The 56,752-nt window shown below is 59.8% G+C and carries 52 protein-coding genes, 1 tRNA gene and 1 pseudogene (2 of these 54 running past the window's edge); 16 read left to right on the top strand and 38 right to left on the bottom strand.

Translation table 11 applies throughout. The features are described 5' to 3' along the window. On the bottom strand, nucleotides 1–12 hold the 5' end (the start) of the coding sequence (locus ACB028_RS04825) for a protein ligase (RefSeq protein WP_371143650.1). It extends 690 nt beyond the left edge of the window; only the first 12 of its 702 coding nucleotides appear in the window; its start codon is at nucleotides 10–12; the stop codon falls past the left edge of the window. 86 nt (nucleotides 13–98) lie between these two features. Then, the gene (locus ACB028_RS04820; protein ID WP_042027797.1) at nucleotides 99–1,508 is read right to left on the bottom strand and encodes a nucleobase:cation symporter-2 family protein; all 1,410 of its coding nucleotides are present in this window, start codon (nucleotides 1,506–1,508) and stop codon (nucleotides 99–101) included. A gap of 246 nt (nucleotides 1,509–1,754) precedes the next feature. Between ACB028_RS04820 and ACB028_RS04815 the strand changes: the two genes are divergently transcribed. Beyond that, nucleotides 1,755–2,876 carry a diguanylate cyclase gene (locus ACB028_RS04815; protein ID WP_042027796.1) on the top strand — a complete coding sequence of 374 codons (1,122 nt, stop codon included), beginning with the start codon at nucleotides 1,755–1,757 and terminating at the stop codon, nucleotides 2,874–2,876. Nucleotides 2,877–2,910: 34 nt separating this feature from the next. Here ACB028_RS04815 and ACB028_RS04810 read toward each other — a convergent pair whose 3' ends face one another. Beyond that, entirely contained in the window at nucleotides 2,911–3,159 is a 249-nt protein-coding gene (locus tag ACB028_RS04810; RefSeq protein WP_026458620.1) for a YciN family protein, read from the bottom strand. Between the two features lie 123 nt (nucleotides 3,160–3,282). Beyond that, complete coding sequence (locus tag ACB028_RS04805) at nucleotides 3,283–4,662, bottom strand: MATE family efflux transporter (RefSeq protein ID WP_201940860.1); 1,380 nt, start codon at nucleotides 4,660–4,662, stop codon at nucleotides 3,283–3,285. 120 nt (nucleotides 4,663–4,782) lie between these two features. Between ACB028_RS04805 and ACB028_RS04800 the strand changes: the two genes are divergently transcribed. Next, nucleotides 4,783–5,640, top strand: a complete 858-nt coding sequence (locus tag ACB028_RS04800) for an AraC family transcriptional regulator (protein ID WP_042027790.1) — start codon at nucleotides 4,783–4,785, stop codon at nucleotides 5,638–5,640. Between the two features lie 56 nt (nucleotides 5,641–5,696). Then, nucleotides 5,697–7,391 carry an NAD-dependent malic enzyme gene (locus ACB028_RS04795; RefSeq protein WP_042027788.1) on the top strand — a complete coding sequence of 565 codons (1,695 nt, stop codon included), beginning with the start codon at nucleotides 5,697–5,699 and terminating at the stop codon, nucleotides 7,389–7,391. A gap of 86 nt (nucleotides 7,392–7,477) precedes the next feature. Here ACB028_RS04795 and ACB028_RS04790 read toward each other — a convergent pair whose 3' ends face one another. The 4 genes from ACB028_RS04790 to ACB028_RS04775 all read right to left on the bottom strand — a co-directional run bounded on the left by ACB028_RS04790 (nucleotide 7,478) and on the right by ACB028_RS04775 (nucleotide 11,965). Further along, a complete protein-coding gene (locus tag ACB028_RS04790) occupies nucleotides 7,478–8,509 on the bottom strand; it encodes an OmpA family protein (RefSeq protein ID WP_371143649.1) in 1,032 nt (343 codons plus the stop codon). Nucleotides 8,510–8,721: 212 nt separating this feature from the next. Further along, a complete protein-coding gene (ompA, locus tag ACB028_RS04785; protein ID WP_042027786.1) occupies nucleotides 8,722–9,729 on the bottom strand; it encodes a porin OmpA in 1,008 nt (335 codons plus the stop codon). Nucleotides 9,730–10,047: 318 nt separating this feature from the next. Next, entirely contained in the window at nucleotides 10,048–11,061 is a 1,014-nt protein-coding gene (ompA, locus tag ACB028_RS04780) for a porin OmpA (RefSeq protein WP_042027784.1), read from the bottom strand. Between the two features lie 307 nt (nucleotides 11,062–11,368). Continuing rightward, nucleotides 11,369–11,965 carry a hypothetical protein gene (locus ACB028_RS04775; RefSeq protein WP_042027783.1) on the bottom strand — a complete coding sequence of 199 codons (597 nt, stop codon included), beginning with the start codon at nucleotides 11,963–11,965 and terminating at the stop codon, nucleotides 11,369–11,371. A 258-nt stretch (nucleotides 11,966–12,223) separates the two neighbouring features. On the opposite strand from ACB028_RS04775, the gene ACB028_RS04770 reads away from it, so the two are divergent. Both ACB028_RS04770 and ACB028_RS04765 read left to right on the top strand, forming a co-directional pair. After that, a complete protein-coding gene (locus ACB028_RS04770; protein ID WP_026456659.1) occupies nucleotides 12,224–12,490 on the top strand; it encodes a DNA-binding transcriptional regulator in 267 nt (88 codons plus the stop codon). 197 nt (nucleotides 12,491–12,687) lie between these two features. After that, nucleotides 12,688–14,049, top strand: a complete 1,362-nt coding sequence (locus ACB028_RS04765) for a sodium-dependent transporter (protein ID WP_201940862.1) — start codon at nucleotides 12,688–12,690, stop codon at nucleotides 14,047–14,049. A 72-nt stretch (nucleotides 14,050–14,121) separates the two neighbouring features. Here ACB028_RS04765 and rssA read toward each other — a convergent pair whose 3' ends face one another. Beyond that, nucleotides 14,122–14,991 (bottom strand): patatin-like phospholipase RssA, encoded by an 870-nt coding sequence (gene rssA / locus ACB028_RS04760; RefSeq protein WP_042027780.1) that lies wholly within the window; start codon nucleotides 14,989–14,991, stop codon nucleotides 14,122–14,124. 33 nt (nucleotides 14,992–15,024) lie between these two features. Beyond that, entirely contained in the window at nucleotides 15,025–16,587 is a 1,563-nt protein-coding gene (locus tag ACB028_RS04755) for a diguanylate cyclase (RefSeq protein WP_371143648.1), read from the bottom strand. A 198-nt stretch (nucleotides 16,588–16,785) separates the two neighbouring features. Between ACB028_RS04755 and ACB028_RS04750 the strand changes: the two genes are divergently transcribed. The 6 genes from ACB028_RS04750 to ACB028_RS04725 all read left to right on the top strand — a co-directional run bounded on the left by ACB028_RS04750 (nucleotide 16,786) and on the right by ACB028_RS04725 (nucleotide 25,225). Continuing rightward, nucleotides 16,786–17,835: an efflux RND transporter periplasmic adaptor subunit gene (locus tag ACB028_RS04750; RefSeq protein ID WP_042073041.1), complete on the top strand. Its 1,050-nt coding sequence runs from the start codon at nucleotides 16,786–16,788 to the stop codon at nucleotides 17,833–17,835. After that, nucleotides 17,835–20,951, top strand: a complete 3,117-nt coding sequence (locus ACB028_RS04745) for an efflux RND transporter permease subunit (protein ID WP_371143647.1) — start codon at nucleotides 17,835–17,837, stop codon at nucleotides 20,949–20,951. The genes ACB028_RS04750 and ACB028_RS04745 overlap by 1 nt, the downstream gene beginning before the upstream one ends. A 152-nt stretch (nucleotides 20,952–21,103) precedes the next feature. Continuing rightward, on the top strand, nucleotides 21,104–23,494 hold the full coding sequence (locus tag ACB028_RS04740) for a YgiQ family radical SAM protein (protein ID WP_371143646.1): 2,391 nt from the start codon (nucleotides 21,104–21,106) through the stop codon (nucleotides 23,492–23,494). Between the two features lie 353 nt (nucleotides 23,495–23,847). Next, entirely contained in the window at nucleotides 23,848–24,285 is a 438-nt protein-coding gene (locus tag ACB028_RS04735; protein ID WP_371143645.1) for a hypothetical protein, read from the top strand. 4 nt (nucleotides 24,286–24,289) lie between these two features. Next, the gene (locus tag ACB028_RS04730; protein ID WP_371143644.1) at nucleotides 24,290–24,781 is read left to right on the top strand and encodes a hypothetical protein; all 492 of its coding nucleotides are present in this window, start codon (nucleotides 24,290–24,292) and stop codon (nucleotides 24,779–24,781) included. 39 nt (nucleotides 24,782–24,820) lie between these two features. Then, on the top strand, nucleotides 24,821–25,225 hold the full coding sequence (locus ACB028_RS04725) for a hypothetical protein (protein WP_371143643.1): 405 nt from the start codon (nucleotides 24,821–24,823) through the stop codon (nucleotides 25,223–25,225). A gap of 484 nt (nucleotides 25,226–25,709) precedes the next feature. Here ACB028_RS04725 and ACB028_RS04720 read toward each other — a convergent pair whose 3' ends face one another. Both ACB028_RS04720 and ACB028_RS04715 read right to left on the bottom strand, forming a co-directional pair. Further along, nucleotides 25,710–25,928, bottom strand: coding sequence for a hypothetical protein (locus tag ACB028_RS04720; protein WP_371143642.1), 219 nt, complete (start codon nucleotides 25,926–25,928; stop codon nucleotides 25,710–25,712). A 627-nt stretch (nucleotides 25,929–26,555) separates the two neighbouring features. After that, nucleotides 26,556–26,882 carry a hypothetical protein gene (locus ACB028_RS04715; RefSeq protein ID WP_371143641.1) on the bottom strand — a complete coding sequence of 109 codons (327 nt, stop codon included), beginning with the start codon at nucleotides 26,880–26,882 and terminating at the stop codon, nucleotides 26,556–26,558. Between the two features lie 467 nt (nucleotides 26,883–27,349). On the opposite strand from ACB028_RS04715, the gene ACB028_RS04710 reads away from it, so the two are divergent. The 3 genes from ACB028_RS04710 (at nucleotide 27,350) to ACB028_RS04700 (ending at nucleotide 29,485) form a co-directional block, all read left to right on the top strand. Then, entirely contained in the window at nucleotides 27,350–27,571 is a 222-nt protein-coding gene (locus tag ACB028_RS04710) for a hypothetical protein (protein WP_371143640.1), read from the top strand. Between the two features lie 157 nt (nucleotides 27,572–27,728). Next, complete coding sequence (locus ACB028_RS04705) at nucleotides 27,729–28,637, top strand: Gfo/Idh/MocA family protein (protein ID WP_371143639.1); 909 nt, start codon at nucleotides 27,729–27,731, stop codon at nucleotides 28,635–28,637. Nucleotides 28,638–28,750: 113 nt separating this feature from the next. After that, nucleotides 28,751–29,485, top strand: coding sequence for a dienelactone hydrolase family protein (locus ACB028_RS04700; protein WP_371143638.1), 735 nt, complete (start codon nucleotides 28,751–28,753; stop codon nucleotides 29,483–29,485). An 82-nt stretch (nucleotides 29,486–29,567) separates the two neighbouring features. Here ACB028_RS04700 and ACB028_RS04695 read toward each other — a convergent pair whose 3' ends face one another. The 3 genes from ACB028_RS04695 to ACB028_RS04685 all read right to left on the bottom strand — a co-directional run bounded on the left by ACB028_RS04695 (nucleotide 29,568) and on the right by ACB028_RS04685 (nucleotide 32,942). Continuing rightward, nucleotides 29,568–29,915, bottom strand: a complete 348-nt coding sequence (locus tag ACB028_RS04695) for a TusE/DsrC/DsvC family sulfur relay protein (protein ID WP_042027767.1) — start codon at nucleotides 29,913–29,915, stop codon at nucleotides 29,568–29,570. Nucleotides 29,916–29,936: 21 nt separating this feature from the next. Then, complete coding sequence (gene yccS / locus ACB028_RS04690) at nucleotides 29,937–32,105, bottom strand: YccS family putative transporter (RefSeq protein ID WP_216993994.1); 2,169 nt, start codon at nucleotides 32,103–32,105, stop codon at nucleotides 29,937–29,939. Between the two features lie 180 nt (nucleotides 32,106–32,285). After that, on the bottom strand, nucleotides 32,286–32,942 hold the full coding sequence (locus ACB028_RS04685; protein ID WP_026457102.1) for a Bax inhibitor-1/YccA family protein: 657 nt from the start codon (nucleotides 32,940–32,942) through the stop codon (nucleotides 32,286–32,288). 184 nt (nucleotides 32,943–33,126) lie between these two features. On the opposite strand from ACB028_RS04685, the gene ACB028_RS04680 reads away from it, so the two are divergent. Next, nucleotides 33,127–33,214, top strand: a tRNA-Ser gene (locus ACB028_RS04680). 101 nt (nucleotides 33,215–33,315) lie between these two features. Here ACB028_RS04680 and ACB028_RS04675 read toward each other — a convergent pair. From ACB028_RS04675 to ACB028_RS04610, 14 genes and pseudogenes are all read right to left on the bottom strand, one after another. Continuing rightward, nucleotides 33,316–35,121, bottom strand: a complete 1,806-nt coding sequence (locus ACB028_RS04675; RefSeq protein ID WP_371143637.1) for an amidohydrolase — start codon at nucleotides 35,119–35,121, stop codon at nucleotides 33,316–33,318. Nucleotides 35,122–35,401: 280 nt separating this feature from the next. Further along, nucleotides 35,402–36,175, bottom strand: a complete 774-nt coding sequence (chbG, locus tag ACB028_RS04670) for a chitin disaccharide deacetylase (RefSeq protein ID WP_371143636.1) — start codon at nucleotides 36,173–36,175, stop codon at nucleotides 35,402–35,404. Nucleotides 36,176–36,230: 55 nt separating this feature from the next. Then, entirely contained in the window at nucleotides 36,231–37,577 is a 1,347-nt protein-coding gene (locus tag ACB028_RS04665; RefSeq protein WP_042073023.1) for a 6-phospho-beta-glucosidase, read from the bottom strand. 161 nt (nucleotides 37,578–37,738) lie between these two features. Next, a complete protein-coding gene (gene chbR / locus ACB028_RS04660; RefSeq protein ID WP_026457346.1) occupies nucleotides 37,739–38,566 on the bottom strand; it encodes a transcriptional regulator ChbR in 828 nt (275 codons plus the stop codon). Nucleotides 38,567–38,620: 54 nt separating this feature from the next. Continuing rightward, a complete protein-coding gene (chbA, locus tag ACB028_RS04655; RefSeq protein WP_026457347.1) occupies nucleotides 38,621–38,974 on the bottom strand; it encodes a PTS N,N'-diacetylchitobiose transporter subunit IIA in 354 nt (117 codons plus the stop codon). Nucleotides 38,975–39,001: 27 nt separating this feature from the next. After that, nucleotides 39,002–40,384 (bottom strand): glycoside hydrolase family 1 protein, encoded by a 1,383-nt coding sequence (locus ACB028_RS04650; RefSeq protein ID WP_371143635.1) that lies wholly within the window; start codon nucleotides 40,382–40,384, stop codon nucleotides 39,002–39,004. A gap of 52 nt (nucleotides 40,385–40,436) precedes the next feature. Beyond that, nucleotides 40,437–41,777 (bottom strand): annotated as a pseudogene (gene chbC, locus ACB028_RS04645) (PTS N,N'-diacetylchitobiose transporter subunit IIC). A gap of 31 nt (nucleotides 41,778–41,808) precedes the next feature. After that, nucleotides 41,809–42,129 carry a PTS sugar transporter subunit IIB gene (locus tag ACB028_RS04640; protein WP_026457940.1) on the bottom strand — a complete coding sequence of 107 codons (321 nt, stop codon included), beginning with the start codon at nucleotides 42,127–42,129 and terminating at the stop codon, nucleotides 41,809–41,811. A gap of 771 nt (nucleotides 42,130–42,900) precedes the next feature. Then, a complete protein-coding gene (locus tag ACB028_RS04635) occupies nucleotides 42,901–44,208 on the bottom strand; it encodes a TRAP transporter large permease (RefSeq protein WP_042027755.1) in 1,308 nt (435 codons plus the stop codon). Between the two features lie 2 nt (nucleotides 44,209–44,210). After that, entirely contained in the window at nucleotides 44,211–44,771 is a 561-nt protein-coding gene (locus ACB028_RS04630) for a TRAP transporter small permease (RefSeq protein WP_371143634.1), read from the bottom strand. A gap of 52 nt (nucleotides 44,772–44,823) precedes the next feature. Further along, nucleotides 44,824–45,834 carry a TRAP transporter substrate-binding protein gene (locus tag ACB028_RS04625; protein WP_124238776.1) on the bottom strand — a complete coding sequence of 337 codons (1,011 nt, stop codon included), beginning with the start codon at nucleotides 45,832–45,834 and terminating at the stop codon, nucleotides 44,824–44,826. A gap of 319 nt (nucleotides 45,835–46,153) precedes the next feature. Further along, entirely contained in the window at nucleotides 46,154–46,627 is a 474-nt protein-coding gene (locus ACB028_RS04620; RefSeq protein ID WP_371143633.1) for a YhcH/YjgK/YiaL family protein, read from the bottom strand. 95 nt (nucleotides 46,628–46,722) lie between these two features. Then, nucleotides 46,723–47,343, bottom strand: coding sequence for a bifunctional 4-hydroxy-2-oxoglutarate aldolase/2-dehydro-3-deoxy-phosphogluconate aldolase (locus ACB028_RS04615; protein WP_042027749.1), 621 nt, complete (start codon nucleotides 47,341–47,343; stop codon nucleotides 46,723–46,725). After that, complete coding sequence (locus ACB028_RS04610) at nucleotides 47,327–48,298, bottom strand: sugar kinase (RefSeq protein WP_371143632.1); 972 nt, start codon at nucleotides 48,296–48,298, stop codon at nucleotides 47,327–47,329. Before ACB028_RS04610 ends, ACB028_RS04615 begins: the two co-directional genes overlap by 17 nt. Before the next feature lie 381 nt (nucleotides 48,299–48,679). Here ACB028_RS04610 and kdgR point away from each other — a divergent pair, with 381 nt between their 5' ends. Further along, on the top strand, nucleotides 48,680–49,486 hold the full coding sequence (kdgR, locus tag ACB028_RS04605; protein WP_371143631.1) for a DNA-binding transcriptional regulator KdgR: 807 nt from the start codon (nucleotides 48,680–48,682) through the stop codon (nucleotides 49,484–49,486). 76 nt (nucleotides 49,487–49,562) lie between these two features. Here kdgR and ACB028_RS04600 read toward each other — a convergent pair whose 3' ends face one another. From ACB028_RS04600 to exeI, 9 genes are all read right to left on the bottom strand, one after another. Next, nucleotides 49,563–50,072 carry a YgjV family protein gene (locus ACB028_RS04600; protein ID WP_124238771.1) on the bottom strand — a complete coding sequence of 170 codons (510 nt, stop codon included), beginning with the start codon at nucleotides 50,070–50,072 and terminating at the stop codon, nucleotides 49,563–49,565. A 65-nt stretch (nucleotides 50,073–50,137) separates the two neighbouring features. Further along, nucleotides 50,138–50,899 (bottom strand): 2-dehydro-3-deoxy-D-gluconate 5-dehydrogenase KduD, encoded by a 762-nt coding sequence (kduD, locus tag ACB028_RS04595; RefSeq protein ID WP_371143630.1) that lies wholly within the window; start codon nucleotides 50,897–50,899, stop codon nucleotides 50,138–50,140. Between the two features lie 84 nt (nucleotides 50,900–50,983). Beyond that, nucleotides 50,984–51,820, bottom strand: a complete 837-nt coding sequence (kduI, locus tag ACB028_RS04590; protein ID WP_216994003.1) for a 5-dehydro-4-deoxy-D-glucuronate isomerase — start codon at nucleotides 51,818–51,820, stop codon at nucleotides 50,984–50,986. A gap of 399 nt (nucleotides 51,821–52,219) precedes the next feature. Further along, on the bottom strand, nucleotides 52,220–52,987 hold the full coding sequence (gene exeN, locus ACB028_RS04585; protein ID WP_371143629.1) for a GspN family type II secretion system protein ExeN: 768 nt from the start codon (nucleotides 52,985–52,987) through the stop codon (nucleotides 52,220–52,222). Next, nucleotides 52,984–53,475 carry a GspM family type II secretion system protein ExeM gene (exeM, locus tag ACB028_RS04580; RefSeq protein ID WP_371143628.1) on the bottom strand — a complete coding sequence of 164 codons (492 nt, stop codon included), beginning with the start codon at nucleotides 53,473–53,475 and terminating at the stop codon, nucleotides 52,984–52,986. Before exeM ends, exeN begins: the two co-directional genes overlap by 4 nt. Beyond that, nucleotides 53,472–54,656 carry a GspL family type II secretion system protein ExeL gene (exeL, locus tag ACB028_RS04575; protein ID WP_371143627.1) on the bottom strand — a complete coding sequence of 395 codons (1,185 nt, stop codon included), beginning with the start codon at nucleotides 54,654–54,656 and terminating at the stop codon, nucleotides 53,472–53,474. The genes exeM and exeL overlap by 4 nt, the downstream gene beginning before the upstream one ends. Before the next feature lie 105 nt (nucleotides 54,657–54,761). Continuing rightward, the gene (gene exeK / locus ACB028_RS04570) at nucleotides 54,762–55,763 is read right to left on the bottom strand and encodes a GspK family T2SS minor pseudopilin variant ExeK (RefSeq protein ID WP_371143626.1); all 1,002 of its coding nucleotides are present in this window, start codon (nucleotides 55,761–55,763) and stop codon (nucleotides 54,762–54,764) included. After that, a complete protein-coding gene (gene gspJ / locus ACB028_RS04565) occupies nucleotides 55,753–56,511 on the bottom strand; it encodes a type II secretion system minor pseudopilin GspJ (RefSeq protein WP_371143776.1) in 759 nt (252 codons plus the stop codon). Before gspJ ends, exeK begins: the two co-directional genes overlap by 11 nt. Next, nucleotides 56,511–56,752 carry the 3' portion of a GspI family T2SS minor pseudopilin variant ExeI gene (exeI, locus tag ACB028_RS04560; RefSeq protein ID WP_371143625.1) on the bottom strand. Its footprint extends 118 nt past the window's final position, so only the last 242 of its 360 coding nucleotides appear in the window; its start codon lies off the right edge, out of view; the stop codon is at nucleotides 56,511–56,513. The genes gspJ and exeI overlap by 1 nt, the downstream gene beginning before the upstream one ends.

The raw sequence follows: 56,752 nt of genomic DNA, 5'->3' as shown, positions 1-56,752 counted from the left end.
GGAGTAGGACATGGTGGCATCCTGAAGCATGACAGGCTTTGCACACTACCCGTGGCCGGTAGCCAGGTAAAGCCCCGCATGGCGGGGCTTGATGGCCGTTAACGGGGAGCTTGGGCGCAGGGCTTGCTGCGTTTGGGCAGTAGCAGGTTCAGGACGATGGCGGTGAGGCCACCGGTGGCGACGCCGTAGGAGAGCACGCTCTTGGCCAGCTCCGGCAGATGCTGCAGCACCTCCGGCACCTGGGCGACCCCCAGCCCCATGGCGAGGGATACCGCCAGGATCATCAGGGCACGGCGGTCGAGCTCTTCGCGGGCAATGATGCGCACCCCGGCGGCGGCTATGGTGCCGAACATGACGATGGTAGCGCCGCCGAGCACGGGCTCGGGGATCTGCTGCACCAGGGTTGCCACCGCCGGGAACAGACCGAGCAGGGCCAACATGGCGGCGATGAAGAGGCCCACGTGGCGGCTGGCCATGCCGGTGAGTTGAATGACTCCGTTGTTCTGGCTGAAGGTGGACATGGGGAAGGTGGAGAAGAGCGCCGCCAGCATGGAGTTGCAGCCGTCGGCCAGCACGCCGCCCTTGATCCGCTTCATGTAGACCTTGCCGCTGACCGGCTCGCCGGAGACATCCGAGGTGGCGGTCATGTCACCGATGGCCTCGAGCGCCGTCACCACGAAGATGATGGCAAGCGGCACGAACAGCTGCCAGTCGAAGCCGAGACCGTACTTGAGGGGGACGGGTACCATCAACATCGGCCCCTCGAAGGTAGGGGCATTGATCTTGCCAAGCAGCAGCGCCACGGCATAGCCCACCAGCATGGCGATCATGATGGCGGAGAGGCGCAGCCAGGGGTTGCGGCTGCGTTGCAGCAGGACGATGAGACCAAGCACCAGCAGGGAGAGAAACAGGTTGCTGTGGCTGGCGAAGCTGCCATCGGCGAGGGCACCGTAGCCGCCCCCCATGCTGATGAGGCCTACCTTGATCAGGGTCAGACCGATGAGCAGCACGACGATGCCGGTCACCAGCGGGGTGATCACCTTCTGCACCAGGTGCAGGCAGCGGCTCAGGATCACCATGGTGAGGGCCGCCACCAGCATGGTGCCGAACAGGGTGCCCAGCATATCGTCGGTGGGCATGGCTGCCTGTTTGAGGGCGAGGCCGGAGGCGATGATTGGCCCGAGGAAATTGAAGCTGGTGCCCTGCACCGAGAGCAGGCCGGAGCCGACGGGACCGAAGCGGCGGGTCTGGATGTAGGAGGCGATGCCGGACATGACCAGCGACATGGAGACGATATAACGGGTATCTTCGGCGGGCAGGCCCAGGGCGTTGGCGATGATGAGGGGCGGGGTGATGATGGCGACAAACATGGCGAGCATATGCTGCAGGGCGGCGAACAGCGTCTGGGGCAGGGGCGGGACATCGTCTATGCCGTAGACCAGTTCGCTGTGTGCCCGCCTGGGGGGATGGGCCTCGGGGGCGGTCTGCGTGGTGGCAACCTGTTCCATAAAAACCTCAAAGTGTGTGGGGATGGGGAGAAAAATTGGGCGCTATTGTAGAGATTGGCGCGCTGCTGACCAGCGTTTATTAATCAGAAAAAGGTTTATTTTTCGGTGGGTTGAAACGTTTGCGCGCGGCGATTATGATATGTCGCTTTGTGTGAGACAGATCTCCTTTTTATTCGTTGCGCAAATGACATTCTTACCACTTAGTAGGTGTAAAATGGGCCCCCGACCTTGATGTGGAGCCGCTGGATGCTCAAGTTGTCAGAGTTCTGGAGTGCCAAGGCACACTCCGAAGACTTTACCCGCACGCGCATGGGCTTTATGACGGTGCGTTTGCGTTTGCTCACCTGCCTGTTGATCGTCGGTTTGCCCGCCTGGGCATTGGTGGATTGGCTGACCCTCTCCCGCGCCCATTTCGAAGAGCTGCTTCAGGCCAGGATCTTCTGTGCCCTGGCGCTCTCGCCACTGATCCCGCTCTCCTACCTCATCAACTTCAGACTGCAGCGCATGAAGCTGGCGCTCGGCTACCTGATGGTGGTGATGATGCTCTTCTCACTCGTCAGTTTGCATAGCTTCGGGACCGAGCAGCAGCTGCAGGTAGGCTATGTGGTGTTCCCTTATCTCTTGATCACCCTGTTTGCCATCTTCCCCATTCCCCTCTTGCGCGGTTTGCAACTGGCCGGCGTGGTGCTGCTGACCATGGTGCTGGGGCGCTGGTTATTGGTGGGGCAGACTCTGTGGAGCCAGGCCACCCTGAACCAGGTGTGGGTACTCAGCCTGTTTGCCATGGCCAGCTGCTGGGTGCAGTGCGGCCAGCTCAACATGCTGCTGCGCCTCTATCGGGAGTCCACTACCGACGAGCTGACCGGCATGATGAATCGCCGCCTGTTGCTCAAGCAGCTGGAGCAGGCCCGGGCCCGGTTGCTGACCAGACAAAAGCCGTTTGCAGTGTTGCTGCTGGATCTCGACCGCTTCAAACGAATTAACGATATCTATGGCCATCTGGCGGGGGATGCGGTGCTCAAGGAGGTGGCTACTACCCTGGATGAACAGCTGGAGTCTGGTATGGTGCTGGGGCGTTATGGCGGTGAGGAGTTTGCCATCCTGCTGCGCAATTGCGGCGATCCATCGGAGGCTGCCCGCATCGCCGAACGGCTGCGGGTATCGGTCGAGGCGCGTCTGGTAAAGAGCCCCACTTCCGATGAATTGCTGGAGGTGACGGTCAGTATTGGCATCGCTCTGGCGCGGAGAGGCGAGAGCATAGATGCCCTTATCAATCGGGCCGATGAGAGCCTCTATCAGGCCAAGATGGCGGGGCGCAACTGCGTGGTGGTGGAACGCCCGCAGGCCGAAAAAGCAGATGCCGCCTGAGGGCGGCATCCTGTGGTTTGCTTGGGCGTGAGGGTCAGCCCAGGCGGTATTTGCCGGAGAGCTGCTGGGCCAGCAGCTTGAACATGTTGAACACCGCCATGGTCTTGCCGGTCGGGGTGCCATCTTCGGCCAGGAAGTACTCCCCCTTGAACACCAGGATCTCCCCCTTCTGCTCCACCGAGTCGGCACGCATGCCGTGGATGAAGTCTTCGTGTTCCCGGATCATCTTGTTGGCCATCTCCAGCAGGGCAGTCTCGGTGATCAGCTCTTTCTGTGGTTGCATGCTCGTCTCCTTAAACGACTACTGGACAGGGGCATAGCATGCCCTGCCTCTGATTGAAGAGGGGGCTAGCATACTGCAAACGGGGTTTTTCTGTCATTGATATGACCCCGGGTTTGTTCTCCCCTATCCCATCACCAGGTTTCTGAGCCAGCGGCGCTGGCGGATCCTGTGCTGCACCAGCAGTACCTTGCTGAGCTCCTCCAGCAGTACCACGGCGACCACCCATGAGAGAGGCCAGCCGAGCAGGCTCACCGCCACCCAGGCGAGCGGCAGGCCGATGCACCACATGCCGACAATGTCGATGAAGATGCTGTAATTCACATCGCCCCCCGAGCGCAGCACCCCTATGATGCCCACCATGTTGAACACCTTGAGCAGCATGCCAAGACACATGATGGCGAGCACCTGCCCCGCCTCGCCCATCAGCTCGGGGGGGAGGTTGCCGACCCACTGCAGCAGGCTGGTTTGCAGCAGCCAGACCGCAACGCCAACCAGCAGGGCGCCCACGGGGGCGATCACCAGAAACAGCTGGGAGTGCTGCCAGGCCGCCTCGTACTCCTCGGCCCCGAGCCGGTGGCCGAGCAGGGTGGAGCAAGCCACCGCCAGCCCGAAGAAGAGGGAGATGAGGATGCTCTCGAGCGTCCCGAGGGTGGTCATGATGGCGAGCGAATCCGTGCCAAGGTGAGCATAGAGAAAGCCGTAGAGCAGCATGCCGAAGGCCCAGAGACCGTCATGAAACAAGAGCGGCAGGGCGATCAGGGTAAAGCGCACCACCTCCTTGCGTTTGAAGGCGGCCAGCCAGTCGACAGCGCGCGGAACAAGGCGCGACTCGTGACGTCTCACGTAGAGCAAGAGCAAGGCGGTCTGCAGCAGTCGGGAAAGTGTGGTGCCCCAGGCCGAGCCGGCCACCCCCATGGCCTCGAAGCCGAAGTGGCCGAAGATGAGGACATAGTTGAGGATGACGTTGGCAATGATGGCGATGATGCCGATGCGGGTCGGCGCCGTTGCGTTGCCGATGGAACGCAGGGCTGACTCCAGCGGCACCACAATGGCGGTGCAGAGGATGGTGGCGCCGGTGATCATCAGATAGTGGTCGGCGAGCGGGCGCAACTCGGGATCCTGGCTGGCAAAGCCCAGCACGCTACCCGGTGAGAGCACGTAAACGAGGGCAAACGGCAGGCTCACCAGGGTGGCCCCCACTAACGCCAGCGCCAGGGAGCGGCGCACCCCGGCCATCTCGCCGCGACCATAATATTGTGCCGCCAATACCGAAACCCCGCCTGCGAGGCCCGCTATCACCAGCAGGTTGAAGAAGAAGACCCGGTTACCCAAGCCGACTGCCGCCACTGCCGTGGTGCCAAGCTGGCTCACCATCATGATGTCGATGAGACCGAGCAGGGAGAACATCATGGACTGCAGTGAGACGGGCAGGGCCAGTCGCCACAGTCTGGACATGAACTCGCGATCGGTGGTTTGTTTTAAAATTGCTTGCCAATAATTCATTTGTGTTAACCGGGTATAAGAAAAGCAAGGCTTGTCAGGGGTATGATAAGAGGCTAAGCGGATGGTCTCACTGTGAGTGAGTCTCGGTTTTCTTGTGCAAAACTATCCTGTTGGGGTGTTATGGGATTTGTCAGCGAGTGTCTGGAAATTGCACCGTCTTGCGAAGAGCGGATGCTGGGGCGTGAAGGTCTGCCCCTGCTCGGCGAGGCGGGCATCTTCCTGACCGGCTTGTCGGTGATCCGCGAACACTACCTTATTCGTCGCAACCGACCCGAGTTTCACATCCTGATGGTGAGCCACGACGAGGGGGGCGCACTGCTCACCGACGGGGGAGAGCAACCCATTCCAGCCGGGTCGCTAATCTTTTTGCCCGCAGCCGTGCCGGGCGGCCTCAAGCTGGTGGGCGAGCAGTGGCACACCAGCTGGATCCTGCTCGACGACGTGCCGCGCTGGCAGCATCTGCACCGGCTCGGTCATCGCATCTGGCAGGGGGATGGCGGAGAGCAGCTCCATCATCTGCTCAGCCTGATCCAGGGAGAGGGGGTCCGCTCGCCCTTGCAACCCCAACTGCTGAGCCTGTTGCTGGCGCTCTTGGAGCGTACCCTGCAGGGTGAGGTGCGTGGCACTCCCGAGATCCGGTTGCAGGCGCTGTTTCGCCGGGTGGAGGCGCATCTCGACGAGCCCTGGAGCGTGGTTCTACTCGCCGATCAGATGGCCTGCTCAGTACCCCATCTGCATCGCCTCTGTCGCCAGGTGTTCGGCATGGGGCCCATGGCCTGGCTCACCCAGCTACGGATGAACAAGGCGCGCCAGCTGCTGCTCTATACCAACTGGCCGCTGGCCGAGCTGGCCGGCCGGGTCGGTTACAGCGATGGCGCCAACTTTGCCAACCGCTTTCGCCGGCTGACCGGCCAGACACCGGGCGCCTTTCGTCGCCTGGGTCGCAAACCTTTTGCAACGGATGTGCAAACTCTTTGAAATTAACGGCGCAAGCCCATAGGATCGGCTGGCCCCAACGTTTAGGTACCAGACCCATGTTTGAAGATAATAATCAGAAACGTCCTCTCTACATTCCCTACGCCGGTCCGGCCCTGCTGGAGACCCCGCTGCTCAACAAGGGCAGTGCCTTCACCAGCGAAGAGCGCAGCAACTTCAACCTCGAAGGACTGCTGCCCCACAACATCGAGACCATCGAGGAGCAGGCGGAGCGGGCCTACCGTCAGTTCATGGCGTTTGGCAACGACATGGACAAGCACATCTACCTGCGCAACATCCAGGATACCAACGAGACCCTGTTCTACCGTCTGCTGCACAACCACCTGACCGAGATGCTGCCGGTTATCTATACCCCGACCGTGGGCAAGGCGTGCGAGGAGTTCTCCAACATCTATCGCCGCGCGCGCGGTCTGTTCATCTCCTATCCGGACAAGGACAGGATCGATGACATGCTGCAAAACGCCACCAAGCAGAACGTCAAGGTGATCGTGGTCACCGATGGCGAGCGGATCCTGGGTCTGGGGGATCAGGGGATCGGCGGCATGGGCATTCCCATCGGCAAGCTCTCCCTCTACACCGCCTGTGGCGGTATCTCGCCGGCCTACTGCTTGCCGGTGGTGCTGGACGTGGGCACCAACAACCAGCAACTGCTCAACGATCCCTTCTACATGGGCTGGCGCAATCCGCGTATCTCGGGTGAAGAGTACGCCGAGTTCGTCGATGCCTTCATCCAGGCGGTCAAGCGCCGCTGGCCGGAGATCCTGCTGCAGTTCGAGGACTTTGCCCAGAACAACGCCATGCCGCTGCTCAACCGCTACAAGAACGAGCTGTGCTGTTTCAACGATGACATCCAGGGCACCGCCGCCGTGACCCTGGGCAGCCTCATCGCCGCCTGCAAGGCCTCCGGTGCCAAGCTCTCCGAGAAACGGGTTGCCTTCCTCGGCGCCGGCAGCGCCGGTTGTGGCATCGCCGAGCAGATCGTGGCCCAGATGAAGGCCGAGGGGCTGACGGATGCGCAGGCGCGCGGCCGGGTTTTCATGGTGGATCGCTTCGGTCTCATCACCGACAAGATCCCGAACCAGCTTGACTTCCAGCGTCGTCTATCCCAACCGGTGGAACGCATTGCCGACTGGCCGGTGGGGGACAATATCTCCCTGCTGGAGGTGATGGAGCACGGTCGCCCGGACATCCTCATCGGGGTTTCCGGCCAGCCGGGGCTGTTCACCGAAGAGGTGGTGAAGACCATGCACAAGCACTGTGCCCGTCCCATCATCTTCCCGCTCTCCAACCCCACCTCCCGGGTTGAGGCGACCCCGGCGGATCTGATCCGCTGGACCGATGGTCAGGCCCTGGTAGCGACCGGCAGCCCGTTTGCACCGGTGGAGTACAAGGGCAAGCGCTACGTCATCGCCCAGTGCAACAACTCCTTCATCTTCCCGGGGATTGGCCTTGGCGTCATCGCCTCCGGTGCGACCCGGGTGACCGATGCCATGCTGATGTCGGCCAGCCGGGCGTTGGCCGAGTGCTCGCCGCTGGTGAAAGGGGAAGAGGGGTCACTGCTGCCGGATCTGGCGGACATTCACGAGGTCTCCCGTTACATCGCCAAGATGGTGGCCAAGACTGCCATGCTGCAGGGCAAGGCGGTGCAGACCCCGGACGAGGTGATCGATCAGGCCATCGAGGCCAACTTCTGGCACCCCGAGTACCGTCGCTATCGCCGGACCTCCTTCTGATCCGGTCGCGCGAGTAAAACAAAAGGGATGCAGCAGCATCCCTTTTTTGTGCACCTCTGTCATCGTGATGGCCTCATGAAGCGGGACTACTCACCGGCCTGCTGGATACCGGTCACCCGGATCTCGACCCGGCGATCCGGGGCCAGGCAATCGATCAGCGCGGCTCTGGCCTTGATGCCATCACACTGGCTGCCAGTGACCGGGTTGCTCTCGCCGTTGCCCTGAATACTGACCTGACCTGCGGGCAACCCCTTGTTAATCAAAAAGTTGGCGACCGTCGTTGCGCGCGCCTCCGACAGGGTCTGGTTGCTGGCATCCGAGCCTATCCGGTCGGTATAGCCCATCACCATGGCACTGCCGTCCTTGGGTTTAACGTCGACGATCTGCTGGTAGAGTGAATCGAGCGCCTGCATGCCTTCCGGTTTGAGGTCCGCCTTGCCAAAGGCAAACAGCACGTCCGAGCTCAGGTTGAAGGTTTGATCCACCGGCTCGGGCGCGGGCGGTGGTACTGGCACCACCATGGGAGCGGGTTCAGGTTCGACCGTTTTGCTGCGGTTGGGATGGATCACCAGCTCCAGGGTGGCTGCACTGATGTCACTGACCCAGCGTTGGGTGCCGCTGCCGACCTTGTCGTTGTCCGAATCATCCCCGACCCGCACCATATAGCGGTAGCGCGCCTGAATATCGATCCAGTCGTGCACTCTGGCGGTCAGCCCGAGCCCGGCCAGCGGGGCCAGGCTGTCATCCCCCCCGTTGATGGAGTTGACGTGGTAGATATAGCCACCCCCTTCCGCAAACACCGAGAAGATATCGTTGAGAGGCAAGCGGCCGATGACGGAGAGGGTCGCCCCCTTGCTGTTGAAGTCCGTGCCATTGATATCCCAGTCACCGGTGGAGAGGTAACCGAGTTCGGTGCCCAGGTTCTCGTTGAAGTTGTAGCCCCCGAACAGGGAGAGTGCGGTCGCGTTCTTGTCGGCATCCTGGCTGAAGTCATCCAGATCGTGGGCGATGGCGACGCCGCCACCGATCCCGCCGTACCAGTCGTTGGCATGGGCCGCCGAGGGCAGTGTCACGGCCAGCGCCACCGCGAGCCAGACGGGTTTGAGTGTCTTGTTCATCTTGTATCCTCATTTGTTGTTATCTGGGGCAGCCTTCCAGTTTTCAGGTAGTTGCCGCTCTTAGTTATAGGTGATACCGACTGTTTAACCAGTCAGGCACTGCGAGGGGGAACACTCATGGGGCAATGGGTGGCCGGGAGTGGCCGAATGGCGCGCAAAAAAAGAGGGAGCCCTTGCGGGCCCCCTCGGCTTGTATGCATCGGGTTGCGGGATTATTCGGTCACTTGCTGTACGCCGGTGACGCGTACTTCTACGCGACGATCCGGGGACAGGCAGGAGATCAGCTCGGCCTTGCCCTTGACGCCGTCACACTGGTTGCCGGTGACCGGGTTGGCTTCGCCACGACCTTCGATGGAGACCTTGCCAGCCGGCAGGCCCTTGCCGACCAGGAAGTCGGCCACGGTACGGGCACGGGCTTCGGACAGTTTCAGGTTGTAGGCATCAGAGCCGATGCGGTCGGTGTAACCGACGACCACGGCGCTGCCATCTTTCGGCTGCACGTCGACGATGTCCTGATACAGGGTGTTCAGCGCTGCGGCACCCTCCGGCTTGAGGGTAGATTTGCCAAAGGCAAACAGCACGTCAGAGCTCAGGGCGAAGTTCTTGTCGACAACGACCGGTGCGACAGGCTCGGGCTCGGGAGCGGGAACCGGTGCAACATAGGAGGTACGGTTCGGGTGCAGTACCAGTTCCAGGGTCGCCACGCTCATGTCGGTTTCCCAGGTCTTCGGCTCGTCGCCCAGGTTCCACAGATAGCGGTAACGGGCCTGCACGTCGACCAGGTCGGAGAGCTTGGCGGTCAGACCGATGCCGGCCAGCGGCGCAGTGCCGTTGTCACTGTCGCCATTGCCATTGCCGCTGACGTGGTTGAAGTAGGCACCACCTTCCGCAAACAGGGAGAAGACATCACCCATGGGCAGACGAGCAATACCGGACAGGGTGGCACCCTGGGTCTTGAAGTCGGCGCCATCGATGCCGCCCTTGCCGGCATAGAGATAGCCAAGCTCGGCACCAAAGTTCTCGGTGAAGTTGTAGCCGCCGAACAGACTCAGGGCCGTGGCGTCCTTGTCTACATCCAGACCCTGAACATTGTTGTCCAGATCGTGGGCATAGGCCCAGCCTGCACCGATACCGGTATACCAGTCACCAGCGGCTTGGGCAGTGGTACCGGTGGCCGCGATTGCCAGCGCAATCAGAGTGGGAGCCATTTTGATTTTCATCGTTTTATCCTCGTTGCGTGAGCCCCTTGAGGGCATTCTGTGCACTTGTTTTTATGGTGGCGAAAAAATTGCCAACAAGATGGATAGCAGATGGCTTCGGGACACTCATGATGCGTCTACATCATGGACAACAGGCCGGACAGAAGCGCTTTTTAGTGCTTATCCAATGCCTTAGAGGCTTAGCTACTTTATGCTTTTGAGGTAGTACAGGCAAGCTAAGAGTCAAATGTGACAGGGGGATGTCAGGAAGGAAGAGGAGATAAACAAATGGGGATGCTATTGCATCCCCATTTCGCACTTTATCTTGCGCAGTTCAGATTATTGCTGAACTTCTTGTACGCCAGATACGCGAACTTCTACACGACGGTCCGGGGCCAGGCAGGAGATCAGCTGAGCCTTGGCTTTCACGCCGTCACACTTGGTGCCGGTAACCGGGTCAGCTTCGCCACGACCTTCGATGGCAACCTTGCTGGCAGCCATACCCTTGCTTACCAGGAAGTTGGCAACGGTGCGGGCACGGGCTTCGGACAGTTTCTGGTTGTAAGCGTCGGAACCGATACGGTCGGTGTAACCAACGACAACAGCGCTGCCATCTTTCGGCTGGAATTCAACGATTTGCTGGTACAGAGCGTCCAGAGCCTGAGCACCTTCCGGCTTCAGGGTGTCTTTGCCGAAGGCAAACAGCACGTCGGAGTTCAGGGCGAAGCTCTTCTCGACAACTTGCGGAGCCGGAGCTTCTTCAACAACCGGAGCCGGAGCCGGTGCTACGTAGGAAGTACGGAACGGGTGGTATACGGCTTCCAGGGTAGCCACGCTCTGGTTGGACTTGTAGTGGGTGCCTTCTACGTTCAGGTCAGCCACGTCCCACATGTAGCGGTAGCGAGCTTGCAGATCCAGGGCGTCGTTGACTTTGTAAGTCACACCGGCACCGGCCAGCGGGGATACTTTGGTATCGCTGATGCCCAGACCATCGGTGTGAGCCCAGTAGGCGCCGCCTTCAGCGAACAGGGAGAAGTCGTTGCCCAGCGGCAGACGAGCGATACCGGACAGGGTGGCACCCTGGTTCTCGTAGCGCAGACCTTCGGTGTTGCCACGGCCAGCGTACTGATAGCCCAGCTCGGTACCGAAGTATTCGTTGAAGTTGTAACCCACGAATGCGTTGGCAGCAGCCGCGTCTTCTTCACCGTTGTTCACGCCTTCGATCTTGTTCAGACCGTTGAAGTGAGCAGCACCGACACCGGCACCGAAGTAGATGTCGTCAGCAGCGTGAGCAGCAGTAGCACCCATGGCAGCCATGGCGATGGCGATCAGGGAAGGAGCCATTTTCATCATAAAAAAATCCTCGTTGAGAGCGCACGTTATTCACATGCTTCGCACTTTGTCATTTATGTAAGCTGCAGGCTCCGCCGAACGGCTGGCGTCGAGTCTGGCAGATGACCCGGCAGATTCCGGGTCGCACACTCTCCTGGTGTGTCGAGCAACTTGGTCGGGCACGCAAAGGTGAAAACCGCGACCAAGCAGCAGGTGTCATTCCGATGACGAGGCGCACTCTATGCCGTTTTTAAAACATGATCAAGCTCACAAATGCACCGGATACAAAATTATCAGGAAGGGATAACTGGCTGTTTATGCTGATTAATTAGTGATCTAGGTAGGCACGGTGCAGCTTTTTTTCCAGTCTCATATAGGCCTGAACCCAGTCGGAATGCGGGTTGGCCTGATTTTCCCTGGCGGCAAAAACGGCGAGATAATCGGCCTCTGTTGCGCTTTGTAACAGCGGAATGAAGCTCGTCAGAAAATGACGCGCCAGATAAGGGTCCAGTGGCCAGATGTTGAGAATGGCACGAGCCACCGGTTGGACCGCCGCCGGACAGATGAAATGAAGGTGACCTGCCTCCAGCCAGGTGGCCATGTCCGGCATGCCGGAGACGGGGACCAGGCCGCCATCGCCAGGGGTCACGGCCAGCCCGAGAACCTGACCGTTGCGGGTGAGCAGACGACCATGACTGTCCTGGCCACCATCGTGGCTACGCAGGGAAAGGGTCGGTTCATCCTGTTCCAGATAGAGGCTGCATTTGTCTGACAGCTGGGCCAGTACCTCGTTGGCATGATGCTGCAATGCCGAAGGGAGCCAGAAGGCTTCGGCGCGATACTGTTCACCCTGGGTCAGTTGTTGTTGCAGTTGGGATACGTTCGGGACGGTGTGCAGGCGGGAAATAATGCCGGGAAACGCCATACTAATTCCTCTTTATGGGTAGCTGGCGAATTATACGAGCAATTCTGTTGCCAACAATAAGGGTTTCTTTTCGAGACTGTTTACCTGAGGCGGCTGAGCGATTACCATCCCCGTTGATAGCAAGGGTTGTCGCCGAAAGGCGCTCATAAAGATAGAGACTCGACCATAACGAGTCCGTACAAAACTGATACACTTGACTACGAGTCGTCGCGAAAAATAAAAGGCGGAGTACATCCGCCAAACGGAGTATGGAACAATATGAATTCAAATATCGTCACTGTTGGCAAGAAGATCCGTCAGATCCGTGAAGCAGTCGGTTTGAGCCGTCCTAAATTTGCTGATTTGCTGGGTGTTCCCCCCACAACCCTGAAGAACTACGAGCTGGGTTATCGTGAAGTTGGTGGCGCCTTCCTGGTTGCCCTGGCTCACCACCCCGAGCTGCACAAGTTCACCCTCTGGCTGCTGGCTGACAAAAAAGTCGCCGAAATCGGCCAGATCGGACCGGACGACCTCGCCAAGGCGTGAGTGTCACTGTGACAGAAAATGCCGCCATCGGGCGGCATTTTTTTGTCTGGAAAACAGGGTTGATAACCGGATGTAGCGCAAATCGTGCTCCAGATAGCGCTTTCCCCTGAAAAATATTGGCAATCAATTACAAACCTCAGAAACTTCCTACCCTTTAATCCGCTACCCCGCATGATGCGACAGAGAGTGAGACAATAATGAGTCAAACCACCCCCAAGGCCAGAGACGGCTTTACCAGCAAATTCGGCGTGCTGGCCGCGACCTTAGGCTCCGCCGTTGGTCTCGGCAATATCTGGAAATTCCCCTACCTGACCGGTGAAAATGGTGGCGCCGGTTTTCTGCTGGTGTATGTGATCGCCACTCTGCTGGTGGGGCTGCCGGTGATGATCTCCGAGATCATGCTGGGTCGCAAAGGCAAGTCAGATGCGGTCAGCACCCTGACCAAACTGGCTCCCAAAGGGCAACCCTGGTGGCTGATCGCGGCCATGGGCGTGCTGGCCGCCTTCCTTATCATGTCGTTCTACTCCGAAGTGGCGGCCTGGGTCTTTGCCTACATCTTCAAGGCGATCGACGGCTCCATCCTCTCGACCAACCCGGAAGTCACCGGCGCGGCGTTTACGGCGCTCATCACCAATCCGCTGCAGAGTTTGCTGTGGCAGTGGCTGGTGCTGATCCTGATGGGGGGCATACTGCTGATGGGGGTCTCCAAGGGGATTGAGGCGGTGACCAAGAAGCTGATGCCGGTGCTCTTCATCCTGCTGCTGGTGATCGGCATTCGCAGCCTGACTTTGCCGGGGGCGAGCGAAGGACTCTCCTTCCTGTTCTCTCCGGACTTTTCCAAGATCACCGGTGCCGTGGTGCTGACCGCCATGGGGCTGGCCTTCTTCAAGCTCTCCATCGGCATGGGCACCATGATGACCTATGGCAGCTACTTTCGGGCGGATCAGAACATCCCCGCGACCGCGTTTCGGGTGATGTGCGCCGATCTGTTCGTCTCCATGCTGGCCGGCATCGCCATCTTCCCTGCGGTGTTTGCCTTCGGTTTCGAGCCGACCGCCGGCCCTTCTCTCCTGTTCATCACTATTCCGGCAGTCTTTGCCAGCATCCCGTTTGGCCATCTGTTCATGGTGCTCTTCTTCGTGCTCTCCGCCATTGCGGCCACCGGCGCCATGCTCTCCATCCTGGAGGTGCCGGTCTCGGTGCTTTCCGAGCGCTTTGGCATGAGCCGCCGCCGGGCCACCCTGATCAACTTGCTGGTGCTGGGGGCGGTGGGGTCCACCTGCGCGCTCTCCAACAGCACCATGGCGGACGTGCAGATCGCCGGCAAAACCTTCTTCGATCTGTTCGACTACCTCTCCTCCAACGTCTTGATGCCGCTGGGTGGCATCTTCCTCTGCCTGTTCGTCGGCTGGGTGTGGGGCGAGGAGCGGATGAGAGAGGCACTGACCAATGGTGGCGAGCTGGCGTTGCCCATCCTCAAGCCGCTTTTCTTTATCATCCGTTACGTATCGCCGTTGCTGATCCTGATCGTGATGCTCAAGGGGCTGGGACTCTTCTAGGTTTCGCTGAGCCGAATAGCAAAAGAGCGCCGCAAGGCGCTCTTTCTGTTTTGCTTGTGTGTTGGAGGATGATTAGAGCACCCCGAGTCGCCCCAGTTCGTCCTTGAGCTGATCCAGGCTGCGCTCGACGCAGGCCTCCCCTTCGTTGATGGCATCGACGGCGCGATGAAAATCCATGATGGAGAAGCTGCCAAGGCGCGGGCAGAGCTGGATCTCCGGCGGATCCCCCGCCATCCGGGCCCGGGTGATGCGCTCCTGCATGATGTTGATGGAGCCCGTCATCACGCTCCACATGCCCGGGGTGGCGGGTGTGCTCTCGCCCCGGTTGAGCCACTGGCTGAGCAGGCCGCCGTTGCTGACCTGATCCGGCTGGTCGGTCCAGGGTTGGTGCATATCGGTGTTGAGGTTGACCGCGATCACCACCTCGGCCCCCATTGCGCGCGCCAGGGAGATGGGCACGGGGTTGACCACGGCGCCATCCACCAGCCAGTGATCGTTGACCCGGGTCGGGGTCAGGATCCCCGGCATGCCGCAGGAGGCGCGCACCGCCTGGCGTAGCGACCCCTGCTGCAGCCAGACCTCGCGGCCGGTATCGAGTTCGGTGGCGACGCAGGCGAAGGGGAGGGGAAGGTCTTCCAGATCCGGGTTGCCCAGATAGTTGGCGGCGATGCCAAACACCTTCTCGCCGCGAAACAGGCCGCCGGAGAGGGCGGGATCGAGCAGGCTCACCACCTGCAGCCGGGTAAAGTCGCGCACCCAGGCCTCCAGCCGATCCAGCTCGCCGGCGGCGTAGGCTCCCCCCACAAAGCTGCCGATGGAGCAACCTGCGATGAGATCCGGCTTGATGCCGAGGCGTTCAAGGGCACGGATGACGCCGATATGGGCCCATCCTCTGGCGGCTCCGCTTCCCAGCGCGAGCCCTATGCGGGGTTTTCGTGGCACGACTTTCCTCCTGAAAGGGGTTGGAACACCAGCTTACTCCGTGTGTTCGCAGGCGTCACTCTGCCATCTTTCACTGCGGTTGCGACCGTTGGCCTTGGCCTGATAGAGCGCCACATCGGCGCGGCGCACGGCCTCGTGGTGGGGGATATCCTCGCAACAGGCGTGGTGGCCCAGACTGATGGTGACGGCAAGACCGGGAGCGATGGCGCCCCAGTCATGCCCGGCGACGACGGCGCGCAGGCGCTCGGCCACCTCGGTGAGCAGGGCACCGTCGCTTTGGGCGATCAGCACCAGAAACTCCTCGCCGCCCCAACGGATCAGGCAATCCTCGCGCCTGAGCTGCCCCTGGCACAGTCGCACCAGGTGGATCAGCACGGCGTCGCCGACACCATGACCGAAGGTGTCGTTGACCCGTTTGAAGTGATCCGCATCGAACATCAGAAAACCGGTCTGCTGCGCCGGCGTCAGGGTGTTTTGCTGCTCCAGCTGCGCCAGGTAATGACGGTTGAAGGCCCCGGTCAGATTGTCGTGGCAGGAGAGGTAGTTGAGTCGCTGGTTGAGCCGCCTGGCCCTGAGATTGGAGAGCGCAGCCAGTAGCATGAAGAGGATGGCCAGCAGGGTGGGGCCCGACTGACAGATCATGGCCTGCAGCAGGGGCCAGAGGGAAATGGTGTGGATCAGCCGCAAGGGGGTGTCCGGAATGGCCAGGATCAGGCGCAAGGTGCCCTGCTGCCACAGGTAGCTCGAGGAGGGTGTCAGATCGGCGGGCGCGACCGCGTTTGCCGCGCTGCTGGCCAGCACCTGGCGATACTGGTTGATCAGCATGTAGTCCCCGAGTTCCGGGATCAGCTCGTCAAGCTGCTGATGCAAGCGCGAGAGCTGGATATCCATGCTGAACATCCCCACCAGATGACCATCCTGATAGAGAGGGCGTGACAATGTGATGAGCTGGCCTGTCCCTGCGAGGTCGTTGAACGGGCGCGAGATAATGGTGCCCCGCTCCGGGTTGTTGGCTGCCAGGGCATCCTGCCAATAGGTGCTCTGGTAGAGCGAGGGAGAGAAGCGAAACCGGCTGGAGGGGACCCAGGGATAGAGATAGATAAAGTGGTCCACTCCGGTGAAGTAGACCCAGGCTATCTCATTGTCAAACTCCCGGCTCGCGGTGGAAAGCAGGGGGGAGAGACTCAGGGCCAGATGCAGTCTGGCTTCCCGTTTGCTCCCCGGTGGTGGCAAGGGACCTGCGCCGGTCAGGTTGCCTACCAGCTTCCGGGGCAACTCGAGTGGTTGATGGTCAAGCGCCAACCCCTGGTCCGGTAGTGCTTCGATATGGTGATAGAGCTGGCGGGTCAGAGCCGACTGGGGTGTGCTGCGCAGCCGCTCCTCGGCCTGGCCGTGCATCGCCTCCAGAAACACCTGGCTCTGCCTGAATTGATCCCGCAGATGGATGGCACTGTTGAGGGTATCGCTCTGGTAGACATCCTCTATCTGCCTGAGCGACTGGCGCAGAGCCAGGATGATGAGCAATGCGGCCAGCGCCAGCAACGGCCAGGTGAAAGGGGAGAAGAAGCGGCGATCAAACAACGTCGATAGGAACAAGGTGTCCACACCTGTTGGTAATGGAGAGCCTCCATTTTATGCCAATCTGTTGAGGAATTAATCATTTAATCACCAACACGATGATCTTCCTCCCTTTTTGTTACGTTTTGTCACATTTGCTCATAGTCACGGCATAGTCAGGGGCTAAAATGGCCCCTATCCGGAATCTCTTTCCTTCTACTCTCCATGGATCGTTCGATGAAAATGCGTATCTGGCTCAGCCTGGGACTTCTTTGTGTCGTGGTGGCCGCCGTCTGGGCGTATCGCCACAGTGAGCCTGCCGCCAAGGCACCCGCCAGACAAATCAATATCCGTACCCAGACCGTGACCCAGAGTCTGGCGGAGCCGACCCTCAAGCTGGTGGGCAAGCTCACCGCCAACCGCTCCGTCATCATCAGCCCGGAGGTCACGGGTCGCATCGTCAACATAGCGGTGCAATCGGGCCAGACGGTGGCCAGGGGCGAGACCCTGATCGCGCTGGACTCGGGCAAGCAGCAGGCGGAACTGGCCGAGCAGAGCGCGAGCCTGCGCGACGAGACCCGCAAACTGAATGAGATGCGCAAACTGGTGGCCCGCGGCGCCGTGACCCAGTCCGAGCTGGAGGGGCAGCAGGCCGCCGTCGATCAGGCGAAGGCGCGGCTCGATGCCGCCCGTTACGAGCTATCCCTTCGTACCCTGCAGGCCCCGTTTGCGGGCCGGGTGAGCCTTATCGATCTCAGCGAAGGGGCCCTGGTCAACAGCGGCGACAACCTGCTTCATCTGGATGAAGTGGACAAGCTGCGCCTCGATCTGGCGGTGCCGGAGCGCTACCTCTCCCTGCTACACCCCGGCATGGCAGTGACCGCCACCAGCAGCGCCTGGCCGGATCAGCACTTTGCCGGCACCCTCACCACCCTGGACAGCCGGGTTTCCAATGACAGCCAGAACATCAAGGCGCGGGTGATGATCCCCAACGCCAATGGCCAGCTGCGCCCCGGTATGCTGCTCAATGTGGTGCTGGCCCTGCCGGCCCGCCAGCTGACCCTGATCCCCGCCCAGTCGGTGGAGTACGTGGGTGAGCAGCGCTTCGTCTATCGTCTCGAGGCCGATGGCCGGGTCAAGCGGATACCCGTGGTGCTGGGTGAAACCGAAGGGGAGACCGTCTGGGTCACCGAGGGGCTCAAGATCGGCGATCGCATCGTGGTCGAAGGGTTGGTCAACCTGCGCGATGGGGTGCTGGTGCACGATCTGGCGGAGGTCAACGGCTGATGTGGCTCTCGGATATTTCGGTCCGCCGCCCGCTGGTGGCGGTGGTGCTCAGCGCCTTGCTCACTGTGTTCGGCCTGGTGGCGTTTTCCAAATTGACGGTGCGGGAGATGCCGGACGTGCAGACCCCGTCCGTCTCCATCACCACCACCTATGAGGGGGCGGCCCCCTCGGTGATGGAGAGCCAGGTCACCAAGCCCATCGAGGATCAGCTCTCCGGCATCAGTGGCATCAAGAACATCAACTCGGTGACCCGCAAGGGGCGCTCCATGATCACCGTCGAGTTCAAGCTCGGCTGGAACATGGTGGAGGGGATCTCGGACGTGCGCGATGCCCTTTCCCGCGCCCGTCCCCGGCTGCCCGATGAGGTAGACGAACCCCTGGTGACCAAGGACAGCGGCAACGGCGACGTGGCGGTCTGGCTCAACTTCAGCAGCAGCCAGATGGACCGCACCGCCATGACCGACTACGCCAACCGGATCCTGGTCGATCCCTTGAGCCTGGTGGACGGGGTGAGCGAGGTGATGCTCTCCGGCGATCTCACCCAGGTGATGTATGTGCGGCTGCGCCCCGCCGACATGGCGGCCCGCGGCATCACGGTGGCAGACGTGGAGGATGCCCTCAAGCGGGAAAACATAGAGCTGCCCGGCGGGGAAATTCGCAACAACAGCATGACCATGTCGGTGCAGATTGCCCGTCTCTACCACAGCGCCGAGGATTTCCAGAACCTGCAGATCACCACCGCCAGCAACGGCCAGAGCATCTATCTGGCGGATATCGCCGATGTCGAAGTGGGGGCCAAGAACGAAGACAGCGCCTACCAGCGCAATGGCCGCGAGAGTCTGGGGATCGGCATAGTCGCCCAATCTACTGCCAACCCGCTGGCGGTGGCGCAAGGCATAGAGAAAAAGCTGGGCGAAATGCAGCGTTTTTTGCCGGAAGGGGCCGTGCTTGAGGTGGACTATGACTCCACCATCTTCATCAAGCAGGCTATTGACGAGGTGTACGAGACCCTGGCCATCTGCGCCGTGCTGGTGGTGGCCGTGCTCTATCTCTTCCTCGGCCAGGGGCGCACCACTCTCATTCCGGCGGTGACGGTACCCGTGTCGCTCATCTCGGCCTTTATCGGCGCCTGGTATTTCGGGTTTTCCATCAACCTCATCACTCTGCTGGCCCTCATTCTCGCCATCGGTCTGGTGGTGGATGACGCCATCGTGGTGGTGGAGAACATCCACCACCACTTGCAACGCGGGGAATCTCCCTTGCTGGCCGCCTGGCACGGTACCCGCGAGGTGGGCTTTGCGGTCATCGCCACCACCGCCGTGCTGGTGATGGTGTTCGTGCCCATCGCCTTTATGGATGGCATGGTGGGCAGGCTCTTTACCGAGTTTGCCATCCTCCTGTCGCTCGCCGTGCTCTGCTCTTCCCTGGTGGCGCTCACCCTGACCCCGGCCATGGGCTCCTGGCTGATGCGTCCGCTGGATAGACCCAACGCCCTGACCGCGGCCCTCGATCGCGGCCTCGGCTGGGTGGAGGGGCACTATCGCACCCTGCTTGGCGCCGTGCTGCGCCGCTCCCGCTGGACGCCGCTGGTGCTGCTGCTCTGCCTGGGTGGCATCGGCGCCCTGTTCCAGCAGCTGCCCACCAGCCTGACCCCGACCGAGGACAGGGGCGTGGTCTATGTGTTCGTCAAGGGGGCAGAGGGGACCAGTATCGAGCGGATGAAGCGCAACATGCAGCAGGTGGAGGCGGCCATCATGCCGATGCTGGGCAAGGGGCTGGTGCAGGCCATGAGCTTCAGCACCCCGGCCTTTGGTCGTGGCGGCGATCAGACCGGCATGGTGATCATCCAGCTCGCCGACTGGGCCGAGCGCGACGTCACCGCCACCGAGTTCTCCCGCTCCCTGGGGGGCAAGCTGGCGGGCATTCCCGACGTGATGATCCGCACCTTCCAGCCGGGTTTTCGCGGCGGCTCCACCGCGCCGGTGCAGTTCGTGCTGCAGGGCAACGACTACGACGAGCTCTACCAGCAGGGTCTGGCGCTGCAACAGGCCGCCCAGGGCAGCGGCTTGATGCTGACGCCGGATCTCGACTACGCCGAGAAGACCCCGGAGCTGCGCGTGACCATAGATCGCGACAGCGCCAGCCAGCTTGGCATTCCGGTCTCCACCGTGGCGAGCACCTTGCAGGCCTTGCTGGGCGGGGTGAGCAAGACCACCTATGTGGACCGGGGCGAGGAGTATGACGTCTACCTGCGGGGCAACCAGCAGGAGTTCAACGGCGTCTCGGATCTTGGCCGCATCTATCTCAAGGCCGCGAACGGCGAGATGGTGAGCCTCTCGACCCTGGCTACCGTCAAGCAGGTGGCCACCGCCAACCGCCTCAACCACTACCAGCGGCAAAAGGCGATCACCCTGACCGCGGACGTGCACCCGGATCACACCCTGGGGGAGGCCCTCGACTTTCTCGATGGCTGGGCCAACACCCACCTGCCCACCGGCATGACGGTGGATTACGCCGGCGACTCCAAGGATTATCGCGACAATCAGGGGGAGATGGCGCTGGTGTTCGGCCTCGCCCTGCTGGTGGTCTATCTGGTGCTGGTGGCCCAGTTCGAGAGCACCCTGACCCCGGCGGTGGTGATGATGACGGTGCCGCTGGGTATCTTTGGCGGCCTGCTCGGGCTCTGGCTGACGGGGCAGGAGATGAGCATCTATAGCCAGATCGGCATGATCATGCTGATCGGCATGGTGACCAAGAACGGTATCCTCATCGTCGAGTTCATCAACCAACTGCGCCAGCGCGGCGAGTCGTTCGAGCAGGCGATCATCGCAGGCTCGGTGCGCCGCCTGCGCCCCATACTGATGACCTCCCTCACCGCCATTATCGGCGCCGTGCCCCTGATGCTCTCTATGGGGGCGGGCTACGAGAGCCGGATGGCGGTGGGGACCGTGGTCTTCTTCGGCCTCTCCCTGGCGACCCTGGTCACCATGCTGGTGGTGCCCGCGATCTATCACCTGATCGCCCGCCACGCCGGCATGACGGGGGCGCGGGATCGCCAGGTGGACGAGGCGCTGACTGCCAGGGGGGCAGGGGATCAGCAACCCCCGGCTGCATAAGTTGCCAGCATTCATCATCACAAGGGCGCCTGCGGGCGCCCTTTTTTATCGTGGAGACCCTTATCCCGCGCGACTTATGGGGGCAAAAAGCCATCGCTCCGATCAAGCGCAATCGGTATAATGCGCGACCCGAATTGTTCCAGGTGGTTAAAATGCAGCCGGTACCCAACCTTTTCTCCTATCCCCGCTACTGGGCCGAGTGCTACGGCACGGCGCCCTTCCTGCCCATGTCCCGCAAAGAGATGGACAAGCTGGGCTGGGACAGCTGCGACGTCATCCTGGTAACCGGCGATGCCTACGTGGATCACCCGAGTTTCGGCATGGCGGTGATTGGCCGCATGCTCGAATCCCAGGGCTTTCGGGTCGGCATCATCGCCCAGCCGGACTGGTCATCCAAAGATGACTTTATGCGTCTGGGCAAACCCAACCTCTTCTTCGGGGTGACCGCGGGCAACATGGACTCCATGATCAACCGCTACACCTCCGACAAGAAGCTGCGCCACGACGACGCCTACACCCCGGGGGATGTGGGCGGCAAGCGCCCCGATCGCGCCACTCTGGTCTATACCCAGCGCTGCAAGGAGGCCTTCAAGGAGGTCCCGGTGGTCATCGGCGGCATCGAGGCGTCGCTGCGTCGCATCGCCCACTACGACTACTGGTCCGAGACCATCCGCCGCTCCATCCTGCTCGATGCCAAGGCCGATATCCTGATCTACGGCAACGCCGAGCGCCCGCTGGTGGAAGTCGCTCACCGCATTGCGGCGGGGGAGACCATCGACACCATGCAGGACATTCGCGGCACCGCCGTCATTCGCCGCGAGCCGCTGCCGGGCTGGCGCGGGGTGGATTCGAGCAAGCTCGACCAGATTGGCCGCATCGACCCCATCCCCAATCCCTATATGGAAGGGGCTCCCTGCAGCGACGACGAGGGCACAGCGCCGAGTGAACAGGAGGCCAAGCCCATCCTGGTGCAGCCCCCCAAGCAAAAGCCGTGGGAGAAGACCTACGTCAAGCTGCCGGCGTTCGAGCGGGTGAAAGAGGACAAGGTGCTCTACGCCCATGCGTCGCGCATCCTGCACCACGAGACCAACCCGGGCTGCGCCCGTGCGCTCTCCCAGGCCCACGGCGATCGCATCGTCTGGGTCAACCCGCCCGCCTTTCCGCTCGAAACCGACGAGATGGATGGCGTATTCGGCCTGCCCTACCAGCGGGTGCCGCATCCGGCCTATGGCAACGCGAAGATCCCGGCCTTCGACATGATCAAGACCTCGGTCAACATCATGCGCGGTTGCTTCGGCGGCTGCTCCTTCTGTTCCATCACCGAGCACGAAGGGCGCATCATCCAGAGCCGCTCGGAAGAGTCGATCTTGAAAGAAATCGAAGATATCCGCGACAAGGTGCCGGGCTTTACCGGCGTCATCTCGGATCTCGGCGGCCCCACCGCCAACATGTACAAGCTGCGTTGCAAGAGCCCCAAGGCCGAGCAGACCTGCCGTCGTGCCTCCTGTGTCTGGCCCACCATCTGCCCGCACATGGACACCGACCACAGCCCGACCATCAACCTCTATCGCAAGGCGCGTGACTTGAAGGGCATCAAGAAGATCCTGATTGCCTCCGGGGTGCGTTACGACATCGCGGTGGAAGATCCCCGCTATATCAAGGAGCTGGCCAAGTACCACGTGGGCGGCTACCTCAAGATTGCGCCGGAGCACACCGAGGAGGGGCCCCTCTCCAAGATGATGAAGCCGGGCATGGGCAGCTACTACCAGTTCAAGGAGCTGTTCGACAAATACTCGAAAGAGGCGGGCAAGCAGCAGTACCTGATCCCCTACTTTATCTCGGCCCACCCGGGCACCACGGATGAAGACATGATCAACCTGGCGCTCTGGGTCAAAGAGAACCGCTTCAAGCTCGATCAGGTGCAAAACTTCTACCCGTCGCCGCTCGCCAACGCCACCACCATGTATTACACGGAGAAAAACCCGTTAAACAAGGTGAGCCGCGAGGGGGGCGATGTGTTTGTCGCCAAGGGCGAGCGCCGTCGCCGCCTGCACAAGGCGCTGCTGCGCTACCACGACCCCGCTGGTTGGCCGATGATCCGCGAAGCCCTGCTCGCCATGGGCAAGGGCCACCTGATTGGCAATGGCCCCGGCTGTCTGGTGCCGCCAGAAGGTCGCAACGAACGCGCCGCCACTGGCAAGGGGATGAAACCGGCCCTGACTCGCCATAGCAATATCAGCCACCAGCGTGGCAATGGCGCAGGCAACAAGGCTGCGGGCCAGAGCAACGGCCAGAACGCTAGCGCCAGCACCAACAAGAGCGGCAAAGGCAATGGCAAGCCGCTGGGCTCCGAGCTCAAGCTGGGTAAAGGGAACGGCAAGCCCGCCGCGCAAGGCGCAGGTCAGAATGCAGGCAAGAGCAAACCGACCGGCAAACCCGCCCATAAGGGCAAGGCGCCGACCCGTGCCGGCTCTGCCAAACCCGCCGCTCAGGGCGGCAAGCCTGCGGCCAAAGGAAATGGTGCCAAGCGACCGGCGCGGTGAGTTTTTCTGATTGGAGAGCGATAGAAATAGAAAGGCGACCAGATGGTTGCCTTTCTATTTCTAGTTGTGGTGCATGTAGCTAAACACATACTCAATTTAGAATTTGCATCACAACTTTATCTCTAGTATCAAAATTAAAATTCAATATAATCAAATCCATCAACAACAATGGTTCAGAGTTGTATGTATTAAATGTATCATGACGCACAACATCATGAAATTTATGGTTTTTTGGTTGACTCAAATAGCTCTCTCAGTCAAAATCTAGGCATTATGTCTACGTGTAGAACAGAGTTAGTTCTACTGCGCAATTAGAGATACCAATCAAGATATTGAACATAAGAGTTTTTACGATGGACATGGCGCTATTGACGGGGACTGTTGGGGTTCCATTGATGATTGCAGTATTGAACTTTGTTGTTAGATATCTAGGCAAACTGGGCATATCGCCTAGCTCTGATCTACTTCTCGTTTTGCTTTGCCTCGATATGGCAAATCTGGTTAGCATGGATTTTTTTGCAAAGGCAGTACAGTCTGATTTTGTCAAGGCAAATCTGCAACCAGTAGTTATGTTGCTGGCTTTTTCCACCCTTATCCTTTGGATAGTCAACATTTGGGGCATAGAGCGTAAGTATCAAGACTGTGTTGCAACATCTAGCCATGGCTCTGCACCTTTGCCTTGGCAGGTAGATTGCAAAAAAATGTTGCTTTTAGGAGCATCTTTCCTTCTTTCAGTGTTAGTCTTTGGTGTGCATATTTTCGCAATTCTATACAAAAGTGTGGGGGGGTGAATAAATGGCTGACTTTATTATAACGATGTTAAAAGTCTCGTTTATTAACATCTTTGCTGGTGTTATAGTTTTTTATTTTATTGTGAAAGTAACGTATTTTTATGAAAATAGAAAGTTGGAGCTTCATGAAAGCTTACGACAATCGCATATTTATAAAGGTGTTAATTTTATCGAAATTGACATGGAACATTTTATTGACCTTAAAAAAGAACCGGAACCTATAAAAGAATGTATTCTTGACATTAAATATAGCTTTGAAAATATCAACATAATTCATGATGTTGATAGTTTTGTATACGTAAAAGCAAAGAATAGTAAACGTTCTATCCGTAAATACTCTAAAAGTAGATATGTACGTATACCTAAAAAAACAAGCGCTCATATCGAGCTTGCTAAAAGTAAAAATTCGCCCAATGTGCCAATTTTTGATTATATGGCAGGGGCTCTTGCTCCAGATGTAACCTACTCTAGGTTTTTAGCTACTAATTGTGCTTAATTATGGCACTAGTCTTTTATTGATTTTATAGGAGGCAATATGACATCACCATTAATAGACCATGTCAGCCTGTTCATATGTGATGACATAAGAAAGGAAGCTAATAATAAACTTTCGTTGCTTGGCATTTATCTTGATAAAGTTATTTCAGCTCCAATTAATGTTGATAAAATAATTCCGTCTTTGTGTTTCGTTGTTTCTTTGACCAGCGCACCAGGAAATTACGATATCTCTTTTGAAATTATTGCTGATGGCATCACTCCTAAAATTGCATTTACATCACCAAAAGAAACTCTAGAAATAAAAGGTAATGACACAAATGGAATGTTTGCTGCTAGGCTTGGCAATATTAAAGTGTTAGATGATAATATATCAGAGCATATATTTAAGCTCAAAGTAAACAAAGAGGAATATTCCTTTCGTTTTAAATTAGTTTTTTCGTGAGGGATGTTAAGTGGTTAAATCTGGGACACCCACCGTTCTGGAGGAAGTCTAACGCCACCAAATATCATGCACCATCTATAGATAACAGCAGCCAAGATGTTCCATTTGCCCGCGCTGGCAGCAACCCATCGCAGTCCAACAGGTTCCAGACAGCTATGGTATACCAAACGAAACTGCCTCGGCGAGTCGTAAAGTGATGTAACCATCAGAAAAAACGCGTTTTTTGACCGCTATCAAACTCTTCTTGCTCTGCGACCTTGCCGCCAACCGGACAGTGATCGGGCGCGGGCTGCTGACCATCCTGCGGCCATGACCGGGTGCTGGCACCCCTCAAATTGTTTTACTGGTGCAACGCATAAGCGAGCAGCTGTTGCGCAGGTGGAACAATTAAGGGGGGGGCGGGCTGGGCAACAGGGGCGGGGATGGACAGGCAGCCCCGCCGATTTGAACGATGGCATGGCCGACAAGGTTGCAAGCGGGCGAGTTACTCGATACGCACCACATCAGGATGAGCGGCGCTGGCGGCTTCATGATAGATATCGTCAAGCCAGCGCGGGACCTCATCCTCGGTCAGAAAGTCGGGAATAATCACATCGCGGATGCGCGAGTATTTACGCTCGGGCAGGCTGACGTTAAACAGCAGCCACTGCTCACCCTCCCGTTTTACGCCAACCAGTCGGCCAAAGACGCTGAATATCATCATGCCGTGCTCCTTCCCGTGCTGTTGCCTTGCCGCGCGCTGCTCTTCCTTTCTAATACGAAATCCGGGACACCTGCCAGTGTGAGCAAGGCATAACGCTACCGCCCCCATGGATACCTGCTTCCAAGATTCCTGCTTCCAAAATGCTCCCTTGACCCGCGAGGGCCGCAACCCATCGCAGTTCAACAGGTTCTGAGTGGCCATAGTAAGCCAAACGAAACTGTCGAGGTGAGCCTTAACCTGATGTAACCATCAGAAACAACGCGTTTTATGACCGCTATCAAACTCTTCTTGCTCTGCGACCTTGCGCTAACCGGACAGTGATCGGGCACTGGCTGCTGGCCATCAGGCGGCTGTGGCTTGGCGCTGGATATCCTCAGATTGCAATGCATAAGCGATCAGTTGTTGCGTAGGTGGAATAATCAAGGTGCGGTGTGGGTACGCTAACAGAGGTGTGGAGGGGAGAGTTGTTCCTCCGAGCAGGAGCAAATCAGGGATTACCTTTTTAACAGTAATTTCTGACTAAAGCTCATTTCTTTCAAGGAGTTTTAGCAGTATGAGCTATGGCTATTTTTAGTTTTAAACATGGATAGTATGAATCCAGCTTTGTTTATTTCTGTTGAAGGTAGTTTATTTACAGACGATTTCTCGGCTTAATACATTGTAGGGAATACTTATGTCTACGCCTTTGTAATATGCAGGAGAGGTGTATGTATCCATCTTGTTATCATCGATGTATTTAAATCCAGCGCTCCCGCATAATGATGCTGCTTTTTCATCGACTTTATCTATCATCGACTTTGCAGAGGCAAAGATATTACCTGATGTTTCTACTTGATAATGGCCAGGACTAAGTTCTACAGAGCGAGCCGGAAACATTTGGGCACAGCCAAAGGTAAATATTGCCGGTAGTAAAAACAAGTGTTTGATCGTAATTGATTTAGCTACAGAATTCATATTAACTTTTCCTCTTTGGTTTATTAATAAATTCAGGAAAGGCTGGGCTACAGCATTTTGGATTGTTCTCTAGAACTGCTGGTTTGCCTTGTCGCGTTATCTATCAGAACAACAAAATCTGGGATATTAACCTTTTGAGCGAGGATTAACGCTACCAAATCTCACGCTACCGCCCGTGGATTACAGCTTCCAAAATGCTCACTTAACCAGCAGGGTAGTTACCCATTACTGATTAATAGGCACCATATGGGGATGTTAAGCCAAGCGAGGTTGCTGATGCGAGCACAAAAGTGATGTAACCATCAGAAAAGCCTCGTTTTTTGAGCTGAATCATCAAAGCGCTTGGAAGCAATCGATAAAGGCAGCCAGGCGGGGGCAGTTTTGCTATCTTGGCGGCCGATTAGCAGGGGAAGGCTGATGGCGTCTCCGAGCGCATCACAGATCCGATACGGCACAGGAGTAGTGAGATGGCAGTAAAAAGCAAATCCAGAAGCGAGAAGATCGGTAGCGGGCTTGGGCTGGTGCTCGGGATTATCGGCTTCAATATGCTGGTGCCCGTGCTGTTCGGGCCGCAGGCCGGGTTTGAGCTGGTTCCGATGATCCTGGCCATGGTCAGTGCCGTGGTTGGCTCCGAACTGGGAGCCATGATTGGCAAGCGGATCGATGCCGGCAAGCAGGCGAAGCCATAAGCCATCACCACAGAGCAACTAATCAGGGCGACAGAGGTCGCCCTGATTAGTTATGGCCATCGCGCTACCCGCGCCTTTGGCACAGGCGCTGGCTTATACCCTCAGTGGCAAGGGCGTGCTACCTTGCCCACCACAGTGTTGATGACAAGGAGTTGCAATGCGCATTGCCCTGATTGGTCTTGGCGATATCGCCCAGAAAGCCTATCTGCCGCTGCTCGCGAGCGACGAGCGGATCACCCCGCTGCTCTGCACCCGCAATCCGGCGGTGCTGGAGAAGCTGGCCCGCCAGTACCGGGTCGCCGAGTGCTTTACCGAGGTGACGGCCCTGCTGGCCAGCCGTCCCGACGCAGTGATGATCCACGCCGCTACCGCCGTGCATAGCGAGATTGCCCAGCAGTGCCTGCGTGCCGGCATTCCCACCTTTGTCGACAAACCCTTGTGCGACAATCTGGCTGACGCCGAGGGGCTCGCCAATCTGGCCATCGCGCAAAACTGTGCGTTGTTTACCGGCTTTAACCGCCGCTATCTGCCGGCCATGGCGGCCGCTCGCACCCAGCCTCTGACCGAACTCAACTGGCAAAAACACAGATTCGCCCTGCCCGGGCGGGCACGGGATTTTCTGTTCGACGACTTTATCCATGTGCTCGACAGCCTCTGCTTCTATGGCGGCGTGCCGGATGGAGATCTCCATGCCGTGCTAAGACGCAGCCCAACCGATGCCAGCCTGCTGGCCGGGATGAGCGTGGCCTGGCAAAGCGGCGATCGCGCCATCAGCGGCAGCATGAACCGCAGCGCCGGCATCACCGAGGAGCGTATCGACGCTTACGGCGACAACTTGTCGCTTCATCTGGAAAACTGCACCCGCGGCATCGTCGCCCGCGACCAGACGGCGCAGGCGCTGGTGCCAAACGACTGGCAGCCGGTGCTGGCCCAGCGGGGCTTTGCCGCCATGCTGGAACACTGGTATCAGCAAATTGAGAAGGGCCGTGCCGATGACGAGCTGATCGCCTCCTACCTGCAGGGCCACCGGCTGGCGGAGCAGCTGGTCGCCCTGGCGGGGGAGTAAGGCGCCTCAATCCGGTGCAAATGATGGTGTCGTTCATACTTGGGCTGCCTGCGGGCAGCTTTTTTATTGGGCGCCCGGCGGCCTATCACCACGCAATGAAAGGGAGAGAAGGGATGAAAGGGATCTGTGCACTGATGGCGGCACTGCTGGCCGCCCCGATCTGGGCCGCCAGCATGACCTATCAGGTCGCCGGCAGCGACTATGAAGGCTACCAGACCAAGGGGCGTGACGGGGGGCCGATTATTTTGCTGATCCACGACTGGGACGGCCTCACCGATTACGAGATAAAGCGCAGCGAGATGCTGGGCAAGCTCGGCTACAACGTCTTCGCGGTCGATCTGTTTGGCAAGGGAGTCAGGCCCGCGACGATCGAGGCGCGCCGTGAGGCAACCGGGGCCCTCTATCAGGATCGCGCCCGCATGCGCCAGCTGCTGGACGGCGGACTCACGGCGGCCAGGCAGGCGCTGGGGGAGGGGCCCGTGGTGGTGCTGGGTTACTGCTTTGGCGGCGCTGCGGCCCTTGAGATGGCGCGAAGCGGCAGCCCGCTGGCCGGGGTGGTGAGCGTGCATGGCGGTCTGGCCACGCCGCCGGATCAGGATTACGGCAAGACCCGGGCCGCGTTGCTTATCCAGCATGGCTCGGCGGATGCGTCCGTCTCGCTGCAGGAGTTTGCGAGCCTGGCCGAGCAGCTGGAAAAGGCAGGGGTGCGCCACGAGATGACCAGCTACAGCGGGGCGCCCCACGCTTTTAGCGTGTTTGGCGGAGAGCGCTATCACCAGGAGGCGGATGCCAAATCCTGGCAGCGGCTGGTCGGCTGGCTAGAAGAGGTGACGGGGCGCGCCGGCTGAGATGAAAACAGGCGGCAGGGTTGCCCCTGCCGCCTGTCGCTATTCCCCAGGCCGCCCGTCGTGGGGCCTGCACATCAGGGGATCAGATGCATTTTACTGGCTTGGGCAGGCCGCCAATCTTGGTTGCCTGCTTGGCGGGTCCTTCCGGGAACAGCTTGTAAAGGTAGCGGCTGTTGCCCTTCTCGGGGCCGTATTGTTTTTCCATCGCCTTGACCAGCGCGCGGATGGCCGGGGAGGTGTTGAACTCCAGATAGAAGGCGCGCACGAAGCGCACCACTTCCCAGTGCGGCTCCTCCAGCACGATTCCCTCCTGCGCAGCCAACACCAGCGCCAGCTCCTCGCTCCAGTCGTTGCTGTTGAGCAGGTAGCCCTTGGCATCGGTCTCGATGAGTTGGCCGTTGAATTCCAGCTGATGTTTGTCGGCAGACATGGGGGCTCCTCGCTAATGGGGCTATCGGGATTGGGCGGGCATGGTAGCGCCTTGATCCCCGGTGAGCAACCGGCTCTCGTTGGCAAGGTTCAGCAGCTGATCAGCCAGCTCGCTGATGAGGTTGAGCTGCTGGGTCAGCATCAGCTGCTCCTCGCTGCACTCCTGAGCCTCATCCGGGGTGATCAGCAGGCGCTGGCCGCCAAGAGAGCTGGAAGGAGTACCCGCCAGATGACCTGCCGCCTGCTCCAGGGTGTGGCAGATATGGTGGCGCATCTCATCGAGCCCGCTTATCGCCTCCAGCTTGTCGCGATGGGCCCCGAGCGCCGAGATGTAGGAGAGCAGAGCATGGTTGCGCCAGGTGAGGGTAAAGCAGAGATCGAGGAAGCGGCGGCGCTTTTGCGGCTCCACCAGCATGCTCTGCCAGGCGGTGGCCAGCTCGCTGTCCGCGAGATGGGCGCTCTTGCGTGCCACCCGATAGTCGATGGATTCATCCCGCTGCGGCTTGAGGCTCGCCAGCACCGCTGAGAGGTAGCGGGCGTTGGCCGACAGCGAATTGGCGATCAGGGTCGGCAGGCGCTTGTATTGCCAGTCCGGCCAGAGCCAGGCCACCAGGGCGTAGGCAATGAGGCAGCCGAGCAGGGTATCGAGCAGGCGCGGCCCCAGGATGGCAAAACCGATGCCGTCCAGCAGGTTGAACGCCATCAGCACATAGAGGGTGATAAAGCAGACGGCGGCGCTGTAGTTGTTGCGCACCTGGGTGAAGAACAGAAAAGCCGCGAGCCCCATCACCACCAGCTGAACGTGCAGCTCGGGGAAGAGCCAGAGCACCGGGATCCCCACCAGAATACCGGCGAAGGTGCCGAGCATCCGCTGTACCAGCCGGCGGCGGGTAGCGCTGTAGCTCGGCTGGCAGACAAACAGCACGGTGAGCAAAATCCAGTAGCCCTTGTCCATGTCAAAGGCCTGCAGTATGCCGTAGCCAATCACCAGCCCCAGCGAGAGTCGCAAGGCGTGGCGAAACACCATGGAGTGCAGGGTGAAGTGCTGCTTGAGCTGGGCCAGAAATGGCAGGCGGGGCGGGCTTGCCAGCGGCGGCAGGCTCTGGGGGGCCTGATCCGGGTTTTGCAGCCCCTCGGCGCTGCCCAGCAGTTGGTTGATGCTGGCCAGGTTGCGGCGCAGGAACTTCATCGGCGTCAGCAGGGTTTTCGGGTAGTGCTGCTTGAGATGGGTGAACTCCAGCTGATCGCCAAGGGCCTCCAGGGTCCAGTGGATGCGCTTGTTATGAGCATAGGGCTTGTGCACCAGGATGGCGTAGCCGAGCCGCTGGCACGCCTCCGAGAGCTGCAAAAAGACCTCCTGAAAACCGTCCAGTACTATGCCCTGCTTGAGCTCGGCTTCCAGCCGGCTGTAGGGGTAGTGGCTGGAGGTGGCCCGCTCGTGAATTTCCAGCGCCAGCAGGTAGAGGCGCAGCAGGCTGGCGAGCTCCGGGCTTGCCGGATGGCGTGGGGAAAGGCGCGCATTGAGGGCCGACTTGGTGAGGTTGAGCGCGCTCACCAGGTTGATGTTGAGCTGGGCCAGATTGTGGCGAATGGCCTGGGCGCCGTGCTCGTCCGCCGGGAAGAAGCGGGATTTTTCCAGCAAGTAACGGCCAAGGGCGAAGTAACTTTGGGCCAGCTGCTCGTGCAGCGTCTTGTAGGGCAGCAGCCAGAGCCAGAGCAGCGACACCAGCCCGTACCAGAGGGCGCCGGCGCCGAGCGCCAGCGGCTGGTAGAAGAGGCTCGGCGCATGGGCGGCTCCCAGCATGGTGTAGATGGCAATCAGCAGGGTGCCGAAGCTGATGGTGGCGTAGCGGGCACCGAGCGCCCCCACCATCACGAAGATAAAGGTGGAGCTCGCCAGCCCGATGGCAAACAGCCAGGGAGTGGGGTAGAGGTACTGCACGCACAATGAGGCAAACAGGAAGCAGAGCAGGGTCATCCCCAAATTCTTCACCCGGCCCCACAGGCTGTCGTCGGTTTCGGCGATGGCTCCCGCCACTACCCCGAGGGAGAGCAGCACGGTGAGCTGGATGTCGCCGGTCGCCAGGGTGAAGGCAAGCAGGCCGAGGATGGCCAGCAACACCTTGAGGGCGAAGTAGATATGGCTGTCGGTCAACAGGCGGCGCAGCAGGCCGGAAAAGTCCATCGGCATGGAAGTGAGAACAACCCTTTAACGAAACGAGTGCGGGATGGTAACCCGCCAGGATCGGCATGGCCCTGATTTGGATCAGGGCCACTTGGCTTCATCTCCTTGATCTGCAACTTATCCTGACAGAATCGTGCGCCAATAAAAACCCCGCCGCAGCGGGGTCTTGTTCATCATCGGCATCTATCAGTTGCGGTTGCCGCCGAGCAGGCTCAGCAGGCTCAGGAAGATGTTGTAGATGGAGACATACAGGGTCACGGTGGCGGAGATGTAGTTGGTCTCGCCGCCGCGCACGATCTGCTGGGTAGTCAGCAGGATGGCGCCGGAGGAGAACAGCATGAACATGGCGGACAGGGCCAGGCTCAGAGCGCTCATCTGCAGGAAGATGTTGGCGACCATGGCCACCAGCAGTACCCAGAAACCGACGAACAGCATGCCGCCGATAAAGGAGAGATCACGCTTGGTGGTCAGGGCATAGGCAGAGAGGCCGAAGAAGGTCAGCGCGGTACCGCCCAGCGCGGTCATCACGATCTCGCCGCCGCCGTTGTTCATGTACATGTTGATGATGGGGCCCAGGCTATAGCCCAGCAGACCGGTCAGGGCGAAGGTGAACACCAGACCCATGCCGTTGTTGCGGTTCTTCTCGGTCAGGAACATCAGACCGTAAACGCCGATGAGGAAGATGGCCCAGTGCAGGGGCGGCATGTTCATCACGGTTGCGACCCCCGCCACCACGGCAGAGAAGCCCAGAGTCAGGGAAAGCAGCATATAGGTGTTACGCAGTACCTTGTTGGTATCGCGTACGGCACTTTGGGTGCCTGTGTAGATAGAACGGGTATCCATCTTGGTGTCCTCTTGATTTCCGGGTGAAGCGGCAAATTCCGCTTCGTTCATCGCATTGTATGCACTGAAGGTTGGGATGACGAGTGCTGATTTCAAGCGACACCCCAGCTCATTGCCTCCTACTATCCCAAAACAAATATGTATTGCATATGAACAAGGGCTTGACGTAGTATGCACGCCGTTCGGAGGGGTGGCAGAGCGGCTGAATGCACCGGTCTTGAAAACCGGCGATGGGCGACCATCCGTGGGTTCAAATCCCACCTCCTCCGCCATATTGACGAAAAAGCCCGGTCGATGATTCGACCGGGCTTTTTCGTATCTGCGATTCGGGGCAGGGTGGCCCGACGCGCCAGAGCGTCAGGCCAATCTGCACTCAGTGCGGCTGGTGATGCAGCATGCCGGCCGCCACCATCGCCGTGGTAGCCACGGCGCTGCAGCGTGCCGAGTCCGCACAGCCTTGCGAGGTGCCGGCGCTCTGCGCGTCACGTTGATAGACGGGAACCCCCTCTTTGATCGTCTCCTCGACCCGGATATCGGCCAGGGTCTCGGGTTTCACTTTGAGCGGGTTGGCCGAGAGCACCACCATGTCCGCCAGCTTGCCCACCTCGAGAGATCCCTTGCTGCGCTCCTCTTTGTATTGGGTCGCCGCCCACAGGGTCTGGGCCTTCAATCCTTCCAGCGCGGAGACTCGCTGATCCGGTCCGATGGGGCGGCCGGTGCGGCTGACCCGGTTGACGGTCGCATAATAGACCCGCATGGAGTCAGGCAGCGCCACCGGCGAGTCGTGGTGGGAGGTGAAGATCATCCCCAGCTCCCGCGCCCATCCGGTGGGGGAGATATGCTGCGCCCGCTCCTTGCCGAGCACGGAGTCACTGTGCCAGTCCCCCCAGTAGAAGGTGTGCATCGGGAAAAAGGAGGGGAAGATGCCGAGCCGCTGGAACGAGGCGACCTGATCCTTGCGGGCGGTCTGGGCATGGATGGCGACGAAGCCGCGATCCGGCTTGCCATGCTGTTTCTCGCTGGCCTCCACCCCCTTGATCAGCTGATCGATGGCGGCATCCCCGTTGACGTGGGTGAGCAGCTGCCAGCCGTTGCGCTGGGCCAGTTCGATGTAATGGGCGGCCTGCTCGTCGCTCATGCTGGGGTAGCCCTTGTAGCCGACCTCTTGTCCTGCAGGGGGGACGAAATAGGGCTGGGTCAGCCAGGCGGTCTTGCCCTGGGGGGAGCCATCGAGATTGAGTTTGGCCCCTGCTACCCGAAAGCCGTTCATGTACTGCTGGGCGTAGTAGGGCGGGGCGATGACATCCCGCGCGATCTGGATATCGGGATAGGCCGCCACGTCGAGGGGCAGCTTCTCTTTCTGGGCCAGCTGGTACATGGTCTTGACGGCGGACGAGGAGGCGCGCCCCTCCTGGGCCGTGGTGTAACCGAAGCTGGCGTAGAGCGCCATGCCCGCCTTGAAGATTGCCTCGTTTTCCTGGTTGTTCAACTTGGCGAACATCGGCAGCAAGGCGCCAAAGAAGGCGGTCTCCTCCAGCACACCATCCGGAGTCTTGCCGTCCGCTTCACGGCGGATCTTGCCCCCTTCCGGATCCTTGCTGTCCGGGCTGAAGCCGGCCAGCGCCAGCGCCTTGCTGTTGAGGGTGGCGAGGTGGCCCGACTGGTGGATGATGATCACCGGCAGATCCTCTGAGACCGCATCCAGCTCCTGACGGGTGGGGTGGCGCTTCTCCTTGAGCTGGGAGTCGTCATAGCCAAATCCCAAAATAATCCCGTGTGCCTTGTTTTGCGGTTTGGCGGCCCAGTCTCGCAGTCCTTGCTGCAGCTCCGCTATGCGGGTCACAGCGCCATCGGGCGGGGCCAGCAGGTTGGCCGAGAGCGCCTGGATGCCGGTGTTGAAGACGTGGCCATGGCCATCGATAAAGCCCGGGATCAGGGTCTTGCCCTGCAGGTTGACCACACGGGTCGCCTCGTCGCGCAGCTTGAGGATGTCGGCCTCGCTGCCCAGCGCCAGAATGCGGCCATTCTTGATGGCCAGCGCCTCGGCCGTTGGCGCCGCGTCGTTAACGGTGACTATGTCGCCCCCGAGGTAGATGGTCTGGGCGGTGGGTTTGGCGGGGCTGACGGCATAAGCCGAGCTGGCGGCCAGCAGGGCGATGGCGATGGGGGCAAGTTTCATCTGGCATTCTCCGTGCGCGTTGTCGGTGCACCTTGTCCGTGCAGATTGTCCATGTAAACAATGACCCGGGAGGGTGACGGTACCCTGTCACGCAACAGGGCGATCACGTCCCGGCCGGGCAGGTTTGCTTCGCAGCAAATGAATGAATATACAAGGAATTACCCTGCTCAAAAGTGATGCAGCAGCCAAATTGACCGATTTCATCATAAACGCGGCGGGGGCGCCACCAGGCTCCCCCGCCGCTTCCTTTTCCGGCGTTCCCTCATGCTGGCAGCCCTGTTTATGACTCAGTGTGCCACTCCCGATAGTTGGCGAGGCGATAGCCCCGTTTGGCGATGAGTGGCGGCAGGGCCGGGTCGGTCAGGATGGCGAGCTCGGTGAGGCGGGGCTGGCAATAGGAGCTGCCCTGCATCTCCAGATCGATGAAGGAGGGGTGGCACATGATCTCGAGGGAACTGGCCCCAAGTTCATCAGCCTCGTCCAGCAGCTGCAGCAGGGTGTCCCGGGTCAGCTGCTCCCCGTAGAAGCGGGCGTCAAACTGATCGCAGCTCAGGGTATGGTGCACGCTCAGGCCATGGCGGGCGATCTCGCCGCGGTCGATGCGAAGGGGCAGCCGGTGCTCCATGGCAAAGGCTTCCACCAGCGGGTAGAGGGTCGGCAGCATATGCACATGGTGGTGGCTGTCGATATGGGTGGGCGCCTTGCCAAAGAGGTCGATAAAGCGCTGGTACTGGCTTGCCAGCTCACAGCGGATCTCCTCTGGGTCGAGGATGCCCGCCTCGCTCTTTTGCCAGATCCCCTTGTCCAGCATCCCCTGTTCGTTGACCAGGCAGGTGAGCGGGGTGAGCGGGCGTCCCCAGCTCAGCATGAAGTGCAGCCCCACCGGCAGCTCGGGGAAGCGCCCGGCCAGCCAGGCGGCATGTTCGATGGCCGGGGAGGTCACGATGGCGGTGGTGGAGCTGACGACGCCTTGAGTGAAGGCCTCGATGATGCCGTAGTTCTGGGCGCGGCACAGACCGAAGTCGTCGGCATTGATGATCAATCTCTTGCTCATGACGGTTCTCTTCCTTTCAGGCGCCCCGCTCGTAATCAAACGGGGCGCGATGGTCTCAGGCGAGGGCGTCGATGGCGGCAGCGAAGTTAGGCAGGTGTTCGCGGTGGGCCAGCAACAGCTCGCGGGCAACGAGGCGGGCATCGTTGTCGGAGTGAATGAGCGGGTTGAGGTTCATGGCGAGCAGCAGATCCTCCATGTTGCCGCTGATGGCGGCCCGGGAGGCGGCGATCTCGAAGCTCTTGATGAGGTGTACCAGACCATTCACCTTGTCGTCAAAGCGGGTGAGACGGGGGTGGGGGATGGCGCCATCACGTCCGATCCGGCAGGTCATCTCCACCGTCCAGTCGGCCGGGATATTGGTGACATGGCCCTGGTGGGGAATGATGACATAGTGCTCGCTCTGCTTGTCGTTGTAGATGGCGCTGATCACCTCGCAGGCGGCATCCGAGTAGTAGGCGCCGCCACGCAGCTCCAACTCCTTGGGTTTTTCGCACAGCTCGGGGTTCTGGTAGAGATCGAACAGCTTTTTCTCGACCTCTTGCACCACCTGGGCGCGGGCCCCGCCCTTGTAGAACTCGCCCATCTCGATCCCCAGCATCTCCTTCTCCTTGAAGTAGTAACGCAGATAGGAGCAGGGGAGCAGGCGCAGCCCGCGGATGAGGCTGGCATCGAAGGGGAGGTCGAAGATGTTCTTGACCGAGCTGGCGCGGGTCAGGGTGCCGTCGGCTACCCCTTCCAGCAGCTCGTCGAAGCGGGACTCGCCGTTCACCAGCACGTCGCCGATGAAGACCAGGTGGTTGAGGCCGAACAGATCCATGGAGAGGTGATCCTGCTCGGTCAGCTTCAGGGCATCCTTGACGAACATCTTCATGCCGACCGGAATGTTGCACACCCCGACAAAGCGGCGGAAGTTGGTGTGGCGGTGGACTGCCTCGGTCACCATGCCGGCCGGATTGGTGAAGTTGATGAGCCAGGCATCCGGGCAGAGCTCCTCGATATCACGGATGATATCGAAGATGACGGGGATGGTGCGCAGCCCCTTGAACAGGCCACCGGCGCCGTTGGTTTCCTGCCCCAACATGCCGTGGCTCAAGGGGATGCGCTCGTCTTTTTCCCGCGCCTGCAGCTGGCCGACCCGCAGCTGGGTCGTCACGAAGTGGGCGCCCGCCAGCGCTTCGCGGCGATCCAGGGTCTTGTGCAACGTCATGGGGATGCCGGCCTGGCGGATCATCCGCTGGCACAGACTGAAGATGATGTTCAGTTTCTCTTCGCCGGCGGGAATGTCGACCAGCCACAGCTCGCTGATGGGCAGCTCGGCATAACGCTTGATGAAGCCATCGACCAGTTCCGGGGTGTAGCTGCTGCCGCCGCCTATGGTGACTACCTTGATCTTCTCGTTCATAAATCCCTCTTTCATCTTTCTCTATCTGGTTGAACAGGGGCCGCTCTGCTCTGGCGCCGAGCCAGGGATGAGCGGGGCCGCAGCCGCCTGATGCAGGGGCTGGTCAAAATGGGCGAATCGTTATCTAACTCACTGTTTTACATCTGGAACAGGGCCCCGCCTCAGGCAGGGGTTTCAAATTTCGGGTAGAGATATTTGCGATAGCTCCCCGGGGTAAACGAGGTCAGTTTCTTGAAGTTCTTGATAAACAGGCTGACGTCGTTGTAGCCGGTCTCGAAGGCGATGTCGGCCACCGAGTTGTTGGTCACTTCCAGTTGCATCTTGGCGTAGTTGACCCGGATCTCGTTGATGATCTGCATCGGCGTCTTGTTGTAGTAACGCCGGGTGGCCCGGGTCAGGTACTCCTGGCTCTTGCCGCAGAGGGAGACCATGTTGGCCAGCGCATCTTCGGCAAAGAGGGGACGGTTGTGCATCTTTTCCACTGTCTCGTGGAGCCAGAGGGGGAGATCCTCGCTGGCGGAGGCCTCCTTGTAGTGACGCAGCCGGTTCATCACCGCAAAGGTCACCACCTCGAGAAATTCGGTCAGCGCCTCTTCCCGAAAACCGGGGGAGACCAGCACCGATTCTATGTAGCTGAGAAACTCGCTCTTGAGCTGATAGGCCTGGGAGGCGACGAAGTGATCCGGCAGCAGGTATTTGAAGTGCTCGTCAAAGTAGCTGCGGCTGATCCCGACGTTGAAGATGCGGGTGGTGCCGAACTCGTAGAAGCTCTGGTGGCTGGAGCCCAGCGGGATGAAGACCACGTCTCCCCGCTCCAGCAGCACCCGCTTGCCATTGACCTCCTGATAGTAGCGACCGGTCAATACCAGGGTGAACTCGTAGTAGTCGTGCTGGTGCAAACCGGTTCCGCTCACCTGCTTGTTGTAGATGAACATGTGGAACGGTTTGTTGTTGAACAGCTCGGTTTCCCGGATTGTCTTGACGCTCATGAGTCGCTTCCTGATCTGCGAACCTATGACGGGGCAGGGTGCCCCGCTCTGGGATTACTTGCTCTGCAGCTTCTCGTGCAGCTCGATCAGCTCGCTGATCAGCTCACGGGCCAGCATGGAGGTCATCAGATGATCCTGGGCATGCACCAGCACCAGGGTGACCGGGATCTTGCCTTCCCCCTGATCCCCCTCGATCAGCTGGGTCTGCACCAGGTGGGCGGCATTCAGTGCCTCGCGGGATTGGGCCATCAGCTGGTGGGCGGCGGCCAGATCCCCCTCCTTGGCTTTCTTCAGGGCGGTATAGGCCAGGCTGCGGGCCTGCCCCGAGTTGATGATGAGCCCCATCACTACCTCTTCCAGATCGCTGGCGGTATCGCTCTCTGCGGGGATTTGATCCAGATCGAACATGTTTGCTTTCTCCTTGATTGAAACCGGTTAATTGAAACCATTGTGACGGGCGACGTCGGCAAACCAGTGACCGCTCTTCTTGATGGTACGCTGCTGGGTTTCGAGATCGAGGCGCACCAGGCCGTAGCGGTTTTTATAGGCATTGAGCCAGGACCAGTTGTCGATAAAGGTCCAGAGGTGATAACCGCGACAGGCGCTGCCCTCCTCGAGGGCGCGGTGCAGCCACTCAAGGTGCCCGCGGATGAAGTCGATGCGGTAGTCATCTTCCACCCGCCCTTGCGGGCCGATGAAGCGCTCCTCCCCCTCGACTCCCATGCCGTTCTCCGAGATGTAGCAGGGCAGGTTGCCGTAGTTGACCCGCAGATCGGTGAGAATGTCGTAGATCCCTTTCTCGTAGATCTCCCAGCCGCGATGGGGGTTCATCTTGCGCCCCGGCATCTCGTAATAGTCGAAGAGATCCTCCGGGGTGCGCGGCGTGCCTGACCAGGGTTCGTCCTTGGCCTTGACCCGGCGCGGCTGGTAATAGTTGATGCCGAGCAGATCCACCTTGCCGGCGGCGAGCAGCGCCTTGTCTCCTTCCGCTACCTGGGGTAGCAAGTCGTACTGCTCCAGCAGGGCGATCAGCTCGGGGTCGTAGCAGCCCTTGAGGGCCGGGTCGAGGAAGCTCTTGTTGAGCAGCAGATCCGCCCGACGGGAAGCCTGCAGATCGGCGGGCTCTTGGGAGCGGGGATAGGTCGGCGTCAGATTGAGGATGATGCCAATTTCGCCATCTTCCTGGCGTGCCCGGTAGGCCTGCACCGCGCCGGCATGGGCCAGCGCCGTGTGGTAGGCGACGGTGACCGCCCGGCCAAAGTCGATCACGCAGGGGTAGTGATGGTGACCCAGGTAGCCGCACTCGACCGGCACTATGGGCTCGTTGAAGGTGAACCAGTGCTTGATGCGATCGCCAAACAGGGCAAAGCAGTGGCTGGCGTAGTGGATGTAGGCGGCGACCACTTCCCGGCTCTCCCAGCCGCCACGCTCCTGCATGCACATGGGCATGTCGAAGTGGTAGAGGTTGATGAGCGGGGTTATCCCCTCGGCCAGCAGGCGGTCAAATACAGCGTTGTAGAAGGCGACGGCCTCGGGGTTGATCTCGCCGGTGCCATCCGGGATCAGTCGTGACCAGGAGATGGAGGTACGAAAGCTGTTGTGGCCCAACTGCTTGAGCAGGGCGATGTCGCTCTCGAAGTGGTCGTAAAAGGTGGAGGTATCGGTCGGGCCTATGCCACCGTGAAAGCGCTCCGGCGCGATGGCAAACCAGTGATCGAAAATGTTGGCGGACTTGCCGCCGCGAGCGGCGGCGCCCTCCATCTGTGGTGCCGAGCTGGCACTGCCCCACCAGAAGTTATCCGGAAAACGATACTGCATACTGCGTTTCTCCAAACTGGCGGGAGGAGCCGGGCTCCTCCCGCGCATGTCGTCAGAACTTCAGGGCCTGAGCGATATCTTCCTCGCTCTCTTCTTCCTCTTCGATGACGTTCTGGGCCTTGTTGGCGATGATGACGAACGGCACATACATCATGGTGGCCACCCCCAGGTTGAACAGGGCCAGCAGGAAGGCCGCCACGCTACCGTTGGTATTGAAGAAGGCCCCCAGTCCCGCCGGCATGGTCCATGGCGCCATGTTGGTGATGGGTGGAATGAACCCCGTGTAGTAGGCAAACAGGGTGATGCCCGTCAGTACCGGCTGCACCATCACGAAGGGGATGAGCAGCACAGGGTTCATGATGACCGGCAGGCCGAACAGGATGGGTTCGTTGATCTGGAACATGCCGGAGGGCAGGCCCAGCTTGGCGACTTGACGGTAGTCATCGCGGCGGGAGACCATGAAGATGGCCAGGATAAGGCCGAGGGTCGCACCGGTACCACCCAGATAGATGTAAGAGTCGAGCATCGGCTTGGTTCAGACATGGAACTCCTTGCCGGCGGCCAGCGCCGCTTCGACCGAGCCGTATTGGGTGTAGAGCGCCACGTTCTCCAGGGTAAATGGCACCAGGATGCCGTTCTCGAGGGCGGAGAGCGCCAGGGAGCCATGTACCCCGAAGAACCAGAGCAGCGGGGAGAAGAGCACATAGACCCAGCCCACCAGGCCACCCATGCTGGCCAGCGGCGTGGAGATGGTATCCATGATGAGCTGATGGAAGTTGGTGCCGGCGTTGCCGAGCAGGTAGGCGATCACCCCCATGATGGAGAGGATGATGAAGCCCGGGATCAGCGCCGAGAAGGAGCGGGAGACTGAGCCTGGCACGCTGTCGGGCAGGCGGATCACCCAGTTGCGGCGCACGATGAAGGTGAACATCTCGGCCACGGCGATACCGATCAGCATGCCGGAGATGATGTTGGCGCCGCCCAGCCAGTTGGCACCGACGGCGTAGGCTTCACCGACGCTGAACGGAGTGACCGTCATGAAGGCGGCAACCGACAGCAGACCGGCGGCGAGCGGGTCAACCTTGCGCTCTTCCGCCAGCGCCATGCCGATGAAGAAGGGGGTCATCAGGGACATGATCCCCAGGGTGCCGTTGTAGACGCTGCCCCCTATGCTCTTGAAGCCATCCAGGGTGGCGATGGTGGCGGGATCGAGCCGCACCCCCATGGAGTAGAAAAAAGAGCCCTCGCCAAAGCTCAGAAACACGTTGTTGATCAGCACAAACATGGCCCCGGCGAGTGTCAGGGGCATCAGTTTGATAAAGCCGTTCTTGATGGCATTGACGTGAGGCTGTTTGCCCAGCTTCACGGCAATCGGCAGGATTGCCTTCTCCATCGATGCGATAAGGTTGCTCACATCCCTCTCCTTACTGTGCGCTGTGCTGCTTGATGGCCGCGACGGCCGCCTTGAGAACACCCAGACCATCCACTTTTCCGTACAGGATGGAGTCGATCACCTCGACCGGCTTGCCCGGCAGTTGTTGCTGGATTTCCGGCAGCATGTAGGCGATTTGCGGGCCCAGCAGGATCAGGTCGGCATCGACCCCCTTCTCGGCGGCCAGGGTCTCCGGATAGGCATCGATCACCACGGGGACATCATATTTTTCTGCCTGCGCCTTCATCTTCGAGACCAGCAGTGACGTGGACATCCCGGCAGAGCAAAACAGGTAGATGTGCTTCTTTTCCATAACCATTCCCTCAACGCTTGAAAATCAAATGAACAAACCGGTCGAGACGGCGGCGAGTCGCGCTGCAAGCCTTGATCATCTCCAATTGACCTTATTGTATCGACACATCCTGTTTGACTGGTATTTCGCGGTTTAAATCAATTGTCTCTGATTGACTATGCAATCTGCCGCCCTTCACAGTTTTCGATGTGCCAGGATTGGGGAAAAGGCGACATAACGAAGATAAAAAGTGAGGCTTAAGATTTATTTTCAATTAAATCAATTGTTTGTGTGTTTGTTGTGGCTTATTGACCTGCTTTGCGAGAAAAATGCGAAATTGTCTTCACCGGTTCAAATTCACAAGCGAATGCAATCTGATTGATATTCCCGCCAGATCTTTCATATCGTCTTAATATCACTCAGATGGGGTTTTATTGACCTCGCGTTAATGAGGAATCAACCAGAGAGGGGAGGGCGGTCAGGGCGCCTGAAAGGTGAGAGAGGGGCAAAAGAGATAATAAGGAAGAGTGACAAGCGCTAACTGGCAAAGAGCGGGAGAGGCAGCAGAAAGCAGGACAGGCAAAATAGAGCAGTCGGTGAAGCAAGCAAAGCGGATCAGATAAAGAAAGCTGAGCCCGTAGAAGAGGGAAACGCCTTGGCTTGCGTTCTCTCTCCCCCTCTGAAAAGGCCAAGGCGCCAAGGCGAGAGAAAAGAAGCGGCCCCGGTACAAAGTGCCGGGGCCGCGAGTCGTCTCTTGCAGGGCGCAGACGCCAGTATGTCAATGTTGGTGAATTATCCCACCAGACCCATCGCCTGGGGCAGTGCCATCGAGATGGCTGGCACATAGGTGACCAGCAGCAGCACCAGCGCGATGACCGCGAAGAAGGGCAGCAGCGGCTTGATGACCCCCTCAATCTTGATCTCTCCAATCTTGCAGCCGGTGAACAGGATGGGGCCGACTGGTGGTGTTATGGTGCCCAGGGAGAGGTTGAAGATCATCATGATGCCGAACTGCACCGGATCCATGCCGAACTGGGTGCAGATGGGCAGGAAGATGGGGGTGAAGATCAGCACTGCCGGGGTTGGGTCCATGAAGGTGCCCACCAGCAGCAGCACCAGGTTCATGATCAGCAGGATGATCAGGAAGCTGTCGGTGAAGGAGAGCAGGCCGGAGGCGATCAGGGCCGGGATCTTGGTGAACGCCATCACCCAGGACATGATGGAGGAGGCGGCCAGCATCAGGATCACGATGGCCGTCATCTTGGCGGTCGCCAGGAAGATGGCTGGCAGGTCGGCCGCCTTGATGTTCCGGTAGCATATGCCGAGCACGAGGGAGTAGACCACGGCAATGGCAGAGGCCTCGGTGGCCGTGAAGATCCCCCCGAGAATGCCGCCAATGACCACTACTATCATCATCAGGCTGGGAACCGCATCCAGCAGCAGCTTGAGATGCTGACCCTTGAGGGAATTTTTCTCCGCCACATAGCCACGACGCTTGGCGATGAAGCCCGCTACCAGCATAACCCCCAGTCCCCACAGGATGCCGGGGACATATCCTCCCATGAACAGGGCGGTAATGGAGACGCTGCCTGCCACTGTGGCATAGACGATCAGGGAGTTGCTGGGGGGGATCAGCATGCCGGTCGGGGCCGAGGCAATGTTGACCGCGGCGCTGAAGGCGGGATCGTAGTTATCCTTCTTCTGGATCGGGGACATGATGCCGCCGATGGCCGCCGCAGAGGCGACGCCGGACCCACTGATGGAGCCAAACAGCATGTTGGCGACCACGTTGGTTTGGGCCAGGGGGCCGGGCAGGAAGTTGCTGACGATCTTGGCGCAGTTGATCAGCCGGATGGCGATGCCGCCATTGTTCATCAGGTTGCCGGCCAGGATGAAGAAGGGGATGGCCAGCAGGGCGAAAGAGTCCAGGCCGACGAAGACTCGCTGGGCCGAGGTCAGGATGGCGCCATCAAACGGCAGGATCATCGCCATCGCCAGGAAGGAGGAGAGCCCGATACTGATGCTGATGGGGGTGCCGATGAACAGCAGGATAAACGCACCGATGAACATCACCAGCGCAACAACAACCGCAATATCCATGGTTACACCTTTTGCTTGAAGGAGAATTGCCTGGCCAACCCGTACTGGTTGTACAGGCAGTAGAAGACAGCCAGCACGCCGCTGATGGGAATGGCGGCATAGATCACCCCGATGGGGATCTGCAGCGCGGAGTCGAGTTGCCCCATCTGGCGATTCATGCCGATATAGCCACCCACTGTCAGGACCAACAGGGCAAAGGCCGTGGTGGCCAGCTCGCCGATCATCTCCATCAGGATGCGCACATTGTGGGGCATACGATCGCGCATGAAGGTGATCGCCATGTGCTCACGCAGACCGAAGACGTAGGCGCCCCCGATCAGGACCAGCCAGATGAACAGGTAGCGGGAAAGCACTTCGCTTACGGCACTGGGGCTGTTGAACAGATAACGGGTCACGACCTGATAGGTGACCAGCAGCGTCATCACCCCCACGAGGGCGATGCAAAAGTAGGAGACGGCAAGATCCACTTTCTGCTTGATGCTGGTCAGGGTGGCGCAGAAGCCCTTCTGAACAGCGGGTTCACTTGGTGCAGAGAAAGGAGTCGGTTGTTCAGTGGGTTTCATGACTGATCCTCATAAAAGGGGCTGCGATGGCAGCCCCTGGCAACAAGCGGCATTAGTTGGCCAATGCGCGGATCTTGCTGAAAATGTCTTTCTGTTCCGGCGTGGTCAGCAGGGTCTCCTGCAGCGGCTTGCAGCGAGCCTGGAAGGGGGCGATATCCACCTCGGTAAAAGTGGCTCCCTGGCTGGTAGCAGTCTGCTTCGCGCTTTCCAGTGCTTGGCTGAAGAGGTCAAACTCGGTCGAGGTACTCTCCTTGGCCAGCTTGCGGAAGGTGGCCTGATCTGCGGCATCCATCTGGCTCAGGAAATTTTCGTTGACCACCAGCAGGTCGGCCACCATCACATGACGGGTATAGGAGAAGTGTGGTGCCACCTCGTACTGTTTCAGGTCGGCATAGGTGATCTCGTTATTCTCGGCACCATCCAGCACCCCTTGCTGGATGGCTGAGTAGACCTCGCCCTGTCCCATGGGCACACCGGTTCCCCCCATGCAGCCCAGCATCTTGACCATGGTGTCGGACTGCATGACCCGGATCTTCTTCCCTTTCATGTCTTCGGGGGTCTTGATGGGGGCTCCCTTGACATACATGCTGCGCGCGCCGGCGGTGTAGGCGGTCAATACCTCGAAGCCGTTGCCCTTGGTGGAGCTGAACAGGGCATCCAGGGTTCCGCCGGTGAACACTTTGCGCTGGTGCTCGGGGCTGTCATAGATGTAGGGCATAGCCAGTACGGAGAAGTTCTTGTTGAAGTTCTCGACCAGAGGGTTGGCAACCACCGCCAGCTGGATGGCGCCGGACTGGACCAGCTCCAGCGCGGCACGCTGATCACCCAGCAGTTCGTTCGGGTGGATCTCCAGCTTGTATTTCCCGCCGGTGGCGGCTTCCAGTTTCTGGCTGAAATCTTCAAGAGCCTTGTACTGGGGGTTGTTCTCGGACTGGTTGAACGCTGTTTTCAAAATCACGGGACCAGCAGCCTTGCTGTCTTCACCACATCCAGTCAGAAACAGACCAGCGGCTACAACAGTGCCAATAAGAGACAACTTGGGCAGAGCATTCTTCGTACGCATGTGTAACCCCTCTATGGGTTGGTTATCTTGATGGTGTTTATGCTACGTGAATCCGGCACGATTTCAGTGATCAAACTCAAGTTAATGAAATGGCGTTTCTATTTTGTGAGAATTTGAAATCATTTTTTGTGGGATGGCGGTGTTGCATTCCGTTACAGGCGGTAAGGCAAGGCTGCAAACCGGCTCTCAACACGGGGTGCAGGGGGGGGGTGGGAACTTGCCAATGGGCTCTTGGGCTGGCTGTGTTGGCGATCCAAAAGGGGATAAAAACAATCAGCCCCCACAAGGGCGGGGGCTGTATCGCAGACGTTGGCCCGGATTACTGCGCGGCCAGCCAATGTTTGCAAACCTTGAACACGGCCTTCTTGATTCTGGCTGGTGCTCGTACCTGGCAGGTGGGTCTGTGTACCTCGCCGGGGTAGAAGATGGCGAAGTCACCGCGCTCGAGCTGCAATCGGGTGGTGATCGCCGGGTCCTCCAGAAAGAGCAGATCCGGTTTTGTCTCCGGGTAGGTATGAGGAGAGCTGACGGTGGCGCTAGTGGCGATCATCTCCTGGCCATCCAGCACTATCTGGATATCGAGGTAACGATCGTGAAACTCGCTCTTCAGGTTTGCCTCCTGATCCGTGGTGGGGTGCGAGACGATATAGAAGACGGCATCGTCGATGAGATTGTATTTCCCCTCCTCCTGTTGCTGCAGGCGAGACAGAGACAGCTCGTCCCGAGTCAGGAGTTGCAGCAGCGGGGCGGGCAGCATGGCGATGTCGAGCCGGTTAAGATTGCCAGTGATCATGGCGTGAGCTCCTTGGATGGAGCCGGCGACTCACTCGTGTTGCATCGCCGGATCCGGGGTGACGTGACGGACCCGCGAGAGGGGTCTGCGCAATGTTACAGGGCGGCCATGGCCTCCTTGGCCAGTGCACCAATCTTTTGCCATTCGCGGTTGTCGATGAGGTTGGCGGGGACCATCCAGGTGCCACCACAGGCAAAGACGGCGGGCAGGGCCAGATAGTCTTTCACATTGCTCGGGCTGATGCCGCCGGTGGGCATGAAGGAGACCGGATAGACGGCGCTCATGGCCTTGAGCATGCCCAGTCCACCGGACGGCTCTGCCGGGAAGAACTTGAGGGTATGCAGACCCAGCTCCATGGCCTGCTCCACCAGGCTGGGGTTGTTGACGCCCGGGATGATGGGTACGCCGCGGGCCTGGCAGTATTGCACTATGCGCGGGTTGAGCCCCGGGCTCACGATGAAGTCTACGCCGGCCTCGATGGCCTGATCGACCTGGGCCGTGGTCAGTACGGTACCAGCACCGATGATCATCTCCGGAAAGGCTTCCCGCAGGCGGCGGATAGACTCGGCGGCAGCCGGAGTGCGGAAGGTGATCTCTGCGCTGGGCATGCCGTTGTCCATCAGGGTCTGGCCGAGAGCGACGGCATCATCGGCATCCTTGATGGCGATGACGGGGATGATCTTCAGGGCGGAGAGTTGTTCAAGCAATATCGACATGGGAAGCCTCGTTGGCTGATTGGTCAGGAGTAATGTGGGGTGGCATCGCCGTCAGAGGGATGATGGCACCACGGTGTTGAATAACGGTGCTTGCCAGCAGGTGGGCATAACGCGCTGAGTCGGCCGGGGATTGCCCTGCCAGTCTGGCAGCAAGGTAACCCGCACTGAACGAGTCACCGGCAGCGGTCGTGTCGATCACGCACTCTTTTACCAGCGCCACGGCCGGCACTTCACAGCTGTATGCCTGCTGGACGATGAGGCAGGGGGCGGCGCCACGCTTGATGACGATCTCTTCGACACCCAGCTCGCGAGTGCGGGCCAGGCATTGGGCCTCTTCGCTGTCGCCCCAAAGGGCAAACTCGTCATCCAGGGTCAGGAAGGCGATGTCGGTCAGGGCCAGCATGGCGCGATAGGCTTGCCTGGCCGCTTCCCGGCTCTCCCAAAGGCGTGGTCGATAATTGTTGTCGAAGACGATTCGGACGCCAGAGGTCCGGCACTCGGCCAGCCGCTGCAGCAGAGTCTGGCGATCCTCATCAGAGAGGATGGCGAGGCTTATGCCACTCAGGTAGAGGTAGTCAAACGCCTGCAGTTGGCGGCAGATCTCGCCGCTTTTGGGTGTCTGCAACCAGTAGCGGGCCGCCGCGTCGTTGCGCCAGTAGTGGAAGGTTCGTTCCCCCCGCTCGTCCGTCTCGATGAGGTAGAGGCCGGGCAGCTTGTGGTCGAGCCGCTGTACCAGTTCGGTGTGTACCCCCTCCTGTTGCCATTGGGCCAGCATGGCACTGCTCATGGGATCCGTGCCCAGGGCGCTGACATAATGCACGGCGACATCTGGATTGGCGCGCGTCAGATAGACGGCGGTGTTGAGGGTGTCCCCCCCGAAATGGCGCACTATGCCGTCCCGGTTTTCGGACAACTCGATCATGCACTCGCCAATGACGGCGACGTTGATAGCCATAATTTCTCCCGCGTACTTCGCGTTGGTGACCCGACCATTTTATTTAATTGCCATTCAATTGAAATAAAGTAAAACGTAATTTCATTAAATTTGTGACGTCGGTCTTGTGTATGACCAAGATGACGAAATGCGCCCGCCAAAGGTGTTTCTACTATCGAGGGAATACAGGGCGAGAAAGAGGGGCCATGGAGCGGGTGAGGTGGTAACAGCGGGACGAAACCTGGTCGTTCCCGTGTGGTGAAGAGAGGGGACTCAACGTGAGCAAGGCCACATAATGTCCTCATTATTCACTGATTTATCTGGATAATCGCCACCAACTCTATGACTGCCAGTTCATTTCAAATACAATGAAACAATCAATCATTTTTTTTGGAAGTAGACATGTCTGTGATAGATAACTCGCCTGATTCAGTCTCATCTGTGCTCAAGGTGTTTGGCATTTTGCAGGCGCTCGGGGAACAAAAAGAGATCGGGGTGACGGAGCTTTCCCAGCGCATCATGATGTCCAAGAGCACCGTCTACCGCTTTTTGCAAACGATGAAAACCCTGGGATATGTCTCCCAGGAAGGGGAAACCGACAAGTATGCCCTCAGTCTGAAACTGTTCGAGCTGGGCGCCAAGGCGTTGGAACACCAGGATCTGGTCAAGATCGCCGATGAGCAGATGCACCGTCTTGGCAAGCTGACCAAGGAGACCCTGCATCTGGGTACGCTGGATGAAGACAGCATCGTCTATCTGCACAAGATCGACTCCGAATACAACCTGCGGATGTACTCCCGTATCGGCCGCCGTCGTCCCCTTTACAGCACTGGCCTTGGCAAGGTGATGATGGCCTGGTTGCCCGAGACCGAGGTGCGCGCCATGCTGGCCGACGTGACCTTCGAGCGCTTTACCGAGCACACTCTGAAGGATGTCGATGCACTGTTGGTGGAGCTGGCACAGGTGCGGGAACAGGGTTATGCCGAAGACAGGGAAGAGATGGAACACGGCCTGCGGTGCTTCGCCGTTCCCATCTACAGCCGTATGGGGCGGATCATCGCGGGGCTCTCCCTGTCACTGCCCCTGGTGCGTTTCCATCAGGAAGACAAGGAGACGCTGGTGGCTCAGTTGCATGATGCCGCGGCCAAGATTTCCGCCGGTCTGGGCTTCCACGACTATCCCTTTGGGATGAACGACCAGCGCGGATAAGGTTCATCCGTCATATAAAGAGCAGGCTTGGCCTGCTCTTTTTTTATGTGTGGTATGGGACTGTTTGCCTGCGCGGTCAGGCGTTTTGCGGTGTTGCCCGGTAGAGCTTGAAGATGGTGTGGCTGTTGATGACGAAGAAGATGCTCTCCTGCAGGATGCCGCCGATGGATCCCGCCCAGACATTATGGGTCAGCCAACAGACGGTACTGCTCAGCATGCAGAGCCTCAGAGCAATGCCGTTGAGGCGAAACAGGGCATAGGTGCTCAGGGTGGTGCCGAGCAGGGTCAGTATCTGCACCGGATGGGTAATCTGGGGGATGACCAGCAGCCAGGCCAGCGCCAGAAACAGCAGCATGACGCCCAGGCCGCGGTAGTAACCCGAAACCCAGTTGCGTACTGCACAGAGCAGACAGTTGATGGCGGCCACGGAGGATCCCAGCAGCAGGAAGTGCAAACCCATCAGGGTGCCGTTGAGGGTGAGGTGGAGTCTGAGCTTGTTGTCCTGGCGTTGCATGAAGGCCGTGGCGCCAACGAGGCAGGCCAGCAACCCCACGGATTGGGCAAACCAGTTGCTATCGAGAAACATATCGCCCTCCTGTCAGGGGACAATGACAAAAGGCGCCTTGCGGCGCCTTGTCACATTGCGCTGGATCAGCGGGCCAGCCAGCCGCCATCGACGGCAATCGTGTAGCCATTGATGTAGTCGGAGGCGGCGGAGGTCAGGAATACCACAGGGCCCATCATATCGTCCGGTACGCCCCAGCGCCCTGCCGGGATCCGCTCCAGAATGGCGGCATTGCGGTCATCGTCGGCGCGCAGGGCTGCGGTATTGTTGGTGGCCATGTAGCCGGGGGCGATGGCGTTGACATTGATCCCCTTGCTTGCCCATTCGTTGGCCAGCAGGCGAGTGATGCCCATGACGCCGCTCTTGGAGGCGGTGTAGGAGGGGACGCGGATCCCGCCCTGATAGGAGAGCATGGAGGCGATGTTGACTATCTTGCCGCCTGTGCCCTGGGTGATGAACTGTCTGGCCACCGCCTGGGACATGAAGAAGACGCTCTTGATGTTGATGTTCATCACGTCGTCCCAATCTTTTTCGCTGAAATTGATCGCATCTTCCCGGCGAATGATGCCGGCATTGTTCACCAGCACATCCACATGACCGAAGTGGGAAACTGCCTGATCCACCAGTGCGGGCAGGCTCTCCACCTTGCTGACGTCGGCCTTCAGGCTCAGGAAGCGGCGACCGATGGCCTCGACCTTGGCGATGGTGTCGGTGGGCTCGACGATGTTGATGCCGACGATGTCACAACCCGCCTCGGCGAGCCCGAGAGCCATACCCTGACCCAGCCCGGTATCACAACCGGTGACGATGGCGACCTTACCTTTCAGATCGAATGCATTAAGAATCATAACGTTACCTCTAAACCACGGGACGGTGGAGTGTCTTGCCACGGCGAAGCGGCCACCCTGGCCGCCCACCATTCATTGTTTTGATCAGCGCAGGTCGCGGACCGCGACATGGTCCATGTCACCGAACACCTGGTTCTCGCCCACCATGCCCCAGATGAAGGTGTAGGCCTGGGTGCCGACGCCAGCGTGAATGGACCAGCTCGGGGAGATGACGGCCTGTTCGTTGTGCACCAGCAGGTGACGGGTTTCGTCCGGCTTGCCCATCATGTGGAAGACGGCGGCGTCTTCCTTCATGTTGAAGTAGAAGTAGACCTCCATGCGGCGCTCGTGGGTGTGGCAGGGCATGGTGTTCCACAGGCTGCCCTCTTCCAGTTGAGTCATGCCCATCACCAGTTGGCAGGTCGGTAGCACGTCCGGTACCAGATACTTGTAGATGGTGCGACGGTTGCTGGTGGAGGCATCGCCCAGGGTCGCCGGAGAGGCCTGGGCCTGGGTGACCTTGCGGGTCGGGTAGTGGGTGTGGGCGGGGGCGCTGTTGTAATAGAACTTGGCCGGCTGGGCGGCGCTGACGCTGGCAAAGCTCAGTTCCCGTGCGCCCTGGCCAACGTAGAGGGCTTCTGCATTGCCTACCTCGTAGGTGGTGCCATCCACGATCACCACTCCCGGGCCGCCGATGTTGATGAGGCCAAGCTCGCGCCGTTCGAGGAAGTAGGTGACGCCAAACGCCTTGCCCAGCTCGTCAGAGAAGGTCAGCGGGGCATCGACCGGCATGAGACCGCCGAACACGATGCGGTCGATGTGGCTGTAAGTCATGGTCAGCTGATCCGGGGTGAAGATCTCTTCCACCAGAAACTCACGGCGCAGGCCCTGGGTATCCAGTTGCTTGGCATGGTCGCTATGGATGCTTTGACGAGTTTGCATAATGAACCTCAATTTCAGGGCCTTGGCGGCATAAATGACAACGTATCTGGGAATTCTCTTTGTTGAAAACACGATACCAACAAAAAGAAATGCCATCAACACAAAAACAAAACGATGTTTTATATTTGTGAGGTGGTCGTTTTTATTCGAACCGGCAGACAGGCAAAGCGAAGCATCGGGCGACGGATGTTCAGGGGGAAGGAGCGGAATGCTAGGGTGGTGAAATCAGTGTTATGTGCCTTGTCAGCAGCTTGCGCGACGCACTGGGGCCGGGTCATCCAGGGACAGTCTTGACGGGGTTAAGCCTGCCGGCGGCCTTGGCTCAGAAGCAAGGTCGCCAGGCTGAAACGATAGCGGCCCCGGCACAGGGTGCCGGGGCCGCTGGTTAAGAGGAGGGGCTCAGATCCGTCCCTGATAGCGCAGGGGGAAGCGCCCCTGACTGTCGGGCTGGCCGAGGAAGGGGAGTCCCTGCTGCATCTGGGCGGGCAGATCCGGCCCCGGCTTCAGGCTGCCCTGGAACAGGTACTGGCCGTTGGCCTGCAGCTCCAGGCGACCCTGGGTCTCTACCGCATTGGAATCCTGCTTGAGTTCGGCCACTACCCTGGAGTCGAGGCAGGTGAGTTTTACCTCGGGGTCGGCCAGCGTCAGCTTGCCGGCCGGGGTATCGGCAATGGCGTCATACCAGTCGAGGTTGCCGTAGAGGTTGTCGCACCAGGGAGCCCCCTGGGCAAACTGGTCGATCTTGAGTTGCAGCTGGCCGGCCACGGTGAGCGGGAAGGGCGGGCGCAGCGGGAGGCGGGCCAGCAGCCAGGGAGCCGGGGCGTTGAGGGTGAGATCGCGGGCAAACAGGCTGCCCTGCCAGCCGATCACCCCCTGGCCATTGAGGCCGTGGCGATCGCCAAAACGCACCGACACCTCGGGGGCGAAGCGCAGCAAAGACCAGCCATTGAGCTCCCAGCGCAGCTGGCTGACCGATTCGCTGGCGTATTGCAATCGGGCTATCTGGCCACTCCAGAGGGTGCCGCTGACCCCCTCCAGCTTGAGCAGGTTGGCCATCTGGGCAGGCTGCGGCAGATAACGGGCCACCAGGGCTGCCGGCAGGGTGGCCAGCAGGAAGATGAGATAGGCCACCAGAAACAGGGTGGCAGTCAGGATTCGCTGTTTCATTGGGGACGACTCAGTTGCAAACGTCTGACCTTGACCAGGCCCGGGGCCAGGTCTTCGCGGGCGATCTCGATGACCTGGATCTGGATGCCGTGCTGCTCCACCAGGGTGGCTAGCCATAGCAGCAGATCATCGAACTGGACCGTATCGATCCACACCTGCAGTTCGCTGCCCTGGGGTTGCAGGCGGGCAATCTTGATCTTGTGGTTGAAGGCGGTGCGGTTGACCGTCCCTTCCAGGGTGCCACCGGTATCAGTCGGCACCACCTGGTTGCCGCGCATAGCGATCACCTCGGCCCCCTTCTCCTTGAGCCAGGCCAGGGTTTGCTGCTGGTTTTGTACCTGGCGCTCCCGCTCCGCGATACGGTTGTTGAGGGGATGCCAGACGCTCCAGTAGCAGAGCCCGATCAGCAGCAGTATGCCGCCTGCTGCCACCAGCCGCTGTTCCCGGGCGGTGATGCCGTGCCACCACCCATGCAGTTTTGCCATCATGATGATTTGTCCTTGAGCACCAGTGCGCCCTCTACCTTGCCCTCGCCGCTGCGTACCTCGCCCTGCTGCACCTCGAAGCGCTTGCCAGCCAGCTCGCGAAAGCGCTCTATCTCGCCATAACCGGGAGCGCTGACCTGCAGGCGCAGCTCGCTGCGGTTGGCATCAAAGCGCAACACCTGGGGCTTGAGACCGGGGATCTCGGCGAAGGTGGGGGCCAGTTCGGTCAGCATCAGCAGGATGCCGTTTTGCGGGGCCTGTCCCAGTTGCTTGAGGTGCTGGGCCATCTGGCTGCGCACGTTCACAATGCGGTTCTCCCCGGGGAAGATGCGGGTGTAGACCTGGCGGATCTCTCCCTTGAGCGCCTTGTCCTGCTGTTCCAGCTGATAGAGCTGCGCGCCACGCTGGACCAGGGCCACCAGCAACAGCAGGGTGGCAGTGATAGCCACCTTGCGCCACTGCTGCCAGTAGCGGGCATATTCGGTCTGGGGACGGTAGGGTCCGGTGAGCAGGTTGGCGCGACAGGCGAGCGCCCCCCTGGCCAGTAGCAACATGGGCAGCTCGGGCTCGGCGGCCTGCCAGTTGGCACTCGTCATGGCGGGGGGCGACGTATGGCTGTGGATGATGACCGGCTCGGCCTCGGCCGCCAGCAGCAGGGCCAGCAGGGCCTCGTCGGTGACGATCCCCTGCCAGGGGCCCTGACGGATCAGCCACTCTTGCTCCAGTTGCAGAGCCGACCAGCCGTCGCTTGCGGGGGGCAGGGCCAGCACATCCGGTAGCAGTTGCAGGCTCTTGAGCCCGGCGGCCTCGAGCCAGCCGAGCCACTCGGTCATCTTCTGGCGATCCACCGCCATCAGATCCACGTTGGGGCCATCGTGGGCCAGCACTACCAGGTGAAGATCCTCCACATCGGAGGCGATCTGCTCCTCCAGCAGGTAGGGGAGGGCCGCCGCCGACTGGCGGCTGTAACGGCCGGGCAGGGTGACGCGCCGAAACAGCAGATCGCTGCCCGGCACCAGAGTGACCACGGGACGGCCACCGGCCCGTTCCTGCAGCTCGTTCAGCGCGTCGGCCGAGGGGAGCTGGCCGGAGGCGATGATCTCCTGCTCCTGGGCAGACCAGACCAGCCAGGCCACCGGTTGTTGTTTATTGGTCCCCAGACGGATGACCAGACTCTCGCTCACGCATCTCTCTCCTGCGATGCCGGCGCACCCGAGTGGGTCGCCGGTGCGCAGCCTGCCGGCTGCATCCAAAATCGGTCGGGTGCCGAAGGCTTGCTTCGGCTTCCCTCATTCGGCGGTGCCGTTCAAACGGCGCAGCACCACCAGTTTGTTGTCCTTGCCGCGCTGGAACAGGGTCTCCAGCCAGGCGCGGGTGTCCCCCGTCTCGGCGACCACGCGGGCGGCAAAAAAGTCGCTCTTGACCACCAGGGCCTCCTTGAGCCCCTTGATGCTCTCAAGGGGGACGCCCATGCGATCCGTCATCAGCTTGATCTCTTTCCACCCCTTCTTTGGGCGCTCGGTCAGCAGCCGTTTGGCATCGTCCGGCCCTATCTTGCCCCGGTAGAGTGCCACCAGCAGGGCCGGCTGCTCCGGATCCAGCGTGTTGATATTGATCTTCAGCTTGCTGCTTGGTAGGGCGCAGACATAGGGGGCCAGTTTGGCATAGACCCTGGCCGTGACCCCGCGCACCGCCCTCAGCTCATCCTTGCCCAGCATCCACTGGTTGGCGGTCAGATAGGGAGGCTTGAGCCCTTCGTAATAGGCGTCCTCGGCCCCCAGGCTCGAGACCAGCACAGTATCCTTGTCGACCCAGTCGCGCACGGCATCGGTAAGCTGGGTCGCTTCGTAATCCTCCATCCCCAGCTGGCTCAGCAGTTCGCGAAACACCTGCACCGGATAGGGCTGCTGTTCCAGCTCCTCGCCCGCCCCCGCGGCACTCGCCACGGCCAGGCTGTTGAGGTTGAAGCAGGATTGCAGGTCGGTCACCTCGCCACGCAGCTTGCCATTCTCCAGCGGGAACACCGACTCCTTGCGGGCCCAGTTCTGCCCCAGGCTCACCACCTCGGGGTCATCCTTGAAATCCTGGGTCAGCACCTTGCTCACCAGTGCCTCCGCCGACATGGCATACCACCAGGCCTGCTTGCCCGCGGTGAGGTTGGCGGTGCGGCGCAGCTCCAGCTGCAGGCGGCCGCTCATGTTGCTGGCGACGATCACCATCACGGAGAGGATCAGCAGCACCACCAGCAGGGCCATGCCCCCCTGGCGGTCCAGGCGGGCACTACCCCTCATTGGGAGTGACTCCACTCTGGTTGTCATTCACGCTTCCGCCATTGTTGTCTGTGCCACCCTGATCGGTGCCGCCGTTGTTGGTGTTGTTCCCGTTGTTGCTATCCGGGTTGTCCTGGCTCTGGCTGTTCTCTTCGTAGCGCTGGCCGCCGGCGCCGATGAGGAACTGGCGGCGAATGGTGCCGTAATCCTCCAGATCCAGCTCGACCGCGAGCCCGTAAGGCAGCACGCTGCGCTGGGTCCACTCCTCTCGCCAACGCCCCTGATCGTAGAAGTAGAGGCGCAGGGCCGTGACCCCCTTGAGCACCGGCTGGATGCGCGGCTCGCTGCCGATCACCGGATCCGGGTAGAGATAACTCAGCCGCTCCAGGGTCTGATCCTTGAGGCGCCAGCCGACCCGCTGCAGCTGGGAGCGGGGCAGCATGCCATCCGGGTTGAGCCAGCCGCTGCGCATAAACGCCATGCCCCAGTCATCGCTCTGTTGGCCGAAGCGCGACGCCGCCAGCAATACCTTGTTGCTTTCGCCCTCGATGCGGCCGCTTCTGGGCACCATCTGGGTGACATCCCGCTCCAGCAGGGTGAAGGCGAGTTGCAACTCGTAGAGCCTGACCTCCTTGCGCTTGGCCACCTCGTCACTGGTGAGTACCCCCTGCAGCACCTGATAGGCGCCAAGGCTCAAGGTGGCGAAGATGGCGATGGCCACCAGCATCTCAAGCAGGGTAAAGCCGGCGTGACGGGGGGGGTGGCGCATCATCGGTTGATATAGGTCCGCAGCATGGCGACCGGGCTCGCTGATTTCGCCTCGGTGCGCACTTCCATATCCAGCGCCTTGAAGTTGTTGTCGCTGGTGGCGACGCCGCGATAGCGCCAGTACCAGGTCTGTCCGGCCAGCTGCTCCTCTCCCTCCACCCAGCTGTCGCCGGGCCACTTCTTCTCGAGCTTTTGCTGTACCAGCTGGTTCTCCGCCACCCAGGTGGCCAGCGTCTTCTCTT

Source organism: Aeromonas sp. S9(2024), assembly GCF_041403185.1.
In the GTDB taxonomy this organism is placed as follows: domain Bacteria; phylum Pseudomonadota; class Gammaproteobacteria; order Enterobacterales; family Aeromonadaceae; genus Aeromonas; species Aeromonas enteropelogenes.
This window is presented reverse-complemented; position numbering and strand designations above follow the sequence as displayed.

Coding starts and splice junctions, on each gene's coding strand:
- ACB028_RS04820 (WP_042027797.1), bottom strand. CDS start 1,508: ATGGAACAGGTTGCCACCACGCAGACCGCCCCCGAGGCCCATCCCCCC.
- ACB028_RS04815 (WP_042027796.1), top strand. CDS start 1,755: ATGCTCAAGTTGTCAGAGTTCTGGAGTGCCAAGGCACACTCCGAAGAC.
- ACB028_RS04810 (WP_026458620.1), bottom strand. CDS start 3,159: ATGCAACCACAGAAAGAGCTGATCACCGAGACTGCCCTGCTGGAGATG.
- ACB028_RS04805 (WP_201940860.1), bottom strand. CDS start 4,662: ATGAATTATTGGCAAGCAATTTTAAAACAAACCACCGATCGCGAGTTC.
- ACB028_RS04800 (WP_042027790.1), top strand. CDS start 4,783: ATGGGATTTGTCAGCGAGTGTCTGGAAATTGCACCGTCTTGCGAAGAG.
- ACB028_RS04795 (WP_042027788.1), top strand. CDS start 5,697: ATGTTTGAAGATAATAATCAGAAACGTCCTCTCTACATTCCCTACGCC.
- ACB028_RS04790 (WP_371143649.1), bottom strand. CDS start 8,509: ATGAACAAGACACTCAAACCCGTCTGGCTCGCGGTGGCGCTGGCCGTG.
- ompA (WP_042027786.1), bottom strand. CDS start 9,729: ATGAAAATCAAAATGGCTCCCACTCTGATTGCGCTGGCAATCGCGGCC.
- ompA (WP_042027784.1), bottom strand. CDS start 11,061: ATGATGAAAATGGCTCCTTCCCTGATCGCCATCGCCATGGCTGCCATG.
- ACB028_RS04775 (WP_042027783.1), bottom strand. CDS start 11,965: ATGGCGTTTCCCGGCATTATTTCCCGCCTGCACACCGTCCCGAACGTA.
- ACB028_RS04770 (WP_026456659.1), top strand. CDS start 12,224: ATGAATTCAAATATCGTCACTGTTGGCAAGAAGATCCGTCAGATCCGT.
- ACB028_RS04765 (WP_201940862.1), top strand. CDS start 12,688: ATGAGTCAAACCACCCCCAAGGCCAGAGACGGCTTTACCAGCAAATTC.
- ACB028_RS04750 (WP_042073041.1), top strand. CDS start 16,786: ATGAAAATGCGTATCTGGCTCAGCCTGGGACTTCTTTGTGTCGTGGTG.
- ACB028_RS04745 (WP_371143647.1), top strand. CDS start 17,835: ATGTGGCTCTCGGATATTTCGGTCCGCCGCCCGCTGGTGGCGGTGGTG.
- ACB028_RS04740 (WP_371143646.1), top strand. CDS start 21,104: ATGCAGCCGGTACCCAACCTTTTCTCCTATCCCCGCTACTGGGCCGAG.
- ACB028_RS04735 (WP_371143645.1), top strand. CDS start 23,848: ATGGACATGGCGCTATTGACGGGGACTGTTGGGGTTCCATTGATGATT.
- ACB028_RS04730 (WP_371143644.1), top strand. CDS start 24,290: ATGGCTGACTTTATTATAACGATGTTAAAAGTCTCGTTTATTAACATC.
- ACB028_RS04725 (WP_371143643.1), top strand. CDS start 24,821: ATGACATCACCATTAATAGACCATGTCAGCCTGTTCATATGTGATGAC.
- ACB028_RS04720 (WP_371143642.1), bottom strand. CDS start 25,928: ATGATGATATTCAGCGTCTTTGGCCGACTGGTTGGCGTAAAACGGGAG.
- ACB028_RS04715 (WP_371143641.1), bottom strand. CDS start 26,882: ATGAATTCTGTAGCTAAATCAATTACGATCAAACACTTGTTTTTACTA.
- ACB028_RS04710 (WP_371143640.1), top strand. CDS start 27,350: ATGGCAGTAAAAAGCAAATCCAGAAGCGAGAAGATCGGTAGCGGGCTT.
- ACB028_RS04705 (WP_371143639.1), top strand. CDS start 27,729: ATGCGCATTGCCCTGATTGGTCTTGGCGATATCGCCCAGAAAGCCTAT.
- ACB028_RS04700 (WP_371143638.1), top strand. CDS start 28,751: ATGAAAGGGATCTGTGCACTGATGGCGGCACTGCTGGCCGCCCCGATC.
- ACB028_RS04695 (WP_042027767.1), bottom strand. CDS start 29,915: ATGTCTGCCGACAAACATCAGCTGGAATTCAACGGCCAACTCATCGAG.
- yccS (WP_216993994.1), bottom strand. CDS start 32,105: ATGCCGATGGACTTTTCCGGCCTGCTGCGCCGCCTGTTGACCGACAGC.
- ACB028_RS04685 (WP_026457102.1), bottom strand. CDS start 32,942: ATGGATACCCGTTCTATCTACACAGGCACCCAAAGTGCCGTACGCGAT.
- ACB028_RS04675 (WP_371143637.1), bottom strand. CDS start 35,121: ATGAAACTTGCCCCCATCGCCATCGCCCTGCTGGCCGCCAGCTCGGCT.
- chbG (WP_371143636.1), bottom strand. CDS start 36,175: ATGAGCAAGAGATTGATCATCAATGCCGACGACTTCGGTCTGTGCCGC.
- ACB028_RS04665 (WP_042073023.1), bottom strand. CDS start 37,577: ATGAACGAGAAGATCAAGGTAGTCACCATAGGCGGCGGCAGCAGCTAC.
- chbR (WP_026457346.1), bottom strand. CDS start 38,566: ATGAGCGTCAAGACAATCCGGGAAACCGAGCTGTTCAACAACAAACCG.
- chbA (WP_026457347.1), bottom strand. CDS start 38,974: ATGTTCGATCTGGATCAAATCCCCGCAGAGAGCGATACCGCCAGCGAT.
- ACB028_RS04650 (WP_371143635.1), bottom strand. CDS start 40,384: ATGCAGTATCGTTTTCCGGATAACTTCTGGTGGGGCAGTGCCAGCTCG.
- ACB028_RS04640 (WP_026457940.1), bottom strand. CDS start 42,129: ATGGAAAAGAAGCACATCTACCTGTTTTGCTCTGCCGGGATGTCCACG.
- ACB028_RS04635 (WP_042027755.1), bottom strand. CDS start 44,208: ATGGATATTGCGGTTGTTGTTGCGCTGGTGATGTTCATCGGTGCGTTT.
- ACB028_RS04630 (WP_371143634.1), bottom strand. CDS start 44,771: ATGAAACCCACTGAACAACCGACTCCTTTCTCTGCACCAAGTGAACCC.
- ACB028_RS04625 (WP_124238776.1), bottom strand. CDS start 45,834: ATGCGTACGAAGAATGCTCTGCCCAAGTTGTCTCTTATTGGCACTGTT.
- ACB028_RS04620 (WP_371143633.1), bottom strand. CDS start 46,627: ATGATCACTGGCAATCTTAACCGGCTCGACATCGCCATGCTGCCCGCC.
- ACB028_RS04615 (WP_042027749.1), bottom strand. CDS start 47,343: ATGTCGATATTGCTTGAACAACTCTCCGCCCTGAAGATCATCCCCGTC.
- ACB028_RS04610 (WP_371143632.1), bottom strand. CDS start 48,298: ATGGCTATCAACGTCGCCGTCATTGGCGAGTGCATGATCGAGTTGTCC.
- kdgR (WP_371143631.1), top strand. CDS start 48,680: ATGTCTGTGATAGATAACTCGCCTGATTCAGTCTCATCTGTGCTCAAG.
- ACB028_RS04600 (WP_124238771.1), bottom strand. CDS start 50,072: ATGTTTCTCGATAGCAACTGGTTTGCCCAATCCGTGGGGTTGCTGGCC.
- kduD (WP_371143630.1), bottom strand. CDS start 50,899: ATGATTCTTAATGCATTCGATCTGAAAGGTAAGGTCGCCATCGTCACC.
- kduI (WP_216994003.1), bottom strand. CDS start 51,820: ATGCAAACTCGTCAAAGCATCCATAGCGACCATGCCAAGCAACTGGAT.
- exeN (WP_371143629.1), bottom strand. CDS start 52,987: ATGAAACAGCGAATCCTGACTGCCACCCTGTTTCTGGTGGCCTATCTC.
- exeM (WP_371143628.1), bottom strand. CDS start 53,475: ATGATGGCAAAACTGCATGGGTGGTGGCACGGCATCACCGCCCGGGAA.
- exeK (WP_371143626.1), bottom strand. CDS start 55,763: ATGAGGGGTAGTGCCCGCCTGGACCGCCAGGGGGGCATGGCCCTGCTG.
- gspJ (WP_371143776.1), bottom strand. CDS start 56,511: ATGCGCCACCCCCCCCGTCACGCCGGCTTTACCCTGCTTGAGATGCTG.